Below are 57,671 nucleotides of genomic sequence, written 5' to 3' on the forward strand. Positions count from 1 at the left end.
CGAAATTATTATAGATAAGATTCAAGCTGAAATTAATAATTTAAAAAACTCGTCTATCTACCAACTGTTTCAAAAATCTGAGAGAGCTAAAATTGATAATTATTTTGATGATATCTTTAATAGTTATAAAAAGTTGAATATTGAACAGAAGCCATCATTAGAAAATGATTCTGTAGAAGAAGAATTTTCAAATGAAATTGAAGTTAAAAAAATGGCATTAAATGAAATTAGTGATGAAGAAACTAACCTGCATTATAGCCTTCTAAAGGTTTTAATAACGAATAAATATGTTGATGAAAATTACTCGACTTATGTTTCGTTGTTTTATCCTGAATCAATAAGTGAAAAAGACAATAACTTAAAATTAAGAATTATTCAGGATGGAATAACAGACTTTAATGAAAGCATTGATAAAACAAAGAATTTTATTTCTGAATTAGGTAGTAACAATTTTAAAAAGGAATCCGTACTAAATTTCTATATTCTTGATTACCTACTTATTAATTATAGAGACAATGAAAATATCTCAAGCAAGCTTGATGAGTTTATTGTTGTATTAAGTAGTGAAAAAGATAAATCTGTTCAATTTATCGAAAAATATATTGAGTTTTCCGATTTAAATGGAACAATTATAGAATTTGTAAGAAAAATATCAATATGGGAAGGATTTTGGAATTTAATATATAGTAGAGAAGAATTCACTATTGAAAAGAAAAGAAGAGTTTTAGATATTATAGTGAAATATCTTGATATTGAAACAATCAAACTTCTTAATAAGGAGAAGAAAATAAACGCCTTTCTGAATAACTATGATGATTTTTTACTGAATAATTTTGAAAAAGAAACTAAGGAAAAATTAATTGACAAATTAAAAGTCTTAGGTGTCAAATTCAATAAAATAAAATATGGAGATATTATTTTCGAAATAGTCATAAAAGTAATTGAATATAACCTTTATAAAATAAATATAAGTAATATAAACCTCTTCTTAGAAAAAGTAAATTCTCAAAATATTGATTTGGATTATAAAACAGCAAACTATTCTTATCTATTACAATCAAGCGTTACATACTTAAAACAAAATATTAATAATAATATAAATGAATATGTCGAGCAGGTTTTATTGAAACTTGAAAATAATACTGAAGAAGAAATTAATGTCGTTGTAAGTTTAATTAACAATTCTAATGTTAAACCTGAAAATGTTGATTTATTGATAGAAAAATTAAACTTTAAACTCTCAAATATCTCAGAAATAGAAAATAGTACATTTTGGTCTACTTTAATGATTGAGAAAAAGATAGAACCAAGTTGGAAAAATGTTTTACTATACTATAAATCTAAATCTGAAGAAATCGATGATGTTCTTATTGAGTTTTTAAATTTCAAACCTAATTTTGAAATACTAAGTGATAAATGTATTGATCATTTTTTAAATGAAGAGGAGGAGATTGTATCTGATACTATCGAAAGATTTAATATTTCACTTGTAAATTCTGCGATATCAGAAGAGTCATTTAATAACTTGGTTCATTCCATGACGAAGAATTTTGATGATGCTTCTGTAATTGAAAAATCCAGTAGAATAAATATTTTAATTGATAATGATTTAATTGTTTTTAATAATAAAAATTTATCTGAGTTACATGGTAAAGATTTAGAATTATTTGTTGAAAAGAATGAAGAAGAACTTAAGAACTCATATGATTCATTGGTATTATTGATTTACACTTGGATTACTATTTTGACATCCAATATTTCGGGTTTTTTAAAGAAACAAATCTTTGATCATTTAACGCAAGATAAAAGTTATAGTTCAGAAGACGAAATGTTTTTGATTAAGGTTTTAATAAATTTTTATGAGCAAAAGTTTCATTCCTTTTCTGAGTATTTTTTAAATTGTGTTGTGAAATCTACGTTAAAGCAATCTGCTAAAATTCGATACCTTAATTTTGATAAAGAATATATATCTGGTCAATTAATGAATGAATCAATTGAATTAATTGGTAATCCTTACTCTAAAGTTCTGAATAAGGAAAAATTTGAGCTTCCAAATACAGAAGAAAATGCTGAAGCATTAAAAAACCTTCAGCAAATGGGCTATATTAAAAGAACATATTTAAGAGATAAAGATTCAAAAATAACAGTGAGCTATCATGACTAAAGAGGAATTATTTCTAACTGCTTAGCAATGTCTTTTTTATACTTTTGAAATGGTTTATTACTATTTTCTGTAAAAATATCAGACCCAAATATTTGGGTCTTAATTTCATTCTCGGAAATAGGTTTTCCTTTATCATTAAATAATTTAAAAATTTCCTTAATTTGAGAATCTGAATATATCCGTCTCTTAGAAATAAGTTCATGAGATATATTTTTATGGAAATTATATCTACCTTGTAAATTAAAAACTTTAAAATATTCTGTATAAGGAGATTCAATTTTTACTGAATACTCATTTAGTTCTTTAGGTAAATTTTTATTATCAAATCCTGTCTTAAAGTAAATTTTGAATAGTATGTCACTGATTGTTTTTAAGCCTGTTGGTGAGGTGAATAATAATTCGTCTAAATTCGAATAAATTTTTTTATCATTTTTAAGCTTGGAATTACAACTGTAACAACTTGGTACAAGATTGAATAAACTTAGGCTCAAGTATGGATATTCACTCTGTGGCAACAAATGATCTAAAGTAAAATGATTTTTCTTTTCGTTTTTGAACAAATCAAATTTTAATATACCTGACACATCTGTAAGCTGAAGTAATATCTTATTGATATATTTACTATTACCAGTATTTATATTGGAATGTTTTAAAATTTTCCCTTTATAGTTACTAATAATGTCATCTGATGTTACATCTCCTATACCATGAATTTTCATTAAATCTTCTTTGGTACATTCTTTCATAAAGTGTTCAAAATCTCTGTAATCATTATCTAATGGGATATAGGCATTTATAAAATCAATTCCACAATAGCTACAACCAGTAATATCTAATGATGTTGAATAAGTATTGAAAAATTTTGAGAATTCATCTTGTTGAAATTTTGAGTAATTGAAATATAATCTTAGTTCTTCCTTTTTTGCTTTTTTTTCCTCATCTGATAATCCATCAAATATATCAGTTTCTGATAATGGGGGTAATTTTATTAAATCTTCAAGTGGCATTATTATAAGCTCTTTGAAGGGAACTGTTAATCTAATAGAATTAAGAAAATTTTGGATTTTAAGAATATCAATTTTACTACTTTTCAAAATAAGATTCTGAAACTCTTTTTTAAAATTTTCTAATTTTAAAATATTAGTTGGGTAATTTATTTTGTGCATTTTCTAATTGTGTTTTTAAGTTTTGTAATCTTTCAATTTCTTGATTAAGAGCTTCAATATTACCTGAATATTCAAATTTCTGATCCAATCTTAATAAGTGATTTTTGAGAATTTGTCTTATAACATTCTCCCCAATAAGATTAATAAGAATTTCAAACTTATCTCTTTTTGATAAGTAATTATTTTTTGCATTATCTGCGTACTCGTCAAACTCTAAAAACTCATGAATTTTATTTTTTGCAAATGCTCCCATAGTTTCTTCTAAGAAAAAGCCATTAGATAGAATTTCGTGTATATTTTCACCAAAAGTATTGTCAGATGGGTATTCTTTTGATATTGAAAAATTAACATTTTTATCTACTTCTAAAAATAATATATTCTGTTTTGGAATATCTGATAAAATAAATGGTGAATGGGAAATAATAAGAATATTTATACCTTTCAAATCCGGAAAATTAAAACTTTTTAAGTCTGTTAGAAGCCTATTGATGTACTTTCTTTGATATTCAGGATGAAAATATAGTTCTATTTCATCTAATATAATATTAATATAATTGTATTTTACTATTAATCCATTTTCTTCTTCAACAGAATTTAGATTATTAAGATGATATAAAATTGAAGAAGTTGAAGTAATGAGTTGCATTTCACCAGAACTAATAATATCTAATATATCAATTGATTTATTATAAAAAAGCTTAGTTTCAAATATAGGGGGCGGTAATAACTCTAATAATGCAGTGCCTTCTTTTGATTTTTCAATTAAAGAAGTGGATAGGTCTGATATTGGAATGAAATTCTCTTTCTCTTCCAGAATATAATGCTTCCAAATAGTATCATAATATCGCATAAAATTTACAATTTGTTTTAATTTTACAACAATATGACTATTACTATCAGAAAATTTTTCCAAAAAAGTTTCAAATAAAATATGATAACTTTTTAAAGTACCATAAATACTATCTTCTCCAATAAAATCTTGATATGGAATATATTTATCACAAATACTTGTAATTTTATATAAAATATATAAATCTAATCTGCTCTGTAAATTAGGTATATTTATATGTGAAATTTCAAAGTGTTTTTTAAATTCGTTTAGTAATCTCAATAAATTACTATAAAGTCGTGGTGGAACATCTGTATTACTGAGGCTAAAGGTAAAGGCATAATTTTTTTCTAACAATTCTAAATATGATGCTTCAATATTAGTATCTTCATCAAATATTTTCAAATTATTATTTAAATCAGGTGCATGTGCACGAAACTTTCTATTACTTTTTGTAATTAATTTTAAATTATTAATCCTTAGATTATCGGTAATACTGTAATCTGGGTTTGAAATTATTGTGGCTAACAATCTTTGTTGCAATAAATAGTTTTCATTATTCACATCAATCATTCCAGCCATACGGTCTGATTTTCTTTCTCTTTTAGGATTGATAACAAGAGGTATTTGGTAAGAATCATTTTTATGAAAAAGTTCATCAATCCAATCCCCTAACTCCCAAGAATTAAACGCATAGATAGAATAGTTGATAATGTTTGTGTAGAAAAAATTGTTAAAACTGTGGTTTTGATCTGTACCAATTTCCTTAATACTACACACTGTATCTTTTACCGTAAGAATATAAAATACAGAATCAATTTCATAGAATAACTCACAAAAAACTTTTTCAATTTCTAACTTACCAGTCGTCATTAAATGGGCGGTTGTTATTATTTTACCATCAGATTGTAATTGCAATGCAAATTGATTAAGTGATGCAACTATTAAATTGATTAAAGTACTTTTCCCACTACCATTTTTTCCTACAATTGCTGATACATTTATATTATCCCCAAAAAAATCATTTAATGCTGAATTTGAATTTTCTATTTTATCTATCTCAGAATAAATGATTATGTCTTTATCATAAGAATCTATCCTTTTATTATCTGAGTTAAATATATATTCATTATAAAACTTATAAATTCTATTCGGTTGAAGATTTTTTAAAAATTTTGAGCCACAACCATCAAGAGGGCGAATTGCAAGTAATTTAAATGACATGTTTATAAAAATATTTCTGGTTATTAGTTTTAAAATTATTACACTATTTTTTATTGTAGTACATAAGTATTTAATTGTTGTGGTTATTTATATTGAGGTCATAGTAAAATTGAAAGTATCTTTTATCTTGAACCAATCTATATTGAAATTTTTCAAAATCCCAAATTCTACCACTCCAATGATTATTTTCATCAATTTCTGATTCATCAAAATATCCTTTATCATTACTATCAGTTCCTAAATAATCAACTATAATTTTAACCATCTCTTTAATTTCCTTGTAAAAAACACCCAAACAATTTGTCGGTAACTCTTTACCAAACATAAAACTGATTGAATTTTTATCTTCATCAGAATTGAAAAGATATATTCTATTAAAATATCCAAAATAGTTGAAAGTAGAAAAATGGACTTGGTTTAAATCATCAGGATTATTTTTATCTGAAATATCGTAGAATTTTCCTGACTTTGCTACTTGTTCAAATTTGTTCCAACTTGCAATAAAATCAACCTTTTCAAGATTTTCCTTATAAAAATTGATAAACTCATCTGCTTTTAAAACTTGAGTGAAAATATTTTTTTCTTTAAAAATTGCCTTTGCTTTTTGATAGTTCTTTTTGTCATTTGTAATATAAAAATCACAAGTACTTGCAAATGCAGTGTGGAAAGAATCTTGGGTAGTGTTTTTAAATGTTTTCTTTTTTGTTTCTGTGACTTTAACTTCATCAGAATGAAAACCATGCATATCTAAACTAATATATGCTGAAGTTATATCATCAAACCAGACTGGTGCATTTTTGCCTTTCTCGAAATAATCTTTTTGTAATGGACTTTCCTCAATACCTAATTTTTTGTAAGTTTCATTTAAAACATCAAATGGATTGTTATCAGGATTTGTTAATTTTCCTTGATTAATATTTAAATGTTTAAAAGGAGTTTTTAAGTCTTTATACCCTTCTTTTTCATTAAGGTTTTCCAACATCTTTCCAAATGAATTAAAAAGTCCTTCAAATGTTGGATTGTCTTGTAGATCAGGAAGCATAGAATTCATTATTTCGGCACTTTGTGGGTTTTCAAATGCATCTTTAAACAACCCATCAACAGGAAGAGATTGCAACATTGTTTTTAATGGTGTAACCAACTCAGTATTTTCATTATCCTCATCTAAAATATTGAAGATACTATTGAAAGAAAAATCATCAGTTAATTTTTTGCTTTCAATTTCATTCTCAAATATGTGAAAAGGTTCATTTTGTTGTAAAACTATCTCTTTTCCATTATTAAAAACACACATGCAGTCTGTTATTTCAGCAAGAAATTCTAAATCCGATTGAATGTTTGGATTTTCCTTTTCTTGTGAATAACTTGAAGCTATATCGGAAATATGCGATGTGGAATATACGATGACAAATTTTTCAGATTGTCTAATTATTTTTTCGAATTCTTGAAATCGTCCATTTTTAATTCCATTTAGAACATTCCAATCAATGTAGAGTTTCATATAAATTATATATCTAATTCTATATTATTATTTTCTACCTTATATTGAAAATATCTTAAAGGAATCTTTTCAAATGTGGTTGTAGCAAAAACCTTTATTTTAGGATTTACAGCTTCACTATCAAAATAAAAATTATATATACCCGTAATGTTAGGAAGCTGTAAAATGTTTTTGAGTACTTTGAAAATTTCTTTTTTTAAATAAACATATTCATTGGGTATGTCAATATCTTTTACAACAACTCTTTTAGGTATGCTTTTGAAATTTTGAAATTGATCTTCTATGGAAACTTTTGTTAATTTATATGTATTTTCCATTTTACTCATTTTGAAATATTTTATCCCCCTACCTTTCAACATCTTCATTGTCTTATGAATATGTTCATCAGTTGTTCTTAAACCAAATATTATGGATGTTATAGAATTAAAATTAATGTTAATTAAACCACTCATTTCAAATACTAATCTAAATTCATTTTCGACTTCCCAAGGTTTTGATTTTGTTCCAATTAAAGGTGTGATGTTAAACTCTTTTTTTAAAGATGATAGTAATAAATTGCTTTTTGCAGGTTCATTTCTATAGTCAACATCTACTTCATAAACCAAAGGTATATTTGCATAAAAATTAAAATCAGAAATTAGGGTTGTTAAGTTATATTCTATTACAAATCCCTTATGTGAATCTGCATATAATGCCCACAAAGTTTCATTATCATAATTTTTAGAAAGTGAGTATATGCCTGATTTATATAATTGTTCTAAAACACTATTATAGCTTTTTTCAGCTTCATTACTAAATGGTTTAAAGATTTCAATTATGCTTTTATCTTCACTATCATTAAAAATACCTTCAAAAGGATCATTTAAATTATCATATGTCGGCGCATAAATTTGACCTTTAGACAATGTCTTTAAATCTCTTTTAAAATTACTTCGATATTTATATAATCTCATACTATAAGTTGTTACTTATTTATTAGATATTCGAGGAAGTTTATTGTATTTTGAAGTTTCTCTTTAAGGGAGGGGATATCCTCCCATTTATTATGTCTTTTAAAATTCTCTTCTATGTGCGAACTAACATTTCTAAATGATTCTTCATTAACATTTTGTCCTAATCTGAAAGCGAATTCTTCTGATTTTCCAGCTTTAAAAGGTACAGAATAATCGATGCATTTATTCTTTACATTATCGTCAAGTTTAACTTTATCAAATACGGATTTATCTAAAAACATTCCCGCCCATTGCTGAGATTCTGCTTTATCATGTGCATTAATTAGCCCTTTACCATAAAAAGTATTAATATGATATCCACCTTCTTTACCAGAATAGTTCATATCAAACAATTCATCATATATTAAAACACCTCTTACGGGAAAATGATAACCATTCATTCTCCAATTACATTCATAAGTTGCATTTAAAATTGAATCAAATTCTTCTTGGGAATCACTTTCTGTCCAAAGTATTATCGTGTCTGAATAATTAGCAAAAGAAACTTTCTTATTGGTTAAATCGTTTACAAAAACTCCATTTGGGAGTTGTTTATAATTTCCTGTTTCATTAAGTGCACTATCAATTTGTGTGTACATTTGCGTAATAACTCTATGATGTAATTCAGAATCATTATTAGTTAAGAAATTTCTATATCCTAATAAATCAAAATAAGTAATAAATCTCTTCATAATCTACATGTAAAAAAAATATTTGTTTGGTGGATTTTCAATGTCTTTGGGGAAGTACTGTATGATTTCACCAACTTTTTTCGAGAATTGAATGGTAATTGGTAATCCATCACAATAGCTACAATTATTGAAATTCATCTTTGTTAATGCTAAAATCTCTTTGCAAATATCCACAATAGGTGTTTCCCCAATGTTTTCGATAGAAAGAGGCATGGGCACATAAGCACCTGGATAGGTATCATAATATGGAATAAATCCATTGGTATATAAGTAAGCTTTTTCATTACTAACTTTTAAAAGAGTACCCCGCAATACAGGATAGTCACTATTTCTTAAAAGTCTTAATTGTGAACTTTTGATAGTAACCAAATCATATTCAACATTATCTCCAAGTACTTCTTTTATTCCATCTATAATACCATCGAGTTCATTATAGTCAGAATTAATGTAAGCATCCCAAAAATCTGAGGTTTTATGTATTACAACTCTCTTTGGCGTATGCTTATTTATGAGTTTATATTGATTTAGAACGTTTATGATTAGTTCTTTTGCATAATCATATTTAAGGTGTGGAGTGCTAACTCTTGTTTTTTCACTTCTCCATTCAAATTGTTTACCAGTAAAAACTAACCCCTTACCATCCTTATTAAATGCTTGAGCAATACTTGACCTCAAATGATTGTTTCCATTTTCATTAATCTTGTGGAAACTTATACCTAAATAGCAAGTGTCTGCATCTATATCCTTTATTGTCCATGGTGTACAATTTGCAGTTTTATAGTATTGAGCTACACAATAGTTCCATGCAATCATTGATAAGTCTTGTAAACTTTTTTTAGTTCCATCAATTGTCTCTTCTAATATTATCTGAATAGGTATATTTTTATCTGTAGCTAATATATCAGCTTTTACTTTTCTTCGTAGATTATGGAAGACATTCCCTAATGTAAACGCTCCAATTTTCTTGAAAACATCTTTACCAATTAATACTATAATTATATCAGGTCTTCCTGTAGAATTTTCTATTAGTTCCAGGTAGCATTTAGTATATAATTCAGAAATGTCGATGAGTTTTTGAATCTGCTTTTTATCAGAGTCTAAAATTTCTGTAATATTTTTTGAATTAATAACATAGTCATCACCATCATTTAGAAACTCACATTGAAAACATGAATCAGAATTAAAGCCAGGAAAATCAGGATTTGCTTTCTTGTTTATAATATCACCACTGTCTAAATCTTCAATATAATTTCCTTCAAAATCCTCTTCTCCGAAAAAGGATTCAATTTCTAAGGTTTCATCATCGCTATCATCAGTATTGACCTTCAAAGAGCTTAACTTATAATTAATAGTAGATTCTATCGGATTACTAAATTTTTCAATCCAATTTTTATAATCACTAATTTGTTTTTTAGTTCCAATTACAGAATATTGTATTTGCGATTTATGTGATTTATTACTTATAGAATAAAATCCCATAGCTTCAATACCTTTTTTGGGGTCTTCACATAAAAAATCTTCTGCAAATTCAATTAGTGGTTCTTTTAAGTATTGTATCTCCATCAGTCAAATAATGATAATTGTTGCGTTTCTTCATCAAAAACCTTTTTAGGGTTCAGTTCTCTAATTCCAAAATTTACATCAAAAAATTTCCTTTTAAATCCGATTTCTTCAAAACCATCAGTGGATTTCCAATAATTACCACCTAAATAATTTGTGAGTGAAGTAATGTGGTTATTATAATGTGCATTTCTCTCCGAAACTTTAATTTGATTATTGAGTCTTGTAATTCTTTTTGGATTGTCCAGTGGTATTTTACCATCCTGCGAATAATGATATTTAGGTTCTATTATTAACACTAAAAAATTATCAAACCATTCATACTTTATTTGAAAACCAATATGTTTGAAAAAGAAGGTGTCAAAGTAATAGTATTTGCTTACAACACTTCTTTGATAACGCTTACCTTTACTTGAATATGAAATTTGCTCATAAACTTCTGTTGATTTATTCTCAGACTTAACTTTGGTTTTTAAAGGTTTTTTATTTATTAGCGAGAAATAAAATCTATTGTGCTCTTTATAATAGCTAATCCTCTTTTTGTAAAAAAAGTTTTTAAGATGGGAGTTAATAATTTCTATAATGATATTTCTATGATCTTTCTTTGATTGAATAAATTTTAAAGGAAGATTAGTTTCAATTGCCTTTCTATTTTTAAGAATTTTATCGAGAATAGTTGGTGATATTATTTTTAAATCTGTGAAAGTGTAAAGAAAATTTGATTTGATAGTAAATTTAGGAAAATCAATTCCTTCGTCATTTAAAATCTCATAAATAGCTTTATTGTTTTTAAACTTGCAGTCATATTTATAAATAAACTTTGGGAAGTCTATTGTGAAGATATTTGTAAATATTTTTTCTTTTACTCCAAATTGAATTCTATCAACAAAATTCTGATTAATAGTTTCATTAAAATTTGATTGTTTTTCAATTAATAGATTTGTTTTCTTATCAAAGGTAATTTTAACATTAGTCTTACTTGATGCTAAAGTCTTATCTATTGTTTTAGCAAATAACTTATCTTCTTTTTCAATATATACAACCAAAATTACAGGCAATAAGTGCTTATTCCAATATTCAATGTCATTAGAGTTTGCTATAAATTTAAAAGAATCTGGCTTGTCTTCTGTTATGTAGCTTCCACCATTAACTGTTGATTTCAACTGAATCTTTAAAATTTGTCCTGTTGCTTCAATTTTATTATCATTATTAATTGAGCTTAATTCTACTTCACCATCAATACCAAAATCATTTTTTGATTCTTCTCTAAAAATTAAGTATGGAGAATGATTGACACAAAAGGAAGCAAATTTGACAACTCCCTTTTCCCCTGTTATATGCTGAGGGCTGATTATTTTAGCCATTAGTTATGTTTATTGCTAATTTACAGAATTTTCCATAAAAATATTTTTAAAAAAAAATATTTATTCACAAACTCCCTTGCTAAAAATCCCCCACCCATCTTCAGGAAAAGAAGATTCCCCCCACACCTTTAAGAAAACAAAAATTTTACAGGAACAATATAAATTCAAGTTGAAAGCTGGGTTTATTTGTGCTGTTTAATTTCAATTCTTGTGGTGTTATTTCTAACTCAAAATCAAAAACAATGGTAAGAATTATCAATTACAAAAGAAGAGTAGCAGAGAACAAGGAGTTCTTTGTACTTGAAGTTTCAGGAGGTATTGAGATGGTATTAAGCAAAACTACAGGAATGTATTATGCCACCTCTAAGAAAGCCACTATTACATCTACATTTGATGAAGAAACCTGTCAGTCCCTAATTGGCTCAGAATTTCCTGGTTCAATTGTAAAAGAAGAATGTGAGCCTTATGAGTACACTATTCAAGATACAGGTGAAATCATTACACTATCTCACAGATATGTTTACAGAGCAGAAGAACTAACTACTTCCAAAGTATATTCAGCTCCAGGTAACTTATCAATGGCTGATTAAATTTTCTAAAATGTCCAAATTTTACTGTTGAGTCTTATATAGGTTCAGGTAAAATCTGGACATTTTTATTTTTTAGCTGCACAAAATTTCCTTTTATATAATATAGTGTAAGGAAAAAGTGTGCAGGAGAATTTAATACTTCACCTGAAAATAAATATTTGGAATCCAGATGGAAAGCGAAGATATTCACAATTATTCGTTCCTTATTTGAGTTTTACCTGGAAATATATATATGCTTTGTTGCTCTTATATCAACAAAATACAAACTCATCCTTTTCCAGGTGTTATTTAGAGATAGTTATAAATAGCTAAAACTTACTCAGGTAAAGTTTTGAACTTAAGAATCTCAAAGGTCTCAATTTCTAACTTTTGAGCAATAATGTGCAATGTATATGCAGTAGGGTTGGTATTCCCAGCTTCTAACCTGGACATATTAGACTTTTCAAAGTTGCATAAAGCAGCCAATTCAACTTGAGAAATGTTTTTCTTTTCTCTAAGCTGTTTTATACGCTTTCCTATTGCAACTTGATACTCTTTTTTATCCACTTTGGCTGAATTAAACAATAAATTAGAATACACTTTAACTACGGAAAACCGTAAGGAAATGTGATAAACTCTAACTCAATTTGTTTATTAATATTAATAGCCAAAAGTGGTCATAAAAGATAATTATATGGTTATCATAAATGATACATTTACTATATTTGAAAAACTTTAAAATTTATAAAATGAAGAAAATATTACCCTTATTACTATTCCCAGTTTTTTCGTTAGCACAAACAGCTTTTAATTCAGGTTTCAATGATGGATATAAAGGTGGATATTGCTATGACAAGGGATTAAATTGTCAAAAGCCAATTCCTCCTATTGCTCCTGTTCCAAATGCAAATGAAAAGAGTACCAGCTATTATGATGGTTATAACAGAGGTTTTGCAGAAGGCTTGAATAAAGCAAAGGAATCTGAAACAACTAAATACAAAACTTCTTCTGGTGAATTTATAGAAGACAAAATGTACAATCCTTATCAGAATATTAACAATGTAATTGAATTAGCAATGCTTTTGAAAGAATCAAAAAGAGTTGCAATAAACCACCTGGAGGATGGGAATTATCAAGCTGTTGCTAATATCTGTTATGCAGGATTAAAGGTTTCTCCTAAAGATTCAGAGTTTATGTTATTACTTGCTCAAGCTTATAGGGACAATGATAATTTGGAACAAGCTCTTAAATGGTATAAAAAAGCCTATCAATACAGGAGAGGAGATAATAATCTCAAGGAACTGATTAAAAGCTTAGAGAAGTAATAATTAAAAGTATAGTAATGAATCTTGACTTCAACAATGCTTTATATTACATAAGCTTAATTGTCATTGGTGCTCCTGTGATATACTTTCTTACAAAGTCTGGGTTTTCATATCGGGAAGAGAAAAAGGCAGTTTTAATATCAATCTCTTTAACTCCAATATTAATACTACTTTTAATGTCTGCCATTTTTGGCATAGATGAAACTACTGAAAATATTGGAGAGTTGTTTGGCGATTTTCTACACTTCATAATCTATACTGTTATTGGACTCTTCTTCTTAGGGATTTGTTTGATTATTTTAGTTTTCGTGATAGCAGATAACAAAAAAGAAGTAGTTAATAATATAAAAGATAGAATTTTAAAAATTAGAAAAGGAATTGGAAGAAAAAATAAATAGATCACTTAACTGGCTAAAAGAACTCAATGACAATCCTTTTACATTACAGAAGGTTGCGAATTGGCTGTATGAATATCATGGTTTAAACAAACAAGTTAAGACTTATTCTGAAACTATTTGTGAACAATGTCAGAAATGGAAACAAGAAGGATTGCCTTATGACTGTTTACAAGAAGCTGAGTATTGTACTAAGAGATATAGATATTTTACGAACTTTTACGAAGAAGTTGAATATGGTATAAAAGTTCAGGAATTAGATGCAGTTTGTAAAGTTGCACTTGAAGAATACAATACTTGTAGTAATAATGATGCGCTCCTAAAAGATTGGTTGATAAAGTACTTTGAGATTGGTTATAACAAACTGGCTATTTTCTATTATGACCATTTGGATTATAGTGTTAATGATGATGAGGTAGTTCATCCTCACTTTGGAAACTCGCCAATAGGAGAATTTGGAGTTTGTATTGACAGAAAGTATTATGAGAACCTTATTGAATTTGATGATGTATTTAAAATGCTATTTTATGAGAGAAAAATATATCCAGAAAAACTAAAAGAAATAGAAGAGGAAATGCAGAAGGTAGCTATAACTATGATTCCAATTCCTAAAATTGATTAACAGCCACCTTTTGGGTGGTTTTTTTATACCCTCATATTAATGAAAAACAATATTTATGATTACTTGATTTTTAAACTTGACAGTGAATATACAGAATACGAATTTGACTTAATTTCTATTCCGCCTTATGAATTTATTGAGAATGAATTGGCATTAGAACCCTATGAATACTTTGGTGAGATACATGAAGTCTTAGAACTAAGAACAAAGCACATTCTTATGTACTTTAATGCCGATGTGTTGATAAGAGTAGAATTCCTATATCCAGGTGACATTTTAGATTTTTTAAAACGGAAATTAGAAGAGATGCAGGATATTGAGTTACCAGAATATATGATGTTGATTTTAAGAAAGGATAAGAAATTCTCTGTATTAATGTATCAGAATAAACTATTACAAAACAATTTAAACTAAAAAAAATGAATAACACTATATTAAAAGTTTCTGAAATCCAGGTTTCTTACAAACCTAACAAAGTTGCAAGTTCAAAGATTGCTACAAGCTTTGATGCTGTCCAAATTATAAGAAAGTTTTGGAATGAAGAAACAATAGAAATGCAGGAAGAAGTAAAAGTAATCTTGCTTAATAATTCTAACTGTGTATTAGGAATCTATAATTTATCCAAAGGTGGAATAACAAGTAGTTTGGTAGATGTCAGACTTGTATTATCAGTAGCATTAAAATGCTTAGCTCAAGGTATTATATTAGTCCATAATCATCCAAGTGGTAATTTAAAACCAAGTTCAGCAGATTTGGACATTGTAAAGAAATTAAACGAAAGCTGCAAGATTATGGATATTAATTTGTTTGATAGCATCATCATAACAAATGAAAGTTACATGAGTTTTGCTGACGATGGATTATTGTAGAATTGCAAATATTGCAGATTTTGCAAGTTTACATTAGCTTCAAGAGAGTAATTATTTTCGCTGCAACATTACTGCAACAATTAGATTATGTCAATGAAGAAAAATACAAATAAATGAAAAGGATTTACATTTTATTTATGAGTAAATCATTGAAAAACAGGTGAATATAAATAAATGCAAAAGCATGAAAATTATATTTAATCGTCTCATAATCAGGTGGTCCCTGGTTCGAGCCCAGGTGGGACCACGATAAAAATCAGAGAGTTACAATGTTTTAAGTTGTAACTCTTTTTTTATTTGCACATAATTTGCAAGTAAATTTTGGCTTGTAATGAGCATAAATAGGCCATTTTGATTTCTTTGCAACTTTTTCTGTTTTTTCAAAGAAAATTTTCAGGTTATAATCTAAGCCTCTTTCTATAATTCAATTTTTTCCATATCCTGAATTTGTGTTCATTTTATATGTTTTTTTTAAAATTTCTTGAAAGTGGAATTTCTATTTTCCCGTTTAATACTACAGATTGAAAAGAAATATTTGTAATTAAATTCTTATTCACAATATAGGAGCGATGTGTCTGCACAAAATTAGGAGGCAATTCTTTTATGATTTCTGATATTTTGCCACGTACAAATTCTTTCTTTTTGGATGTGAAAAGCAGCAGATAATGATCTTCTGCCTTTATATAAATGAGTTCGTTAAGATATACCTTAGCTTTGTTTTTCAATACAGTATGATCTTCTATGACCAATTGTTTTACTTTTTCTAACTATTCAATACTCTGAGTATATTCTACCTCCAGCGATTCTTTTTCCATAGATATTTTTTTCCGTCTTATATCTACTTTTTTCCATCTAATGAAAGAGTAGGCAGCCAAAACAAAAACCAGCACTATTAAAGTAAGGCATGGATTTTATTATTCTCATAGTACATAAGCAGTTTCCTTTGAGAATTTATTTTTAACTCTTTTTCATGAACCTTATATTTGGTGTCAATTTCATGAATGGATATATTAAATTCCTGCTCTTTTAGTTCATTTTCGAGACCTGTTTTCTTTCTGAAATAATAATCTGCACTGCCTTTATTTTTTAACTCATTATACACTTTATACAGCCAATCATTCAAAAAAATATTTAATTTAAGCTCTTTGCTGAAATAATTGTTGTGCTCAATACCCTTAAAAGATTACAAAGCCATTTTATAGTTTCCAGATTTATAGTCGGAAACACCAATATTTAAGGTAATGTTTACTAATGACCTTTTTGCATAATACAATGGAATGGACTTATATATATATTCATTGCTTTCAGACTGTTTTCCTTATATAATCGTGGATTTCTCATATTATTGCCACAAAACAGCCCTTTCAGATGATAAATTCTAGCCTGAAAATATTGATAATCTTTTACATATGGTTGCAATGAGTCAAAGCTTTGTTCTATGAGATAATATTTTTTATGATTTTAAAAGTTTTCATTCATTCTGAAAGATACATGGTAGTAGTGATACCAGAATTCATCCAATTAGCAATAACTTCTGTAGGATTTATTGTCAGTTTATTATTGTATTGAAGATATTTTTTATTCCAAAAAACAGACAACTTTCCCTTGCAATTGTCTTACAAAACAGTACGATAAGTCGATGTTTTCTCGTTGAAAACTTAGTTCAACGGCTCGTTCTTTAAACGAGATACTGTAAAATTTCTTATTCATTTTTCTAAGATATTTATTTTACAGATTATGCCTTATATTTTTTGTCCCAACAAAGGGAGCAATTCCATTGAAAAGATACCATAAAAAATGGGGGAAATACGGAATCCTGTACCGTATTTTCCCTATTTCGTATTTTTTTCAAAAAATGTATTTTAGTATGCAGAAATCAGATACTATAATATTTTTATCATTTTCATCAATACCGATTTTACACAAAAGGGTAATTGATCCTCAAAAAATTACGCAATAAATTTGACTCCATAGAAAACATGTAAAAACAAATAAGTATGTCAAGTCTTTTTCCCATCTCATAATCATTTTTGATAAATCTTAACAAGATTTATCAAACTTCATTAAAAGTAAAAAAGATCTTAACAAAATATAAACCTTATAGTTATTGAGAAGAAGGTTGTTGGTTTTGTTTTTTATTTTGTTAGATGTATTAATATTGGATTTAGTAATCGAAAGTGACTAAGATTATTTTATAAATTACTCAATAATGATTAAAAATTATATCCTATGAATTTAACTGTAATTCTCTGTTTCAATTCAATAATGTCCTATGCTTATGAAAATAAAGGTCAGCTTCCGCCTATTGATACTATAAATGCCTCTGAGAAATGGGTGGCACTAATTCCTGTTATTTTTTATTTGCTCATTTTAATAATGGTATTTTGGAAATTACGAAAAGATAAAGTAACACTTAAAGAATTACTTCTTGATAAAGACGCAATGATGGAAGTCGAAATCCAAAAAACCAAGCAACAGCAGGAAATTGCAAAAACAGCATCAGTACTAGATGATGTCAGTAAAAAAGCCTATTTGGACCAAGTCAATTCAGATTCGGGTACCTCATCAGAAGAGATAAACCAAAAGAGCAGTGTAAGCAGATTATTGGCATTTATAAGTGGTTTAGTATCTGTTGGTATTGCCTGTGCAATTACTACATTTTATATGTGGAACTATTTTGATTCAACAGGTGACAAAAAATTAGATTTGAATCAACTATTAGCAGTTCTTCTATCATTGGGTATTGGTGTGATCCCTTACGCCTTTAACAAAATAGGGAATGCCCTTAAAAATCCATAATTTAAAGTTCTAAATATTATGATAGTACAAGAAAAATTAAAAAAGTAATAAATATACAAGAACAACTCATTCCTTATGGTAAAATAATATAGTATGAAAGTTCAGTTTTCTATAAAGTTTATATTTTATACATAAGGATTAGAATTAATTCCAATAACTAACAATTACAAAAATTAAATATGGAATCACTTTCAAACGACCACAATGTTAAAGCTCAAATTGAACGTATTAAACTAAAAGATGCTGAATTAGCAAATGAACTAGAATCAAAACTTAGAGTCTTTCCAAGAGTTTCATTAGCTAAGGATAGGGTATTAGAAGAAGCTGTTGATGATGCCCCACTTATTAACCATCAACCGAGCTTTATTGAACAAGAACGAGTAGAAGAATCAATTGTGCTTGCCCATCTACGTCCGGTTTTGATGATTAGAGACAATAGAATTGTTCCTGAGTTTTCAGGTCCTGACATGGAAGTCTGGAAAAGTCGTTTAATGGAAAAACAATTAATACTTGATTCTGTAATACCATCTGTTGGTAGAATTGAAGTTAATAATAATGTTGTTTATAATTGGGTTGGAACAGGTTGGTTAATTGATACTGATATTGTTGTTACTAATCGACATGTAGCAAGTATTTTTTGTAAGAATAAGGAGGGTTTTACTTTTAAAGTTGGATTCCCTGATGGATTTCAGTCTGCTAAACTTGATTTTTTAGAAGAAGATCAAAGAACTGCTAGTATGGAGTTTGATGTCGATTCAGTATTATGGATAGCAGAGAATGATTCAAAAGAGCCAGATGTAGCATTCATGAGAGTAAAAAGAAAATTAAATGGATCGCCTTTACCCAAGCCAATTGAGCTTGCTGATGAAATAGAAGAGGGTGAAGTTGTTGTTACTATAGGTTACCCGGCAAGAGACCCTAATATCCCTGATCAGGAAATCGTACTCAATATTTTTGGAAATGTTTATGATAAAAAAAGATTGGCTCCCGGAGAGGTTATAAAGGTTGATAACTTCGAATTAGAACATGATTGTTCTACATTAGGAGGCAATTCCGGCTCTGCTGTTATAAGTCTATTAACCGGCAAAGCAGTTGGGTTACATTTTGCAGGGCTGTATTTGCAACGAAATTTTGCAGTGCCGGCAACCATATTGAAAGACTTATTGCAGAAGCTGAAAAAAGGTAAACTACCAAGAATGGCATCTCCTGAATTAATAAAATCAAATGAAAATACAATTCACGACTTTATAAACTTAAATCAAAATTCAACGAATATGTTATCTCAGACTCCAAATAAATATATCATTGAAGCGAATATTCCAATCAAAATTACCTTAGAAATTGGAGGGGCAATAAATTCAGGAGAACAACAAACTCAAGTTAATTTAACTCCTGCAGCAAAAGTCGGTGATAATTATGAAGCTGCTCTTGAGCTGGCAAGACGAACTTTATTAGGAGATACTGAAAGAAAACAAGGAATTATTAGTGTTGATAAAGGTTATAGGTTCAAACGAGGGTGGATAACAGATGAACGGGTTATTGTAGTTGAAGTTCAGGAGAAGCAAAATTTTCCAGATGTAAAAGCATCAGGCAAAAAACTTATCCCACAAGAATTTCTTGGGGTTGGAGTTGATGTTAGAACAGCTTCTTTATTTGATCAGCTTGATTTTATGGGTATTAATATTCCACAACTTGAAACCGTACCCAAGCCAGGTGTCTATAAAGAACCTCCCTATTTAAAACTTGATCCTATTACAGAAAAAGTTAAAGCAATTTTTCATGTAAGCCCAGATTCTGGATGGCCAAATCTTCGTGACTTTTTTAGCAGAATTAAGAAAAATCTAATAGCTACGATTTATGAGTGGGATGCACAGCATATTAGTGATGCTTTGTTTCAAGCAATAAATCCTGATAATAGATGTTTAAAAATGGTAACTCAAAAACCGGGCACTCAAAAAGCTGTACAAGAAATGCAGCAAAAATTAGGAAAGAAATTTGAACATGTTTGGGCTTCTGTAGGTTCTGGTAAAATCGTTCCATCTGCATATCATATCAAAGTGGCTTCTCGTGATGGAGAGGAATTTTGGCTCAGCAGTGGAAATTGGAAAGATTCTAATCAGGCAGATATTAATCCTGCTGCAGAGCATTCAACATACATAACACCTATTAGAAAGTATAACAGAGAATGGCATGTAATTATTGAAAATGAGAAACTGGCAAAACTTTTTCAAAATTATATCGAATGGGATTTTAAAGAAGCTAGCCGCCTGCCATTAGAAGAGGCACCCACACAACCTGAAATATATTTATTTGTACCTGAAACCGCTTATGAAAGAGAACTAGAAAGAAGAGAACTTGCTCAATACTTTGAGCCATTAATTATAGAAAAGACTTTAAACATCCAACCACTTCTTACCCCTGACCGAGATAGTCGAGGAAATCGAATTTTCATTGACTTTGCAACGGATCTGATAGATAGTGCAAAATCTACTATTGATATTGAAAATCAGTCTTTCAGCTTATTAGAAGATAATGAACCTCAGTATGAAAAATTTTTCAATGTATTACTTCGTAAACAAAACGAAGGAGTTAATATTAGGATTATCTTCCGTGATCCCAGAGAGTTTGCAAGTGGAACTAAAGTAGAAGCAGCTCTTCAGAAGCAACTTGATAGGATTAAGGAATTTGGATTAAACACTGATAATATTAAAGTGCAGCGAAAATGTCACACAAAAGCAATTATCATTGATTCTGAAATTCCTGAAAATGCTGCAGTATTATTTGGAAGTCATAACCTTACAACATCCGGTGCTTTGTATAATCGAGATGCAAGTCTCATAATTAAGGATAGTGAAGTTGCAAATTACTTCCAAAAAATTTTTAATTTTGATTGGGAGGTAGTAGCAAGACAATCTGTCGAGGAATTTATAGGGGGAATAAGAATTGCTCATCCGAATCAAGAAACCCCTTCAGGATTTAGAAAAGTTAAATTATCTGAATTATTGGCAGAAGATTAAACGGTTTTGAAATCAATTCATGAAGCAACCTCAATGAAACAAAAAATAAATAACAAAATTAGGAAACAAAAAAATGTAATTGGAAACTTCAAAAATCCATCACTGAGATTACATTCGGATTAGACTCTGAACATTCTTCTTATTCCGGTGAAATTCTTAAGACAAAAACCTCCAGCTATAGTACAGCCGGAGGTTTATTGTATAGGTTTAAATCAATTGTTTTATAAATAGTGCATTGTGTAAAACTGCAGCAGCTTCTTTAATAGAATTTTGTACTGCCGATATTTGCCCTAGAGGATTGAGCATTCCGTAATCGTGTATAAATCCTTTGTATTCTGTAATAGTTGTAGGTACACCCGCTTCGTCTAATTTTCTTGCGTAAGCCACCCCTTCATCGTGCAAAATATCATTTTCTGCAACCTGAACTAATACTGGTGGTAAACCCTGTAATTCTTTTAAAGAGGCTTGTGCTGGAGAAGCATATTTATTTTTTCGGTCATTGGCATTGGGTAAATAATTATCCCACATCCATTTCATCAAAGGCGTTGTTAAAAATCTTTCCTGAGCGAATGAAGTATAAGAGGATCTGCTAAAATCAGCATCTGTAACCGGCCATAATAAAATTTGCTGTGCCAATTCCGGACCTTTTTTATCTTTAGCCATCAATGCCACAACCGCTGCCATATTACCTCCTACACTATTACCCACAACCGCTAATCTTGTAGCATCTACGCCAAGTTCTTTTCCGTGTCCGGCTACCCATTTTGTCGCTGCATAGGCTTGGTTAATCTGTACCGGAAAATGAGCATCAGGAGCTGGTGTATAATCTGGGAAAACTGCTACAGCACCACTGTTTACCACCAGATCTCTCACCAATCTTTTGTGCGTAGGATAATCGCCTAAAACCCAGCCGCCACCGTGGAAAAACATAAATACCGGTAAACCGGCCTTTGCTCCTTTAGGTTTTACAACATGAATTTTTATATTTAAACCGTCTTGTGTAATGGTTTTTTCTGTTTCTTCAATATCAGAATAATCGTAGGTTATAGATTTTTGTGCGCCCACCAAAACTAATCTTGCATCCTCAGGAGACATTTGCTCCAAAGGTTTTCCATCACCACTGTTCAGTACTTTTAAAAATCCCCTGATATCTTTAATAATATTGGGATCCTGAGCTGCATGCACCGTTTGCTGTGCCATAATGTTTGAATTGAATGTGAATAAAGTAATTGCTGATAAGGCGATGCCTTTTAAAAATGTACGTTTCATAACTATGATTTTATTTGTTGTATTTTGATAGAGCAAAGTTATGGCGACGCAGCGCTTTTGAAAAGTCACAAAAGTCGATATTAATTGTACATTTTTCCCTCGATGTTATTTATTCGGTTTTTAATTCTTTTTTGAAACCTCCCGGTGTAATTCCAATTTTCTGTGTGTATAATTACAGCAGCGTTAATGGCAGCTAGGTTTAAACATAATTAATCGATTGCCAGAGATAATTTTATCTTTTGAAACTCCAAAATTTTTTGCAGGACTTTTATAGTAGATGTTCATAGCACAAACAAAATAAAATGTCCCCTTGATATACAGGTGGTTACGGAAATGCTGCAATGACTCATAATTAGGTGTCTTTGGTTCGAGCACAGGTGGGAAGACCCAACTGATAAAGTAGCCAATTGGGTGACTTTTTTGTTTGTAACTATTTGATAAACAGTGATCCGCTCCTATTGATGTTTTTGTGTTTTTTTTACATCGAACTCACGCTAAAATAGATTGTTTTGTTTTTTAGAAAGTTTATCATTTTTCGAAAAGTTTCTCAAAATAAAAATTCAGTTTACTTTTTATGGTTTTGTAACTTGAAATTTGCACAATAAGAGGTCTCTTTTCATTGTACAAGACAGATTTTTGCTACAACAATAAGTTTGCAAATAATGTTTGTATGGAAAGTTATAGCAAAAATGCTTGGTCATATAATCATAAAAACTACGCAACGTTATGACAAAATTTTAGACACAAAAATAAGGGCAGATATGGAAAATTTAAAAATTTCATTAGAGGATAAGAGTTAGTTAAAAAAAATAGGGTGATAATGATGACTTCTGAAAAATAATAATAAATTTATTGCTACATCCATTTTGTAACTTTTATATTAAAGATGATACTATTTAAAAATGAAAGATGAAAAGACTTTTAACTTTTTCTGCGACAAATTAAGTGAAGTATACCCTATGCACGATGTTGATCGGGAGCTTTGCTATCAATATTTTGAATATTTTGAGTTGCCAAAAAATACTTTGTATGAAAAACAAGGTGAAATACCTCAGTATCAAAATTATATTTTATCAGGTTATATGCGTAAATTTTATACCGATGTTGATGGAAATGAAGTAACGGTAGAAATTAATAGTGAACCTCGTTTTGTTGCTTCTTATATGAGTTTGATGGAGAGAAAACCCGCAACAGAAAGTTTGCAAACGATAACAGATTGTAAAATGTTAAGAATTAAAAGAGATGATATGGATATTGTTTTTGAAAAAGGAGTTTCGGTAAAACAATATACCATTCAATTATTTCAAAATATTATTGAAGAAAAAAATAAAAAAGCAGTAGAATTATCTACTTTAACTGCCGAAGAAAGGTACTTGAAATTACTAAAAGAAACACCGCAATTGTTACAAAATGTCCCAATACAATACATTGCATCACTTTTAGGAATGAAACCCGAAAGTTTAAGCAGAATCAGAAAACGGTTAAACAAATAACATCAAAATCTTCTAAATTTAGAAGATTTTTTATTTTCCTAACAAAAGTCAAGAGCATTTCTTTACAAATTAAATCAAATTTGTTAAAAATGAATTTGAAGATGCATATTCTTAATATATATAATTGTGAAAATAGAAAAATCTGTTGTCAAATATTTGAGAGTGGTTCTTCAAACGTTGTTCTCATTATTGCTTCTGCAATGGGAGTAAAACAATCATTTTATCAAGGATTCTCGGAATTTGCCGAAGAAAATGGGATTTCTGTAATTACTTTTGATTACTCGGGAATCGGTAATTCATTGAATGGGAAAATAAAATATAATAAAGATTTTTTAATCAGTTGGGGAAATAGAGATTTAGAAGCCGTAATTAAATATTCAATTGAAAAATTTCCGAATCATAAGAAGGTAGTTCTTGGTCATAGTATTGGTGGACAGTTAATTGGTTTGGCTCCTTCATCAGTCGATTTAGATAAAATTATTTTAATGTCTGCACAATCTGGATTTTGGGGATTTTGGAAAGGGTTTAATAAAGTGAAAATGTTTTTGAATTGGCATTTGTTGTTTCCTATTCTCACGTATTTTATCGGATATATGCCTTCAAAAAAATTCAGTAAAATGGAAAGTTTACCAAAAAATGTTGCAGAAGAATGGGCAAAATGGTGTAGAAATCCTAATTATTTATTTGATTACATTTCAGAGGACAAAACTTTTTTTAACAAAATAGAATGTGACATTACTTCGGTAAGTTTTGATGACGATTTTTTTGCTCCCAAAAAATCTGTGGATTGGTTGAGCGGAAAATTCCAAAATGCTGAATTGAAAAGGAAACATTTATTTCCTAGTGATTTTAATGTCTCAAAAATTGGACATTTTGATGCGCTTAAAAGTGATTTCAAAAATAGTATTTGGAAATTTTTATTAGAAGAAATTAAAAAATGAATAGTAAAAAACAATTTGGTGAAAACGCAGAAGGATATGTTATTCCCGTATTAAATAACCGTGAAATAAGAGCAACAGCAGGAATTATGTTCCTTTTGGCTTTTATTTCGTTGATTTTGATTTTAAGCAATGGAAATTTCGTGCCTGTAAAATATGTATTATCGGTTTTTGTAGTAGAGTTTTTCATTCGCTTATTTATTAATCCTAAATATGCGCCGCTATTAATTATTGGTAGAATTACCGTGAGCAATCAAAATCCTGAATTTGTAGGTGCTGAACAGAAAAAATTTGCTTGGTATATTGGTTTTACTATTTCTGTAGTTATGTTTTTTCTTTTAGTGATTGTAAACGCGTTTAGTCCGATTACGGGTTTTGCTTGTCTCATTTGTTTAATTTTAATGTTTTCAGAATCTGCTTTCGGAATTTGTGTTGGGTGTAAATTGTATGGGGTTATCAAAAAAGATAAAGCACAGTATTGTCCCGGAGAAATTTGCAATATTAAACAGAAGTATGAAATTCAAAAAATTTCAATAAAACAATGGGCAGTTATTTTTGTACTTTTATTATTTATTACACTATTATACGTCTTTTTTCAACCAATTTTTATACTAAAACCTCATCGACTTTTTTAATATGGAACCATCAAAAAAAACAGCAAGAATTGCAGGAATTCTTTATTTAATTGTAGTTATAACAGGAATAATAAGTTTAGGATATGTTCCCAAGCAATTGATAATTTGGGAAGACAAAGCAGCAACTTTCAATCATATTCTTAAAAATGAAAACCTTTTCCGGCTCGGAATTTTTTCAAGCGTGATTTGTTATTTGGCTTTTATTTTTTTGCCACTAGTTTTGAGAGAATTGTTTAAAACAGTAAATAAGTTTGTGGCTAATGTAATGGTAGTATCTGTATTAGTAAGCATTCCTATTTCGTTTTTTAATCTTTATAACAAGTATCTTATTTTAGATATGATACATAAGGAAAGTTATCTAAAAATATATGATGCATCTCAACTGCAATCTTTGGTAATGTTTCACCTCAATCAATACGAATATGGAATTTTCATCGCCACATTTTTTTGGGGACTTTGGCTGTTTCCTTTCGGTTATTTGGTTTACAAATCTGGCTTTATTCCTAAAATATTCGGAATTCTTTTGATGTTAGGCTGTTTTGGCTATATCGTGAATTTTTCTGGAAACACTTTATTTGCAGATTATCAAGAGTGGGGAATTTCAAAAATTATTGGTAAAATTCCTTCTGTTGCAGAAATCGGGATTTGTTTTTGGCTGTTATTATTTGGCGTTAAAAATTCAAAAAAAATAGAATATGAAAAGTGATAAATTAGAATTTGAAGATTTTAAAATTAATATCAAAATTTTACTTGCCGGATTGTGGACTTCAGTAATGTTTCTCTACATCTACGGTGATTATTTTGAATTGTATGTTCCGAAAAAAGTAGAAGGTTTACTTAATGGAAGTAATCTTTTGGATACGCCTTATAAATTGCTGTTTGCAACAATTCTTCTTGCTGTTCCTTCTTTGATGATTTTTCTTTCGTTACTATTAAAGCCAAAGATCAATAGGATTTTGAATATTTCTGTTGCGGGATTTCTTACGGTTTTTACTTTTATGGTAGGGATTTCTTCAATTTCGGAATGGAGAATTTTTTATGTAATGCTTGCTTTTTTAGAAAGCATTATCACTCTTATTATTGTTTGGAAGGCTTGGAATTGGAATAAGATTAGTGTTTAGTAATTTTCGTATATGGAAAAACGTATTTTGTAGATTAAAAGTAAGTGCTATTCAATTAAAAATGTAATTTGAAATACATTTTAACCAAAAAATATATAAAAAATGAAAACAATTAAAACTTTAAGTACATTTCTTTTACTTGCTTTTTCGGCGCTTTTTCTAATATCTTGCAGAAGTGATAGCAGTGATGATAATTCTGGCGGTAGTTCTTACCCGAAACAAGTTTCTATTACTTATAAAATAACAAGTACTACCACATCATCTTTGTTGCATATTAGTTACAAAAATGAAACTGGAGGAACTACTGATGTTAATAATCCATCTATACCTTTTACCAAGACATTTACAAGAACAGTAAACCAATTTGATAACCTTTCTTTGAGCTGTAGTTCTAATACCACTCAAACCGTAAAACTTGAGATATTAGTGGATAATAAAGTAGTAAATTTTACAGATAATACCAGCACTATTTCTTCAGTAGCCTATGTTTTTCCTTAAAATGTAATTATTATTAAAAACAATAGAATATGAAAAAATTATTTATCATTTTCTGTGTATGTACTTGTATCATTTTTGTATTCGGACAAAATAAAATTCTATCTGGTGATAAGTCACTGAACATTAATTTGATTAAAGAAGGGAAATTTACGATGGGATACTATTTTGTAAAAAATGGAAATCCTTTAAAAATTTGTACCTATCAAACAGAAGTTTCTACAAATGGCAATCAACTTCTCTTCAGTTCTAAATTAATTTTTCTGAAATCTTATAAACAGTGGAAAGAGCAAATTGTTTTAGATAAAAATACGCTGAAACCAATCAGCAGAAAATCTGAAAGAGAAACACGTACATTTGATATTAAACATGCTAACATCAATAAAGGAGACTATTTTGATATCGCCACTTATCCTTTGGTTCTTTGTGCATTGCCTTTAAATGTGGGTTATAAAGCCACAATTCCTGTGATTGATTATGATTCATCCAATAAAGATAAAATTCAGAATGTGAATATCACCGATGTAAAAAGCAATATCTACAATTCTGAACTTACAGGAGAACACCAGGTCTGGAAAGTATCCGTAAATGAAGAAAGTACAGGAAATCTCTATGATTATTTTATTGATAAAGCTTCCCGAAAAATTTATAAAATTACTGTTTCTTCGAAAGGCAATACCTTAATGTTGGTAGACAAAGAAACCGATTTTAATCCTTTCAAAAACACCTTTGATAAAGAAGCCACTCTTAAAATGGTTACCAAAGGAAATTCTGTGATTTCTGGAGAAGCATTTTCAAAAGACGACCGTTCTGGTAGAGACGATAGTAAATTTAGAATAGATGTATTAAATGTTAATAAAAAACAATTCGCTCCGAAAGGAACTAAGGCCATTTTGTTGCCTTATACAGAGTATTTCAAAGAATGGATGGAACTCAACAAAAAACAAAAGAAAATAAAAGGAGCGCAACCAATTCCTCTATCAGAAGATGCAAAATCTTGTGTCTTGACTACGGAAATCTATAACGACAAAGGAAATTTTGAATTTACGAATCTTACAGAAGGAGAATATTTTGTATTTATCTCATTTAATTATACTGATACTTTTTCAAGAAGGGAAGTCACAGGAACTTCGGATGTTTATATCAATGGACAATATGCAGGAAATCAACTGAATACAGATATTTTTGATTATGCACAAACTGGAAATGCTAATTTCCAAAAGATTGTCACGATAAAATCAAATGGTGAAACCGTGAAAATTAAACTAAAACGATGGTAATATTTATTTTGAATTGACCAAAAAAGAATAAAATACAGAGCGTACTACTGCTGTCAGGTTTTTTTATTGCAATTTTTATTGCACTCATTTTAGTCTCCAAGAAAAATAAATCTGATGCGGATTTTATTTTATTTGTATGGTTGGTAATTATCGCTACACATTTGCTATCCATCTATTTTTTCACAACATATAGAGGTGAAAATATCCGTCTTTTGTATCATTGTCCATGCCATTATCTTTGGCTCACGGTCCGTTCTTATTTCTCTATGCTTCCAAAAAGACATCAGGTAAAAGAATTACTTTTTATGACTTTTTGCACTTCATTCCATTGTTTTTGTGGTTTGTATTTACATTCGACTTTTATTCTTTTACCACCAAAAAACAAATTGAAGTCTTTACACATCAAGGAAAAGAATTCGAAACTCAAAATGTAATTTAAAAGTAATTTTGAGGATGAAATATGTATCTTCTGATAGGATAAAGGAAGAAATAAATGGTACGACAGCTTTTGTCGCTTCTTCAAAATAAATTTGTAAAATGAAATAAAATACCGGAAAAATACCTATGTTTCCTGATATAATTTTTTCCGATATTGAAGTCAGATTTAATTCGGAAAAGAGTATTGACAAGTTCTTCCTTCAGGAATATTGATCGCTTATTACGGATACCAACAACAAAATGATGATTTAAAATAATGAAAATTAATTTTACTGTTTTGATTTTTATTCTTCTAGGAATAAAAGGATTTTCGCAGATACCTGATTTTCTTGGTATCCCGAATACTAATCCCTCTGTAAATAAAAATCCTGCTCCTAAATCTTCTAACTCTGTAATTATTAATTCCGCACTTCTCCCAACGGAAAAGCTTTCTTTTGATGTAAAGTTTTCCCATCGTGAAAATATTCACTCCCGAAATGAAAAAATGATTGCGGAGGATATGAAGAAAATAGTGAAAGAAGAGGAAATAAGAATACAAAAAGAGAGCTATGAAAAAGCGGAGGAAAAAGAAAACGCTATTTATAATTTCTCTTCTCTCTCAGACAAAGTTGGTACTAAGTCTTATTATGATGCTTTCGACAAGCTTTCCTCTTTAGATACTGATAATTATTCCGTTGGAGAAGCGAACTTCATTGTAGAAAATGCCTACTTCAATAATAAAAAAAGTTTTATGAAGTTCCGTTCCCAGATCAAAGAAACCGTGAAGCTGTTAAAACGGAAAATGAAAGAGCAAAAATTCGATACCCTGAGTAATAGCTCTAAAAACCTGATGCTTTTTAAATTTCTTTCCGAAGACATGAGTATTAAGGGGAAAAATCATAAAGCCCTGAAATATGACTTCGAAGACTACATGGGAAAGAAAGATTGGACGAAAATGTTTGTTGATAAGCTCATGGAAGAAGGAAGCGGGCAATGTCATTCGATGCCCTTGTATTATTTGATTCTTGCCGAAGAATTGGGAGCCGAAGCCTATTTGTCCTATGCTCCGAACCATAGTTATATCCGTTTTATGAATGAAGAAGAGCAATGGATTGATGTAGAACTGACGAACGGAATGTTTACGGGAAATTCTTTGATTTTGGAATCGGGTTATATAAAATCCGAAGCCCTGCAAAACAAAATCTATATGAATAACCTAAATAAAAAAGAGCTTTTATCCCAGTTTTATACTGATTTAGCGAATGGGTATATTCATAAATACGGTTACGATAACTTCGTGTTTAAAACAATAAATAAGGCGTTGGAACTCTCTCCGAATAACATATTTGCGAATATGATAAGAGCTAATTATGATATTTCCCGATTTGAACTCGCCATGAAGAACTTAGGAATTAATCCTAGAAATAGAGAAGAGCTTCAAAATATCCGAAATTATCCTAAAGCTGTTTTTCTTCTGAATAATGCGAACGAAAGACAGGACAAAATAGAAAATCTAGGATATGAGTTTATGCCCGAAGAAGCCTATGAGAGTTGGTTAAGCAGCATGAAGAAAGAGGATAACAAACAAAAAAGTGAAGAAATTGCCGAGAGGATGAAAATAGTTAATGCTCAAAAACAAAAAAAAAGAGCCGAAGCCCTGAAGAAATCCCCACCAGCGAAAAAAGAAGAAAAAGAAAAACCTAAAACCAACGAAATCCCGAAAGCATGGCTTTAATAATGATGAAAAATAAAAAACTTTTCCTACAATTGTTACGATTAAGTTTTCTGATAGTCTTATTTCTCTGTAATCTTACTTCTGCTCAGGAAGTAAAAAATATTTTCTTGGAAAATACCCATAAAGAAAATCAATTTTACGAAGAAGCCTTTCAGAATATAGATAATATGCTGAATGACAAGCAGGAATATAGCTTTAAAAATGCTGTATTTGGTGTAGAAAGTGCCTATTATCAGGGAAAGCTAGATGTACTACAGTTAGAAAGAGAAATAAACTTTTTGAAAGCCTTTTCCGGTTCGATACTGAAAAGCCGAGAATTGAACTATTCTGAAAGTGATAAAAATAATGTAAGTAAATATGCTGCCGTTTTTTCTATTATGTGTCAGTCGCTTCCTGTTATGGTAAAAGATACCGTTATCCAATACAAACCTTTTAATTATGACTTTGAAGATGTATTCGGGCATAAAGAAATCTCTAACCTTTTTGTATCGAAATTATTATTGACTAAAAAAGGAAACTGTAACTCTATGCCGTATTTATATAAAATCCTAGCCGAAGAATTGGGTGTAGATGCGAATTTGGCGTTAGCTCCAAACCATGTTTATATAAAGCATCGCATAAAAGCGGTAGGCTGGTATAATACCGAACTTACAAGCGGAATTTTCCCAGAAGATGGTTGGTTAATGGCTTCGGGATATATTCATTTGGATGCTATAAAAAACGGGGTCTTCATGAAAGCTTTGAATAATAAAGAAAGTCTGGCGCTTTGCCTTTTCGATTTAGCTCAGGCGTATAATAAAAGTTTTCCCGAAAACGACGGAAGTTTTGTTCTGAACTGTACTAAAAGAGCGGTTGAAGTGTATCCTTACTTTGCCAAAGCTTTGATATTGAAAGCTGAAACGCATAAGAAAATGTTTGAAAAGGTAATGAAGGAAGAAAATCTAAGTACCGATAATCCTGAAAATATAAAACTTGCTTTGAGAAATCCGAAAGCAAAAGAATTGTTTGATATCATGAAAAAGGAATACGGCTATATCTATGAAATAGGATACAGACAAATGCCCGAAGAAATGTATTTAGATTGGTTGGTATCATTAAAAACGGAAAGAAGTAAATACGAGAATAAAAAATTAAATAACTTTGTAAAATAAGCACAAAATGAATATAAAAAGATGTTTACAGATTACTCTGTTATTGTTAGTTACGCTAGGGATAAACGGAATTTTTGCCCAGAAAAAGAATCCTTCCCGAACGAAAACCGAAAAACCTTATGTAAACCCCGTAAAGCTTACAAAGGAAGAAAGAGCCAGACCGTACATGGACGAGGTTTTAAAAAGCCATGATGAACTTACTCCCGAAGAAGCGGAGAGAAGAAGAAAAAACATTGAAGCGGGAAACCCTTTTAAGAAATATGGCTATTATCCGAAAGTAGCAACGTTGAGTAAAGGGAAGTATTTAGAATTTCATGATATGGATAGTATTGTAAGTATCGGTTCTATCCGCTACAATAAAAAAACGAAAGATATTGTTGAGTTCAGAGAAATACATTTAAGTAATCCCGATGCGCAACCTTATTTAGATACCGCAGGACGTTGGTTTTCTCCTGACCCTTTGAGTAAAGAGTTTAGTAATTGGTCTCCTTATAATTTTGTATTTAATAATCCTATAAGTAATGTTGATCCTGACGGTAGAGCGCCCTTAACCGATTATAAATTGCTTCAAAATGGTGAAGTGCAAAGACTAAATGCTTTGGATGGTAGCGAAAAAAGAAAAGACGATAGACTATTTACAACAGATGCTTCTGGAAAAGTAACTTCACAAAGTAACGTGTTTACTGTAGACAAGAAAAGTGCGGGTGAGGTTTCTATAATAGGGCAATTAAGCCAGACTAATGACGGAAAATTGAGTGATTCTTTTGGAATGGCATTAAACCCATTTTTCTCTGAAGGATTTTCTAAAAACTTAGATACCGCTTTTAATCTTTATAACTTCTTAGATAACAATACAAATACTGGTATTGAATTTTCTCTTGCTCAGTATAGTGATAAAAGTGGTGATTATTTTCAAATAGCTACTAAACACGCGTTAAATACCTCCGATATTAAATCGAATAGATTTTCAAACGATAATTTAGTTTGGTCGGCGCATAATCATGATGGCAAAATTAGACTTGATTACATGAACGTTGGAAATCAATGGGCACAAGATAAAGTTACTATGAATAGTATCTTTAGAAATAATGCAAGTAAAGGATTAGGATTTCCTAGATTTTTTACTGTAAATGATAATAATCGAATGATAGAAATAACTGGAGCTGGGCAAAATACAAGTAAAACTTATCCGTTTAATGTTCAGTTTTTAAAATCCCTTCAAAGAGTTTATGGTAAATAAAATAAAAAAAATAGTTTTCTTTCTCTCTCTTTTATTTTTATGCTTTTGTAATAAAAAACATAACGCTTTTCCTGCATTTAGTGTTGATGAAAAAAGTACTTTAACTGTAGAAAATCAATTGTTTAATAAAATTAATTTATTTGTTGATTCATCAGATTGTAGAAAGGATAAAGTTATTGCTGTTAGATATCAGAAACTTGATAATAAAGAATTTTTGCAAATATCTTCGCAAAATGTTTTTATTACTGATTCTTTATATGCCCTAAAAGAATATAATGGACATCTTTTGGCTGTTTATAATAAAGAGTTTTTTGATAAGGTAATTATTTCAAACGAACCTGAACGGAGAAAGATGATTAAGAAAAATGATATTTTTGACTTTAATAAAAATAATCAAACTGAAACTAGTATTCCATGTTTCGATTTGTATGAAATAAATAATAAAAAATTAATTGCCGTACCTAAAAATACTTATTATTACAATAATCTTTTTGCTGATCCTCCAATGCTACCACCACCTCCACCTCCTGCAAAATAAAGTTACTTTGAGTAGATTAAATAAATTTTTTAAAGCAGATTGCTTAGAGAAAATGGTTTTCCCTGTTATTGATTTCTGTATTTTAATCTTTTTGGTTTTATCTGTTTTTCTGTATTTAAATGTTTATGTTTTAAAAGAAAGAAGGCAAATAGATACTTGGAATAAAAGAATAGAAAATTTTAGAGATGAATGAAAATATATACAATAATTTTTACTTCTTACTAATTTTAACTTTTCTATTAAATAACTGTTCTATCTATAAAGACAAGACTATTAAAATAGAAAAAGAAATTAATTTAGATTTTCCAAAGATTTCTGAAATAAAGAAAGAAGAAATCTCCGAAAAATCGAAAGATAAATCATTAGGTTATTTTTGGGGAGTGAGTGATGATATTTATCCTTATTTCAGCAATCATAAATTTGAAAATCCTATTTCTTACGAAAGACCTAATAATAATTTTGTTTTAAAAGTTGATTACTTCTTCGATAAAAAAGAACAGGTAAAACTTAAATTCTATGAGTGGAATTATAACGAAAAAGTTGAAACTCCAAGAGAGATTTTCATGGATAAATTTGAGGAAATTAAAAATTTTCTATCAGAAAAAATAGGTAATCCGATTTTTGTGAATTACGAAGATTTAGAAAGATCTAAAGAGGAAACGATAAGAGATGATATAAAATGGAGAGGTAAAAACTTGAATGCTTATCTTTTTCGTTTTAGAGGAAAAGAAGGTTTTAACCAGATAAGACTTGTTTTGTATAAAGATTAACTTCCTGAAGTTTATAATATAAGATATATCTTAAACGTGTATGTATTTAAGATTAAAGAATAATAAACTTCTTAGGGCGATTTTTTCTGATAGGTATTAACTGAATTAGTCAATACTTAATCTGACAGTTGCAATCAAATTGAATAACTTTAAAGGTAATGTGGTCAAAAATAGTTGGTGTTTTTGTCAGAAATAATTCGTAATATTTTGCGGTTGATTGGAAGAGGAAGTGAGCAATGCTGAGGAGCAACTTACCAGCAATACAATCAACGCTGTAAACAATAGTTTAGAGGATGGTTTTTACCATCCTTTTTTTGTAAATTATTGGAACAGCTCTATGGCTAAAAAAACCTTTATGGTTTTAGATTTCTATAAAAAAGATACCACTGGATAAACTTTTTCCTCCGACTTTTTGTAAGCCCCCGATGAATATTTAGATGACCTTTTAAATGACCAAAAAAAGATTCTATTCCATTGGTTGTTTTCGGGATTTTAGGATCCTGCAGGAACGAAAACATATTTGGCAAAGCTTTTTTGATAACCGAAAAACATCTTCTCACCATTTTGTGCGTGTACCAATATCTTCCGGTTTCCTGGCTGTATGATTTTTCATTCAAAAATTCTTTATGCTTTTCAGACCAATCCAAAAACTCTTTGATCCAATACTGCTTTTTAACTTCGTTGTCAATAAAATGAATTTTACAGACAATTTCACGCAACTCAAAACCTGCTACAGATTTCGGATAGGCGGAAAGCCATATTTTGCACATCCTTTGAATATGAACCAGACATCTCTGAACAGGAACTTTAGGACAAACTTTTCGGATGGCTTTCAGTAGAGATTTATCGCCATCACAGGTTATCCCGCCAATTTTTATTCCTAAATTCAAGATGTTTTCCAAATCCTCTTTGAGTTCTTCATAATGCTCACCGTCAGTAATTCTGTAAAGCTGGGTTTGCTTAAAAACATTATCTCTGTAAACCACCAAACAGATTTCATTGGAGAAATAAGTGCCGTCAATCAGTAAATAAACCTCCTTGTTCTGGTTGTAACTGAGTTTTGGAGCTTTACTAAGCATCACGTTAAAATACCGTTGAAGAGTACTTACCGAATATCCAGATTCTGCTGAAATCTGCTCATAAGTCTGTTTCCCAACAATCCATTTTTTGAACCAAATTTCTTTGTTTTTTAGGCCCACAGATTTATTCTCCGAAGTAAAATGAATGCCACAGTTTTTACATTTAAAACGACGCTTTCCGTTTTGCTTTCCCCAAGAAATCACATCCAGACTTTTGCAACTCCAACAACGATTTTTTTTGAATTTCCAGCCATAAAAAAGTTTATTGAAACAAAGTTCAATAAACTTTATGTATCATCAGTAACAATCGACAATGCAAAGAATTTTACCAACTATTTTTGACTATTAAACCACTTTAAAACAGATTAAGTATAAACCGGTTTACATTATATATTTTGTAGAGACTCTTCGATGCTTTTTTCCTTTGGGATGTTCATTTTAGATTTAATTTTACTCTTATAAACACGAACGCTGCCATCGGTGATTTTTTCTAACATTGAAATTTCCTTTGCGCTTAAATTCAGCCTGAAATAAACACATAACTGAAGTTCCTGCTCCGAAAGAAGAGGATATTGTTCGGATAGTTTTTTGATGAAGTTTTGGTTCTCCACAGAGTTTTGTTCAGTAAAATCAATATTTCTTTTATCAATATTGATTAAATTGTTTAAGTCGAAATAAAGCTCTTTAAGTATACTTTCCGGATTGTTCAGGTTAGACTTTCTGGCCTTCTTAATTTTTTCTAAAAATGCTTTTGCGGTTTCCTGCTTTATATTGAGATTAAGATGCAGATTTCTTATTTTCTCTTCCTGCAATTTCAGATTCTGCTGTAAGATTAATTCTTTCTGGTCTGAGATTGTTTTCTGCTGAGCGTTCATTTCTTTTTCTATTTTTCTTTTCTTGAATGTAGAAATGAAAAAGTAGGTTAAAAATGAAATAATAATAATGCCGATAAGAATAATCCATGATCTTTGCACTTTTTGAGAATGTATCTCATTATCATACTTCTGATTAATGCTTTTAATGATGGTTTTATTTAAAGCTTCATTTAAATATCCCATCATTTCCTTGTTGTCTGCTATCATTTCATCTTTAATCTGAAGTGTTTTAAAATGATAGACTTTGGCTTCATTATAATTTTTGAGGTTGAAATAATAATCTGTAAGGGTTTCAGATATAAGTAATCGGGTATCAAAATCGGGTGATTTTTTTTCTGAATTTTTCAGATAATCAATAATAACATTCATTTTTCCTGTATTCTGATCAGATTTATAAACTCCATATAAATCTTTGCAGATAATCACCAGATCCCGCACAAGATCTTCTCTGTTTTTATTTTGGTTAAAAAGATTTTCTAATAAAGCCTGAGCTTCATTTCTGTTGCCGTTTTTTATATACGCTTCTGCAAGATTCTCACTAATATGTAAAAAAAACAAATGTTCTTGATGGGTCATGTTTTTTTTCTTAGTCAGAATTTCTAAAGCTTTTTTAAATTCCTGAATAGCGTTGTTGCTTTCATCTTTTTTTATATAAACCAATCCGAAATTATTGTACATGGATGAGATATATAAATATTGGTCGGGAGTGTACAGCTTAAGGGCTTTTGTGAAATATTCATTGGCTTTGTCATATTTTTTCTCATTGTAATACAGCCTGCCTTTAACGTGATAAAGATGAGGTAAAGATTTGGAGTTTTTAACTTTGAGTTCGTTTTCTATTGATTGATTCAGGTAGTAAAAGCTCAGATTACTGGAATAATTTTCAAAATGCAGAGCCAGAGAAAAATTAACATCGGTGATAACAATAGAGTATTTGTTATTATTTGCTTTCCATAATTCCATAAGAGTAAGGAAATGGGAAATTCTGTCTTTTTTATCCTGATCAAAAGTAAATAATAAGGCATATTTGTAAGACATAAAATAAAGGCTGTCTTTCGTTTTTTCGAATTTATTCTTTTCAAGATCTGCAATTTTTTGGAGTTGTGTTTTATTATCGATATTATATTCAATTCTTTTTTTCAGTTTCTGAAGATATTCTTCCTGTGAAAAGCAAAATATAGAAAAGAACAAAATAAAAAAAGATAGATTTTTCTTCATTGGATTACTTGTTGGTTGCAAACATATACGATAAAAAATTGCTGTAAAACATTATTAACAGTAATGTAAATTTAACTTACTGATTATTAAATCATTAATTTTTTAAAATTAATGAATATTTTAATTATTTCTTCTTTTTATTAATACTTTTTAATACCTCATTTTCATCATTTGCACTCGTAGGTATATAATTTCGCAGACACAACGGAAAGAATAAAGTCTTTCTTCAATAGAAAATGATGAAATTCTGGTTAGGGTTTTTACTGTCTTTTTCCTGCGGGTGTTGGATGCACTCACAGGATGTCGTTAATACCCAAATCATAAAGATGGGAGGCGCAATAATTATTGAGAATTATGATTCAGATCCCATTGCAGATAAAGTAAAAGCAGAAAGAAAATCTCTTTTCGTTATCAGAAAAAAACAGATTAAGCAACATAAAAACATTCAAAAGAGAAATACTAAATTAGGTTCAGTAGACAGCAGAAAAAATCATTCTGAAAAATCAAAAACACAAATAACGATATATAAAGATTCAGATGGTGATTCAATTTTTTCAAATGCATCAGGGAGAAATGTTTCTGCTGTCTTTTATCCCAACTCTCATCCGGATCTCAAAAAAGATCTGAACAACAAAGTAAAATCTTTTTTTGTGTTGTTTCAGGAGCATTTTATTAAAAAAGACACATACTACTATTTATTTTTTCAGGATAACGGAAAGTTATATCAGTTTTTTAATAAGCCCCCTCCGGCTATTGAGTAAAATACTTATTCAGCCAAATATCTCAATAGAATTTGCTTTCTGCTAAAAAATATTTTAAAAGTAAAAAAATACACAAACAATTTTAATCAGACAATTTAATATTCTAAAAACACATGAAAAGAAATGATTTTTTCGCTCTATTATGTTTAATAATAAGCTTTTTAACAAATGCACAGGTTGCTAATGCACCTTGTAATAACTATTCAGAATGGACCAGTAATACGTACTCCATGTCTGTAGTTAGCCAAACCGGTCTGTTTGGTGACAGCTGGAGCAATAAGAATAATCTTATTGACGGAAATACAGGAAATGCGGCTTCCTGGTCGGCAATTTTATTGGGATCTTCGTGGATTGAAGCAAGAAATGCATCTGGCTCTGTTTTTCCTGCAGGTTCTTATGCAGGTTTTGTAGTAGGAGATCTTGATCTGGTTTCTTTGGGAGCTTCTATGAAGGTGGCAACGTATAATGGGACTACAAAACAGGAAGAAGTTAATTTCTCAAGTTTAGTAGGAACCATTTTAGACGGCGGCGGAAAAAGAAAAATAGGTTTTGTTACTACCAAAGCTTTCAACAGAATTCGTCTTACTGTAAATGCAGGATTAACCTTGGTATTTACTGCTAATGCCTATTATGCAGAGGTTGTAAAGCCTTGCGCAGGTGCTGCTCTTGCCTGTAATACGACAACTGATATTACAAGAACTAACTACGGTGCAATCGTAGAGCCTTCAAGAACAGGAATGAGCGGTCTTTCTTTAGGTTCTGTAAGCAATGCGGATAACGTTGCCAATGCCAATGTTTCAGATTTTGCAACCATTACAATTAATGCAGGAGTTGCAGCATCGGGAAGCATATCTGTAAGAGATATCGGAGATACTTTCCCTGCAGGAACTTATGCGGGATTTGATGTTGAAAATCAGTCTTTAATTAATGCTCAATTCTTCAACAATATTACTTTGAGATCATATAACAAAGGAATATTGCAGGAAACAGTATCCGGAAGCAATCTTTTAATGGGGCTAGGTTCAGATGCTATTGCGAGTACGGGAAGATCAGTGGTAGGTTTTCTTACAACCAAAGCATTTGATGAGTTACAGATTACGGTAAACAGTTTGGCAACACTTAATATCGGAAATACCAAAGTGTATAAGATGATTGCAATGAAGCCCTGCCAGAAAACAATAAGCTGTAACAGCAGTTATTATCTTACACAGCCGGATTTCCCTGTCGTATTAAATTCACAGAGAACGGGCCTTGGGACTTTAGCTTGCATCGGATGTTCAGTAAACAGTGCTGATAATGTGATTGATAACGATCCGAACAATTATTCAAGAATAACATTGGCTGCGGGAGTTGGAAATACTGGTTCTATCAGTGTAATGGATCCTACTGCTACATATCCTAAAGGAACATATACAGGATTTACTGTAAAAGACCGTTACTTTGTTTATCAGGGAGACTTTTTAGAATATATTACAATCAAAACTTATCTTAATGGAGTTCTTCAGGAAAGTAAAACATCTAACGAACTGTTTGATCTTTCTTTCTTTATTCCTATCTGGGGTACAGGTACAAAAAATGTAGGATTCTATACAACAAAAGATTTCAACGAAGTTCAGATTCAAACAGGATCTATCGGAAGTGTTGTTAATGTATTGGATGTTTATTCAGCATTTATTGATACAAGAAGTTCAAACGGGGGAAGCTTAAACTGTGTTCAGGCAATTGCAGCTGCAGACGATTCTTATACTATCAATGTAGGAGGAACTTCTACTGCTTCTGTAATAACCAATGATACATATCAGGGAAATCCTGCTACTTTAGGCTCATCAGGAAACGTAGTTCTTACTCAGAATTCAGGACAGAATAATGGGATTACAATAGATCCGAATACAGGTTTGGTAACGGTATCACCAAATACCGCAGCAGGAACCTATCCTGTAACTTATACAATCTGTAATAAAGTTACTCCGGCAAGTTGCGATTTTGCAACAGTAAATGTTGTTGTGGCGGCTGATTCTGTAAACGCGCAGGATGATATATTAACAGTATCTGCAGGAACTACATCTGCACAAAATGTACTTCTGAATGATACTGTAAATGGTTTACAGGCATTATTAAGTAATTTATTACTCACTCAGGTATCTACGGATAACCCGGGAGTTACGTTAAATACTTCTAATGGAACGGTAAGTGTGGCCGCGGGAACTCTTCCTGGAACATATCATATCGTATACAAAGACACCACTCTTTTAGGCGGTAATAGCGATACGGCTACGGTTACGGTAATTGTACCGGGTATTGCACCAGCTCCGGATATGAAAGTGAACATTTCTGCGAGTTCTCCTCAATACTCTGCAGGATCGCCTTTGGATACTTTCTATACTGTTTCGAATGTAGGCAATGCTCCTACAAATGGAAGCCCTGTAAAATTATCTGTAACGATAGTTGCTGAACAGGGAGATTATATCTACACATTACCATCAGGGTGGAATCTTGAGTCTCATGTTGGAAATACTTTTGTGTTCACCACAAATAAAATTTTCAATCAGGGGGATAGTGATACTGTGATACTTAATTATACTTCTACCGGGACAGCTCAATCTGGTACTCCAGCTCTGTTTAATGCTTCTATTTTACCAGCTTCAGGAGGCGATATCAATGTTCTTAATAATACTGCTTCAGAAGTAATAATTAAAGTTGCTGAATAATAAATATGAGATCATCTTTCAATTTTATAATTGGAGGATGATTTATTAAATGAATAAAAAATGAAATATCTATATTTTATATGAGAAATACAAAATTAAACAGCTTAATAGTAGTGGTTTTACTACTGCTAAGCTCTCTTTTATATGCTCAAAACCCCGATCTGGAAATGACGAGTACTTCGCGAGGTGTAGGAAATGGACCTACTTTGAATTCGGGAGATTTCACATTTTTAAAGAATAGCGATAACCCAAGTGGAACTACTTATGCTGCCTATACTCCGGCTCTTACAGCTACTTATACCATTAGCAATCCTCAATATACGGGAACTAATAGTACTTTTGGTACATCCCCGAGAAGTCCTTTGGTCTTTGGAGTTTCTTTAGGTTCCAATGCTTCTATTATAAGTAATTTTATTGGTACACCATTAGATTCCTTTTTTACTGCATCCGGTGCCACAGCAGGAACTGGTATTCTTGCCAGTACCGCAGCAGCCTCAAACAGAGGGGTAAGAATTTACTGTGCTACCAATCCTTTGAGAGAAAATGCAGTACCTACCAATGCGACACCGTACATGGGTGATATTACAATCACTTTCAACAGATCTGTGAACAACCCTATCCTGCATATTTCAGGAAGTGGAGGGGGATCAGGTACACAGGCTTTTTTTGGTGAATTTGAATTAATAAGTATAAATGGCAGTGCTTCTCCGCCAGCATCAGGAACCCTGACCAAATTATCAGGAACTACTCCTATATATGTTTCTGGTAATTACATAGGGAACAGTAGTAATGGTAATTATACACAAGTTTCCGGAGGAGGTGCAGCTGATGGTTCTGGTTCTGTACAGGTTAACGGAACAGGTATTACCTCCTTAACTTTTAAATATTACTTAAAAGGAGCTCCCTTTGATGGTGCTGCCCAATGGGCTGCCTCTTCGACTGGTGTAGCCACTGGTGAAGCCTTAACTCTAAGTGTTTCTACTTTAGAAAGCGATTTGCGGGTTACCCAAAGTGCAAGCACTCTTACCCCGGATTATTGTAATAATATGACCTTTACTGTAAATGCTGCCAATAACGGAGCCTCCAATTCACCTAACACGGTGGTAAATGCAGCTATTCCTTCCGGATACAATTATGTAAGTCATACCGCAAGTGCGGGTACATACGATAGCAGTACAGGTGTTTGGACATTAGGAACATTGAATGATGCTTCTACAGCAACATTAACCATCACTGTAAAAGCAAAAACAACAGGAACATACGCTTTTAGTTCATCCATAAGCGGAGGTAATTCAGATCCCGATACTGCTAATAATTCTGCAACCACAACTCCTGTACCTATCCCCTTATTTGACGCAGATGGAGATGGTGTAGCAGATGCATGCGATTTAGATGATGATAATGATGGGATTCTGGATGTTAATGAAGCTAGAACAGCAGGTACTGCCAATTGGACGAGTACACAAATTACCAATATAGAAACCACTGCATTTACGGCTACAGTTGCCGGGTGTACCAATGTCGGCTTTAAGTTAAATGATTTGACCAATCAGGTCGCAAATGTTGTTGCTAATACAACTGTAGATTTTGGTCCCGTTTTAACTCAAGATTTAGGAGTTAGCACGAGCCTTAATCCTGTTGCTATATTTAATTTAGACTCTCCAAATAATGCAAATCTTGCGAATATAACTTACACAGTACCGGCGGGCAGGTTTGAGAGTTTCAATGTGTATTTAGCAGATGCAGAACATACATCGTTTCTTATTCAGGCTTATGATGCTTCAAATAACTTAATACCTACAACCGATTGGTCATCAGCAACCTTTGAACAGACAAATCCTGCTATTCCGGCCAATCAGTTAGGTGCTATAACATTTAATGCAACATCTGCAAGATATACCGCGATTGATGTGACACAAGATAGAGATGTTTTTAGAATCAGATTTGGTGAGGCTACAATGAAAATTGCCACACGAATTGTGATAACAATGTCAAGAAATGATCAGACAAATACTGCATCGGATGGTGTTTTTTTCTTTGTAAGCGGTGTTTGTTTAGGAGACACAGATGGTGATGGGATTCCTGATAAATTTGATCTTGACAGTGATAATGACGGCTGTCTGGATGCGATTGAAGGAGGAGCAAATATCACAGCTTCACAATTGGTGACTTCAGCGGGAACAGTTTCTGTGGGAACAGGTTCTACAGCTTCAAACCAAAATTTATGTGCAGCGAATACTTGTGTGAACAGCAATGGTATTCCACAATTATCACCATTGCCAACAGGATATAGCAATACCACAGGACAAACGGTTGGTGGTTCTTCAGATGGAACTCCAAGTGCTGATTGTATCACGGTTTGCTATGAATCTCCTACCGATACAGGCAGTTCAGTTCCGGTAAAACACGGGATAACGCTATTAGGAAGAGCCGGAGCAGACAACGGAAACTGGCCTATGCTTAGAAATTCGGCATATACCGTATTGGAATCCAAAACCAAAGGTTTGGTGATTACCAGAAATTCTAATCCTGAAGGAAGCATTGCTATTCCTGTTGTGGGAATGATGGTGTTTGATACCGATGAAAATTCGGGTAAGGGGTGTCTGAAAATCTATACAGGTGCCGGATCCGGTGAAGGCTGGAAATGCTTTAATACGCAGACTTGTCCATAACATTTTAATACCATTGGGTAATGGTATTTATTTACCATGCCCATTGTGTTATTATATATAAATATAAAATAATGAAAAAAATAATCATACTTATCGGAATATACACCTCGGTTTTATCATTTTCACAGGTAAGAATCGGGGAAAAAACAATTAATCCTACTAATTACGATTTAAGCAGCGCTTCCGTTTTACTGGAATTTGGGGATACGAATAATAAAGGAATTGTTCTCCCTTATGTAGAAACAGTTCCTACAGGGACCAATAATGCTAAAGGAGGCACTTTTATTTTTGATGTTTCTTCCCCATCGGAATATAAAATCAAGGTAAAAAATGAGAACACAGGCTGGACAGATCTCAGTGTACAATCAGGCTACAGTACTGCGGTAGAAACGGTAGTGAAAAATCCTCAGGCGGCTCCACTGGCAGACAAAGTTGGAGCAAAAGCTGTGATCGGAAATTCTGCCACAACAACGGACGGTGTTCTGGTTTTGGATTCAGGAAACAAAGCCATGGTTCTTCCTATAGTTACCAATTATACCAACATCAAGAATCCGTCGCCCGGAATGATGGTTTTTCTGAAAGGAACGACTGCAGACAAACATCGCTTGATTGTTTTCAACGGACAGAAGTGGGCATTTTGGAAACCTTAAAAAACTTTAGAATATTATTTCTAAAAACACAAATATATGTATAAACAATTCTTAGTTTTACTTTTACTTTATTTATCGGTCAACTTTAGTGGCCAGGCAACCGTCAGATATCAAAAAAATATAAGAGGTGGAGTAACAATGATTGGTAATTCAAATTACTTACAATCAACAGATTTTAATATTCCCAACCCGGCAATTGTTAATGATATCGATGGAGATCCATCCACCACGATCAGTACATCAGCAGACTTAATTTTGCCTCTTGGTTCTAAAATAGATTATGCATATCTAACCGTTCAAACTGGGTATGAAGCCACACCTGGAGAAATGACAAGTATTAAATTTAAAGTTCCGGGTGGAAATTATCTCACACTTAATAGTTCGTCTCCTCAGTTTATTGCAGCAAAAAGCGTTTTAGATCCTTCGCCAGGAACCAGAAAGTACAGGCAGATTATTTTCGATGTAACAAGTCTTTTGCCTCAAAACGGTTTTGTCTCAACTTCTGCAGGAGGACTTTCGGGCAGATATTTCGTAGCAGACCCAATTCCCAATTTTCCGACCAATCAAAGAACTAACATGGGAGGTTGGTCGCTAATTGTGGTTTACAGCAATACCAACTCTTTATATAGAAACATAACCATCGCAGATAATTGGCAGTTTTTTGGAGGTGGAGCTACTACAGTTAATACAGATATACCCAATATACAAATGCCAGGTTCGGGTGCTGTAAATGTAACTATTGGATTAGCAGGGCTTTATGGTGATCCTTCAATATCCGGATTTCCATGTAATGGCTGTACTGATTTCCTGAAATTTGGAGTAATAGGGACAACACTAACAAATTTACAGGATCCTGTAACTGGTGTAACCAATGACGCATTAAATTCTACAATAGGTTGGTCTGCAAATAACGATGTATCTGTAGATAGTGGAATCTCAATAAGTGGAAATTATACAGCAAGAAACCCTAATTCTGGATTTACACCCGCAAATTATGCTCCTACGGGAACTTGGGGGTCTGCTGATTATGACTCTGATATATTTTCTGCAAATGGCATACTCCCCGCAGACGGTACTTTGAGAAATGTACGACTTTCACAGCAAACTACCGGCAGCGATTATTTAGTAAGTGGATCTTATTTTATATCTGTAGAAACTTCCGCACTTACGCTTTCGAAGAGCTTAACATCAAATTCAATTTTGGATGGAGATATAAGTGCCTATACTTTCTCAATAACGAATAATACTAGTAATGCAGTAAATCAAACCAATGCTTTTTTTACAGATAATCTTCCCTCCAGTATTGTAGTTGCTGCCAATGCAAATATTACATCTTCTTGTAGTGGTGCAAATGTAACGGCTAATCCTGGGAGCAGTACAATTTCTGTTACCAATCTAAATCTTGCACTTAACCAATCTTGTAATATTACTGTTGATGTAACAAATGTTTTAGGACAGTACAATTCTACTTGTTCTCCAGCTTCTACATCATTTACGAATTCAATAAGTAATATTTCATCTTCCAGTAATGTTGTAAGCTCATTTCAGCCAGTATGTCTTATCGTTAATCCAAAGTTTTGCTACGAATCTCCTACCGATACGGTGAGTTCAGTTCCTGTAAAACATGGGATTACGCTATTAGGAAGAGCAGGAGCGGCTAACGGAAACTGGCCTATGCTTAGAAATTCGGCATATACCGTATTGGAATCCAAAACCAAAGGTTTGGTGATTACCAGAAATTCTAATCCTGAAGGAAGCATTGCTATTCCTGTTGTGGGAATGATGGTGTTTGATACCGATGAAAATTCGGGTAAGGGGTGTCTGAAAATCTATACAGGTGCCGGATCCGGTGAAGGCTGGAAATGCTTTAATACGCAGACTTGTCCATAACATTTTAATACCATTGAGTAATGGTATTTATTTACCATGCCCATTGTGTTATTATATATAAATATAAAACAATGAAAAAAATAATCATACTTATCGGAATATACACCTCGGTTTTATCATTTTCACAGGTAAGAATCGGGGAGAAAACAATTAATCCTACCAATTACGATTTAAGCAGTGCTTCCGTTTTACTGGAATTCGGGGATACGAATAACAAAGGAATTGTTCTCCCTTATGTAGAAATGGTTCCTGCAGGAGCCAATAATGCTAAAGGCGGTACTTTTATTTTTGATGTGTCTGCATCATCGGAATATAAAGTTAAAGTAAAAAATGAGAACACAGGCTGGACAGATCTTAGTGTACAATCAGGCTACAGCACTGCAGTAGAAACGGTAGTGAAAAATCCTCAGGCTGCTCCACTGGCAGACAAAGTCGGAGCAAAAGCTGTGATCGGAAATTCTGCTACAACAACGGACGGTGTTCTGGTTTTGGATTCAGGAAACAAAGCCATGGTTCTTCCTCTAGTTACCAATTATACCAACATCAAGAATCCGTCGCCCGGAATGATGGTTTTTCTGAAAGGAGCAACTGCAGACAAACATCGTTTGGTGGTGTTTAATGGACAGAAGTGGACATTCTGGAAACCTTAATATAGAAAAATGAACGGTTTAAAATTTTTACTTTTTAAGCTGTTCATTTCCAACATTGCAACCTCCATATGTCTGAAAAATATAAATATCTCATAGGAAAAACCAAACAGGAAGTCATTTCCATTCTGGGACAGGAATTTAATTTTTTTCCGGCGGATCATTGGAGCTATGAACTGTATAAAACCTGGTGGGGCAAACAGGCAATACTGTATCTGGATTTTCAAAATGATCGGGTTAGAGATTTTAAAGTAAGCTTCAGATATTTTAGATTCTAAGCTCTTTACTTTAAACAACTTGTTTTTAATTGATTGCTTTAAAAAGTAGAATATGAAAAAAATAGTCATTTTATTTTATACATTTATTTCCATTACTATTCTGGGACAAAATTCATTAAAACAGACTTCTTCAGACACTGAAATCAAGATAGATTTTAAAAAGTTCGAAGCTCAGTTTTATAAAAAGAAAGAAACGTCTCAGAAAATGAAGGGAAATATATCAATCCTTCTTCCTGAAAACGGTCTGGTAAAATTTATTTTAAATGAGAATGATCTTATACCGGATAGAATTGCGTCGATTATAACATTTAACGGTAAAAGTGAAGATGGAAAGTTTTCAATGAAACTCTCTTTATACAATAATAGGCTGAGTGCAATTATTAAAACTTATCAGGGTAAATATTATGTATTGGAAAGATCTGGGATCAGTTCTTCAGATCATTACAGAATATACAGCTTAAGTGAAGCCATGAAAAAAGAGGCTTTTATTTGCGGTGCAAATGTCGAAGATTTCCTTTCAAAAACTCATGATGGTTTCACAACATCAAAATCAGTAACCAATTTTCCGATCGGATCACAGCTCAGAAAATATCGTATGGCTGTTGCAGCCACAGGCGAATCGGTAGAATCATTAGGCAGTGCGGATGCAGTTCTTAATGAAATTATATCCAAGATTAATGCAGTTAATCTTATCTATGAATCTGAAGTTTCCGTTACTTTTACTTTGATATCGGAAACACTTAACAAAAGCATTCTTTTCACCAACTCTGCTACAGATCCGTTTACAGGAACCGGAGGAAGTGCAAGTCAGGCAGGTTTTGTAATAATGAATAATTCAGGACTTCTTACTTATAATAAATATGATATAGGACATACGGTAAATATAAGTACTTTGGGAGGTGCAAGCGGAACAGCTGGCGGGCAGCCTTGTAATGATTCTTCAAAAGCTTTGGGGTGGTCTAACTGGGGAGTACAAAACAGTCTGGGATTTGTTACAAATCTTATAGCTCACGAAATGGGGCATCAATTCGGAGCAAGCCATAGCTACAATGCTACAGGAGGAGATTCCCTCGGAGATACTTTTTGCGCCAATAGCTGGAGTAGTAGCGGAGCAGTAGAACCCGGAAGCGGGGCCACTCTTATGGCATACGGAACAAACTGTTCTTATCCTGTAGACCAAAGATATCCTTCTAATAATTATGAATCCTACTTTCATGCAAGAAGTCTGGATCAGATTCTGAACAGAATACAGACCCTTTCTACATGCTATACAGTCGTTGCAAGCAGTAATACACCGCCTGCTGCCAATGCAGGGGCTGATATTACCATACCCAAAAATACACCTTTCAGGCTCTTGGGAACAGGAACGGATGCGAATGATACCAATCTTTCTTATACCTGGGAAGAAAATGATGCTGCTACGGCTAATGATAAAGGTGCATTTGGATCAACATTAAATGGTGCTGGTGGTTATACTGCTGTAAACAGTACTACTGCGCCGCTTTTCAGATCGGTTAAAAGCAATATAAATGGAGAAAGATATTTTCCAAGACTGAATTTCATCCTCAATAATCAAAATGTTCCTCCCATGAATGAGGGAGAAGCTTTGCCCAACGTTGCAAGAAATATCAATCTTAGATTAACTGTTCGGGATAATAATGCTTCAAACGGAGGGATTGATTCAGATGATCTTAATGTTACGGTTGCTGATTGTGGTCCTTTGAGTGTAAGCTATCCAAATGCATCAGGAATAACGCTGAATGCCAATAGCAGTGCTACGATAACCTGGAATGTAAATAATACAAACTCAATAGCTAATACCGTTAATCTGTTTTTATCTATTGATGGAGGTTTGAGTTTTCCTTATATTTTAGCGAGCAATATTTTAAACAACGGAAGTTATGTTGTAACAATTCCCAATATTCCTGCTACAACTAAGGCAAGAATAAAAGTAAGTGCATTGCTCAATCCAAATGCAGAATTTTTTGATATCTCGGATAATAATTTTACCATAGCATCAGCTTGTGAAGCATTTAGAAGTTACATCAGTCCCACTTTTGCTGTAACAACTTATGCAGGATCTGCGGTTGCGAATCTTAATATGACAGGTGCGGCGGCTGCTAGTGAACCTTTTAGTACAAAATCGATCATTTTTAATGCGCCATCTACAAATTCAGCAATACATGGGTATTCCAGTGCAGATAATGTAACACCCATCAGCTTCAATGATAATTATCCCACTCATCTTGTGCAGTTTCGGGTAACGCAGACAGGAAATTATACGATTTCTAAAAATTCCGGTTTTCTTATAACTTCAGTGTATACAGCTACACCACCTAATCTGTCAGGTTTTTTAACATCAAACTCTACAGGGGCATATTATGGAGTTGTAAATGCTTCCGGCTCCACAAGATCCGTAGTACTTAACGAGGGAACAAATTATTTTATGTATTTATGTAATTTTAGTAATCCTGCCAATGCCAATACTTACACATTGACTTTTAACGGACCCGGAATGGTTTATGAAACGATAAATATACCATCAAATTACAACTATACTTATATTGCAGTGAACAACAGTACAAATAAGGTAGAGGCTTTTCATCCGACAGCGGATTTTACAGTATTACCAATAGGCTCTTATACCGTGAAAGGACTTTCATATATCAATACAGCTTCGCCTTCGTCATTTATTGGAAAGACATTTAACGAGATTGTTGCAATGGGTGTCTGTGTTCAGGAAAGTTCCAATAAAAGACAACTTACTATTACCGGAGTATTGTCAACTGCTGATATTAGAAAAACAGAAAGTGATATAAAAGTAGCACCCAACCCTTTAAATGACTGGCTGACTGTAGTAAGCGATAAAAATGTTTCAGAATATGAAATATTGGATTTATCAGGAAGGATTATTATTCCGAAATCAAAATTTCACAACAGTATATTTCTGAAAAGCCTAAGCACAGGATCATATATTTTAAAATTGTTTGATGGTCATCATATCATCTATAAAACAACGATTATTAAAAACTAAAATGATTAAAAATGAAATTTAATTTTAAAAATATACACATAGGACATCTCATAAAAAGTAAAGTTTTGGAGCATGAAGATATAACGCTGGACAGAATTTGTAATTTTTTTGATTGTGATGAGGAAAAAATACAAATGATGTATGCTTCCGAAAATCTGGAAACCGATTTGCTTCTCAAATGGAGTAAATTATTAAAGTTTGATTTTTTCAGAATATATACTCAACATTTGATTCTTTATTCCCCTCCACAAAGTAGTGTTTCAAAAAATAGTAAAAATTCAACTCTTCCTCAATTTCGTAAGAATATCTATACGAAAGAAATAATAGAATTTATTCTGGAATTAATTGAAAAAGGAGAGAAGGATAAAAAAGAAATAATTGACGAATATAGAATTCCTAAAAATACGCTTTATAAGTGGATTAATAAGTATTCTCAGATGTAATATTCAGACAGAAATGTACAATGAAAGTAAATAACCAAAAACTGCATTAATTTAGAATATAAATAATTAATATAATCTTAACTATATTGTAAATGGGAAAATTTGAACAGCCTGATTATAACAAAATTTTCAGAGACATTGTAGAGAAAAAATTTATAAAAAGAAAAGAAGAGCTTTTACCGCTTTTACAGAATCACTTAACGGTATTAGATGTAATAAGAATTAATAAAATTATATTTGGTAAGGGCGATGACAACATAAACAGACTCAATCAGAAACATAAATCCTATGATAAAGAGACCATACTGAAAATTTTAGATTATCAGAAGAAGAATCATTACAACAATGTTGCTCTTGCAAAACATTTTAATCTAAGCCGTAATACAATTGCCAAATGGAAGAAGATTTTTATTAATTAATGGTAATTGAAAGAGTAACCGGAATATAAAATCATGATATCATTGAGATTATTCTGTTTCTTTATAAATGAGTGATATTAATAGTGTTTCATAAGTGTTTTTAGATCAGTTAGTTAGAGGTGTAAATTAATAATCTCAGTGTCTCTGATTCGAACCCGGGTGAAACCACATAAAAAGAGTTTGTATCATAACTCTATGATATGGGTTGAGATTCACTGTACGAAAACCATTCTCCGTCAGAAGGTCGAGAAAAAACATAAAAAAAGTCCGTTTTCATTAGTTGTGAGACGGACTCTTTTTTATTTCAAGATTTAGTTTTTTGATTACAAAAACAGTCATGTTTTTTAACCTCAATTATCATCTCCACACCAGTAAATCACTCAAAACCCTCCCGAAATCCTTCGACTGTTGTTCGGTCTTTCTTCGGAAAAAATCCCATTTTTCCGAAGCCGATCCGAAGAAGACCCGAACATGATCCGAAGAAATGGGTTTTCAAACTTATAAAACCTATCAAAAGCAGTCAAAACCTACTATCTTTTTTACAAGTGCCTGAAATGGGAAAATTCTGTAATACCTTCGCTCTGTTAACCCAAAAAAATGCACATAATGCTACGAGTTACAAAAGGAATCCTCGGAGGATTTTCTGGAAAAGTAGGGGTGATTGCAGGCGCGAACTGCCGTGGCTAGGACATTATGAGAAGCCGGAGACAACATAGCTTGGAATTTGATAATTAATTAAGATTGTTTCTGAAACACAAAAGATGGCTGAGCGGAGCCGAAGCCACCTATTGTATTTTGATTTTTTTAGTACTAAAAGTTAAGAATATTTTGAAAAGGAGAATAAACAGATGGCTGAATATAAAACTAAGGTAACTGAGCATATAACCAGTTGGCTGAATGTAAAACTAAGGCGACTGAGCATATAACCAGATGACTGAACGTAAAACTAAGGTGATAGAGCATATAACCAGTTGGCTGAACGTAAAACGAAGGTGGCTGAGCGGAGCCGAAGCCACTTTTTGAAATCCTGTTGAATAAATATTCACCCCCAAAATATCCCTGTTCACAACATTTTTCTTTTTGCAATTACAAAAACAATAATTTTGCAGAATAAGTATGAGCAAAAGAAAAGTATTTATTTTTATAGGGGTACTGATTTTTCTGTTACAGCCCGTTGTATTTCCTGCGTTTCCTATGGAGAGCTCAGAGCCGCATTATTTTAAGGAATTATCAGAAAATATATTGGGCAATTTGCTTATCCTCATCTTTTTTTACTTCAATTATACTTACCTCATCCCGCGACTTTTATTTCAGAAGAAGTATCTGCAATACGGGTTTTCCGTTTTTGGAGGACTGTTGGTTGTTCTGCTTCTGCCCTGGATGCTTTTCGGCTCCCATCTTCCTCCTGATTTTCCGGAGCTGCCCATCCATCCGAGATCCCATGATCAGACAATTTTTCATAAAATTCAGATGTTTTTTTCAGATGTGGATCATTTGGTATTCCTGTTTGGAGGAACCGTGTTTTTTTCCACATTCTGGTTCGAGAGAATGCAGAATCAAAAAATAAAAAACGAAAAATTGCAGGCAGAACTTTCGCATCTCAAATTACAGATTCATCCCCATTTTTTGTTTAATACGCTCAACAGCATCTATGCTTCCGCCATAAAAAAAGATGATAAAACGGCAGATACGGTCTTGATTTTTTCAGATTTTATGCGGTATTTGTTACAGGATTCCTATCAAAATGAAGTGTTGCTGGAAAAAGAAATTCAATACATCAGCAATTATATCGAACTACAGAAATCAAGATTAAGAAATTCCGTTATAATCGAATTTGAAAAAGAAGGGAATTTTTATAATAAAAAAATTGCTCCCCTCATCTTGTTTACTTTTGTGGAAAATGCCTTCAAATATGGCGTAAATCCGGATGAAAATTCTGAAATAAAAATTGGAATCTCTATAAAGGAAAATGAATTGAATTTTACGGTTTTCAACAGAATCGTAACAACTAAAAATATAGAGTCCAGCAATATCGGAATTAAGAATACAAAAGAAAGACTGATGCTTTATTATCCTCAGAAACACACGCTGGAAATAAAAGAAGATCCAAAAGCATTTGTTGTAAACCTGAAAATTAATTTGATATGATTACAGCAATTGCACTGGACGATGAATTGCCATCTTTAGAGATCATAGAAGCATTTTGCGCGAATATTGATAGTGTTGATTTAAAAAAGACCTTCCTCAAAACCAGCGAGGCAAGATATTTTCTGGAAAACAACCCTGTCGATTTACTTTTTCTGGACATTAATATGCCTGCAACTTCAGGAATCGATTTTTACAGAACAATTCCTCAGGAAACCTTGGTAATCTTCACAACAGCTTATAAAGAATATGCCGTAGAAAGCTATGAAATCGGCGCCTTCGATTATCTGCTGAAACCGTTTAGCTTTCAGCGTTTTAAAATGGCAATCGACAGAGTGGCGGAGCAAAAAAGATTACTCTCTGCCCACGATGAAGGTTTTATCTATTTTCGGGTAGATTACGGGTTGGTAAAAGTTGTTTTCAGTGAGATTCTGTACATTGAAGGACAGGATAACTATGTGAAATTTTACTTTGAAAACCAAAAATCACTTTTGGTAAGAATAACCATAAAAGAACTGCTGGAAAAACTTCCTGAGAACAGTTTTTGCAGAATCCACCGTTCCAGTATTGTTTCTTTGTCGAAAATTACTTCCTTCAGAAACAAAACAGTCTATATAAAAGATATTGCGCTTCCCGTAGGCAATACCTATGAAGAAGATTTTCTTAAAAAGCTGTAATTCAATGCATACATTTTCACCACAACTATTTTACCATTGACCACACTTTCCTGAAATCCATCGGATTATTGATTTTTTTTGTAATGAATTTTAAAATAACATATTATGAAAAAGATCCTTTCGATGGTAAGTATTCTGGGTATTACACTGGGTACGGTTATCGTTTCGTGTTCGGGTGACAGCGATTCTGCAGATTCTGGTAATTCTACAAGCACTACAGGAGGAGGCGCATCCGATAATGCAGTGGGTACAACCGGAGCAGCATCCGTAGCCGCTACAGATGTTACGGCTTGTAGTTCCGTAACAGGCGTTTCCAAAATCGTATGCCTTACCGAACAGTTAAAAGCTACGCTTACTTCCTCACAGCTTGCAGCCCTTCAGTTGGATTATACGTATGCCAACATCAAAACATGGTCTAATCTTCCTGCGGCGATGTCTGCAAGAAAAGGAATTCCTTTGGGAAATCTTAATGCAACACAGGTAGGTATCGCCAAAGCCATCATTAAAGAAATGAGCGGAACCGCTGCTAATGAAGGCTATGATGAAATTCAGCAATTGCTGTATGCCGATAACTATCTCAATGCCAATGGCGGCGGAAGCACCTATGGCTCAGGGAACTTCTATCTGGCTTTCTTCGGAACTCCTTCTGCAACAGGTAAATTCGAAATTATGTTTACAGGGCATCATAAAACCATTGCCAATACCTATAACAATGGTGCTTTGGTGGCTGCAACCCCTTTATTCACCGCTACAGAACCGTTGTCTTTTGCGGTTAACTCTACAACGTATGCCCCGATGGATCAGGAGAAAAATGCTATTGTTGCTTTACTTGGCGGACTTTCTTCCACTCAGCTTGCCACTGCAAAAGCCAGTACAACGTTTACGGATCTCGTTTGCGGACCTAATGCCAACTGGAGTTTCCCGACTGCTTTTTCAGGGCTGCAGTGTTCTGCCTTGGATGCGACTCAAAAAGCACTGGTACTGAATGTGATTAAAACGTATGTAAACGATGTTTCCGATACTAATGCAGCTTCTATTCTGGCAACCTACACTTCAGAATTAGACAATACCTACATTTATTACAGCGGAAATACTTCGATGACGGTAAAAAATGATTACTTCAGAATTGCAGGTCCGAAAGTGTGGATCGAATTTTCCGTACAGGGCGGGATTGTTCTCAGCGGAGTGCACTATCACTCCATCTGGAGAGACAGAGTGAACGATTATGCAACGACTAATTCATAAAAAGATTCTTACTCAAACCTTACAGGTTTTTAAAACCTGTGAGGTTTAAAAATCCACAATAAAAATTAAAAATGAAATGAAAATTCTTTTATTCCTTCTTTTTCCGGTTTTAATATTCTCCCAGAATACAATGAGGGGGATTATCTCTGATGAAAACGGTCATCGGATAGAAAATGTTTTGGTAAAAAATATTTCTAAATCGTTGTATCATACGCATACCGATATTTCAGGGAATTTTTCGTTGGAAAATGTAAATCTGCAGGATAGTCTGGAATTTGTTCATCAGGATTTTGAGCCCCAAAAGATCGTTCTGAAAAATCTGGAAAACCTGAATATTATCTTAGAAAAGAAATCATTTCAGATCAAAGAAATCACCATTACGAAAAATTTAAAAAATTTAAATACCATTTCGAAAATCGATTTGCAGGTACAGCCTGTTGCTTCATCTCAGGATCTGCTGAGAAAAGTTCCGGGCTTATTTATCGGGCAGCATGCAGGAGGAGGAAAGGCAGAGCAGATTTTTCTGCGCGGTTTTGATGCCGATCACGGAACCGATGTTGCCATTTCTGTAGACGGAATGCCTGTAAATATGGTGTCTCACGCTCACGGACAGGGATATGCCGATCTGCATTTCGTGATTCCGGAAACGGTAGAAAGCATCGATTTTGATAAAGGATCTTATTTTGCGGATAAAGGCGATTTTGCCACTGCCGGATTTGTAGCTTTTAAAACCAGAGATTTCATCGACAAAAGCAGTTTAGGATTGGAAATCGGACAATTTAATACCTTCAGAACCAGCGGAATTTTTAATTTACTCAACAAAAACAACCAGTCTGCCTATTTTGCAGGTGAGTTTTTAATGACGGATAATTATTTTGATGCCCCTCAAAACTTCAACCGCATCAACCTTTTTGGAAAATATACCTCAAGACTGAGCGATAAAGACAGACTGTCTGTCTCTGTTTCACACTTTAACAGCAAATGGGATGCAAGTGGACAAATACCGGAAAGAGCTGTAAACAGCGGACTTATTTCGCATTTTGGAGCAATAGACAATACGGAAGGAGGCACAACAAGCCGAAGCAATTTCAATCTTCAGTACGAAAGAAAAATGAATGACGATTCTTTTATCAGAAATCAGGTGTATTTCAACAAATATGATTTTGAATTGTACTCCAATTTTACCTTTTTCCTGAATGACCGCATCAACGGAGATCAGATCAGACAGAAAGACAACAGAACGATTGTGGGATTTCAATCGGAATACAACGGGAAAATAAATGACAATATCAGTTTTAAAACAGGAGGAGGTTTACGAAATGATAATAATAAGGATATAGAACTTTCTCATACCAAGAACAGACAAACCGTTTTGCAATACCTCAGTCTGGGAGATATTAATCAGACTAATCTATTCGGGTACGGCAGTTGGGATTTTTCTTTCGGAAAGTGGCTGATTAATGCAGGATTGAGGGTGGATTATTTCAAATTTAATGTTGTGGATCAATTGGCAGAAAACTATCAGAATCAGTCTGAAGCAAAAGCTGTTCTTAGTCCGAAACTTAATTTTTTATACTCTTTTAATACAGGTTTTAATGCTTTTCTGAAGTTAGGAAAAGGCTTTCACAGCAATGATGCAAGAGTGGTAATTGCCGAAAAAGGGAAAAACATTCTGCTTACTTCTTACAATGCCGATTTGGGATTTTCGTGGAAACCTCTTCCCAACGTATTAATAAATGCCTCATTGTGGTATCTGTTTCTTGAACAGGAGTTTGTTTATGTAGGCGATGAAGCGGTGGTGGAACCCTCAGGAAAAACAGCAAGAAAAGGTATTGATATCGGATTGCGTTATCAGCTGAACAACTGGCTTTTCTGGAATACCGATTTTACCTATACCCATGCAAGAGCCATAGAAGAAGCTAAAGGCAGCGATTACATTCCGCTTGCTCCCAAAACTACCTTTGTCAGCGGATTATCCGTGAAAAATCTTAAGAATTTTTCGGCAGGCATCAATGCAAGATATTTGGGAGACCGACCTGCAAATGAGGATAACTCTGTAATAGCAAAAGGGTATTTTATCACCGATTTTTCTGTGAACTATCAGTTCAGGAAAGTTTCTGTGGGAATTAATATCGATAATATTTTCAACACCAAATGGAAAGAAACCCAGTTCCTCACCGAAAGCCGTCTTCAAAACGAAACCGAAAGCGTGGAAGAAATACATTATACCGCAGGAACTCCCTTTAATGCACGATTAATTTTAAAATACAATTTTTAAAAACAAACTCTTTTAAGCTTATTAACATAGAAATCTTTGCGCTTTCCAAGAAGAATATTTTTAATAAAAAAAGTTTAAACAAACTCAACCTATAATTTAAACACTTATACAATGAAAACACTATTCAGCATCACCGTAGCCACTTCTGTTGCGGCACTTTCATTTTTCAGCTTTTTTAAAAAGAATACAGAAACCCCAAAAGCAGCATTTATGACGAATATTGCCAAGAAAAATAAGGCTGCGAAAACAGTGGTTACCACACAACAGATTATTGATCTGGCAAATGCCTTCAAAGCCACCCTTTCCAGTTCACAGATTTCAACGCTGGAGCTGGCTTACACGTACGCCAATGCAAAAACATGGTCTAATCTTCCTGCTGCCATGTCCCCAAGAATCGGGCTGAAAATGGGAACTCTTACAACGGCTCAGTTAACTGCTGCCAGAAATCTCATTCAGGCTTTATCCGGAACAGGAAATGAAGG

General features: G+C 32.1%; 49 protein-coding genes (2 of these 49 running past the window's edge). 36 read left to right on the forward strand and 13 right to left on the reverse strand.

The genetic code is table 11. From position 1 onward, the window contains the following. Positions 1–2,164, forward strand: the 3' portion of a protein-coding gene (locus PFY09_RS16755) for a YobI family P-loop NTPase (protein WP_271160425.1). It extends 1,667 nt beyond the left edge of the window; 2,164 of the gene's 3,831 nt are visible here — the last part of the coding sequence; its start codon lies beyond the left edge, outside the window; the stop codon is at positions 2,162–2,164. Here PFY09_RS16755 and PFY09_RS16760 read toward each other — a convergent pair. From PFY09_RS16760 to PFY09_RS16790, 7 genes are all read right to left on the reverse strand, one after another. Then, positions 2,161–3,330 (reverse strand): HNH endonuclease, encoded by a 1,170-nt coding sequence (locus PFY09_RS16760; protein ID WP_271160426.1) that lies wholly within the window; start codon positions 3,328–3,330, stop codon positions 2,161–2,163. The genes PFY09_RS16755 and PFY09_RS16760 overlap by 4 nt on opposite strands. Beyond that, positions 3,305–5,383 carry an ATP-binding cassette domain-containing protein gene (locus tag PFY09_RS16765; RefSeq protein WP_271160427.1) on the reverse strand — a complete coding sequence of 693 codons (2,079 nt, stop codon included), beginning with the start codon at positions 5,381–5,383 and terminating at the stop codon, positions 3,305–3,307. The genes PFY09_RS16760 and PFY09_RS16765 overlap by 26 nt, the downstream gene beginning before the upstream one ends. Positions 5,384–5,453: 70 nt before the next feature. After that, positions 5,454–6,884: a hypothetical protein gene (locus tag PFY09_RS16770; RefSeq protein WP_271160428.1), complete on the reverse strand. Its 1,431-nt coding sequence runs from the start codon at positions 6,882–6,884 to the stop codon at positions 5,454–5,456. 5 nt (positions 6,885–6,889) lie between these two features. Further along, on the reverse strand, positions 6,890–7,837 hold the full coding sequence (locus PFY09_RS16775) for a DUF2971 domain-containing protein (protein ID WP_271160429.1): 948 nt from the start codon (positions 7,835–7,837) through the stop codon (positions 6,890–6,892). A gap of 11 nt (positions 7,838–7,848) precedes the next feature. Then, positions 7,849–8,568: a hypothetical protein gene (locus PFY09_RS16780; RefSeq protein WP_271160430.1), complete on the reverse strand. Its 720-nt coding sequence runs from the start codon at positions 8,566–8,568 to the stop codon at positions 7,849–7,851. Positions 8,569–8,571: 3 nt separating this feature from the next. Further along, positions 8,572–10,131 (reverse strand): argonaute/piwi family protein, encoded by a 1,560-nt coding sequence (locus PFY09_RS16785; RefSeq protein ID WP_271160431.1) that lies wholly within the window; start codon positions 10,129–10,131, stop codon positions 8,572–8,574. After that, positions 10,131–11,492, reverse strand: coding sequence for a DUF4365 domain-containing protein (locus tag PFY09_RS16790; RefSeq protein WP_271160432.1), 1,362 nt, complete (start codon positions 11,490–11,492; stop codon positions 10,131–10,133). The genes PFY09_RS16785 and PFY09_RS16790 overlap by 1 nt, the downstream gene beginning before the upstream one ends. A gap of 242 nt (positions 11,493–11,734) precedes the next feature. On the opposite strand from PFY09_RS16790, the gene PFY09_RS16795 reads away from it, so the two are divergent. After that, entirely contained in the window at positions 11,735–12,082 is a 348-nt protein-coding gene (locus tag PFY09_RS16795; RefSeq protein ID WP_271160433.1) for a hypothetical protein, read from the forward strand. Positions 12,083–12,397: 315 nt separating this feature from the next. Here PFY09_RS16795 and PFY09_RS16800 read toward each other — a convergent pair whose 3' ends face one another. Further along, entirely contained in the window at positions 12,398–12,628 is a 231-nt protein-coding gene (locus PFY09_RS16800; RefSeq protein ID WP_072958016.1) for a helix-turn-helix domain-containing protein, read from the reverse strand. A gap of 182 nt (positions 12,629–12,810) precedes the next feature. Here PFY09_RS16800 and PFY09_RS16805 point away from each other — a divergent pair, with 182 nt between their 5' ends. Genes PFY09_RS16805 through PFY09_RS16825 form a run of 5 tightly spaced genes read left to right on the forward strand, consistent with a single transcriptional unit; the run spans position 12,811 to position 15,272 of the window. Beyond that, complete coding sequence (locus PFY09_RS16805) at positions 12,811–13,386, forward strand: tetratricopeptide repeat protein (RefSeq protein WP_271160434.1); 576 nt, start codon at positions 12,811–12,813, stop codon at positions 13,384–13,386. A gap of 17 nt (positions 13,387–13,403) precedes the next feature. Further along, positions 13,404–13,784: a hypothetical protein gene (locus PFY09_RS16810; RefSeq protein WP_271160435.1), complete on the forward strand. Its 381-nt coding sequence runs from the start codon at positions 13,404–13,406 to the stop codon at positions 13,782–13,784. Further along, the gene (locus tag PFY09_RS16815; protein ID WP_271160436.1) at positions 13,765–14,403 is read left to right on the forward strand and encodes a hypothetical protein; all 639 of its coding nucleotides are present in this window, start codon (positions 13,765–13,767) and stop codon (positions 14,401–14,403) included. Before PFY09_RS16810 ends, PFY09_RS16815 begins: the two co-directional genes overlap by 20 nt. A gap of 39 nt (positions 14,404–14,442) precedes the next feature. Continuing rightward, positions 14,443–14,817, forward strand: a complete 375-nt coding sequence (locus PFY09_RS16820; protein ID WP_271160437.1) for a hypothetical protein — start codon at positions 14,443–14,445, stop codon at positions 14,815–14,817. A gap of 5 nt (positions 14,818–14,822) precedes the next feature. Continuing rightward, positions 14,823–15,272, forward strand: a complete 450-nt coding sequence (locus PFY09_RS16825) for a JAB domain-containing protein (protein WP_271160438.1) — start codon at positions 14,823–14,825, stop codon at positions 15,270–15,272. Positions 15,273–15,730: 458 nt separating this feature from the next. Here the strand turns inward: PFY09_RS16825 and PFY09_RS16830 are convergent, their stop codons facing one another. Both PFY09_RS16830 and PFY09_RS16835 read right to left on the reverse strand, forming a co-directional pair. After that, entirely contained in the window at positions 15,731–16,021 is a 291-nt protein-coding gene (locus PFY09_RS16830; protein WP_271160439.1) for a LytR/AlgR family response regulator transcription factor, read from the reverse strand. A 143-nt stretch (positions 16,022–16,164) separates the two neighbouring features. Continuing rightward, positions 16,165–16,395 carry a hypothetical protein gene (locus PFY09_RS16835; RefSeq protein ID WP_271160440.1) on the reverse strand — a complete coding sequence of 77 codons (231 nt, stop codon included), beginning with the start codon at positions 16,393–16,395 and terminating at the stop codon, positions 16,165–16,167. A gap of 1,106 nt (positions 16,396–17,501) precedes the next feature. On the opposite strand from PFY09_RS16835, the gene PFY09_RS16840 reads away from it, so the two are divergent. Together PFY09_RS16840 and PFY09_RS16845 are read left to right on the forward strand one after the other, a co-directional pair. Then, entirely contained in the window at positions 17,502–18,071 is a 570-nt protein-coding gene (locus tag PFY09_RS16840; RefSeq protein WP_271160441.1) for a hypothetical protein, read from the forward strand. Between the two features lie 179 nt (positions 18,072–18,250). Then, the gene (locus PFY09_RS16845) at positions 18,251–21,088 is read left to right on the forward strand and encodes a phospholipase D-like domain-containing protein (protein ID WP_271160442.1); all 2,838 of its coding nucleotides are present in this window, start codon (positions 18,251–18,253) and stop codon (positions 21,086–21,088) included. Between the two features lie 207 nt (positions 21,089–21,295). Here the strand turns inward: PFY09_RS16845 and PFY09_RS16850 are convergent, their stop codons facing one another. After that, complete coding sequence (locus tag PFY09_RS16850) at positions 21,296–22,357, reverse strand: alpha/beta hydrolase (RefSeq protein ID WP_271160443.1); 1,062 nt, start codon at positions 22,355–22,357, stop codon at positions 21,296–21,298. 902 nt (positions 22,358–23,259) lie between these two features. On the opposite strand from PFY09_RS16850, the gene PFY09_RS16855 reads away from it, so the two are divergent. The 12 genes from PFY09_RS16855 (at position 23,260) to PFY09_RS16910 (ending at position 34,170) form a co-directional block, all read left to right on the forward strand. Further along, positions 23,260–23,850 (forward strand): Crp/Fnr family transcriptional regulator, encoded by a 591-nt coding sequence (locus tag PFY09_RS16855; protein ID WP_271160444.1) that lies wholly within the window; start codon positions 23,260–23,262, stop codon positions 23,848–23,850. A 101-nt stretch (positions 23,851–23,951) separates the two neighbouring features. Next, positions 23,952–24,791: an alpha/beta hydrolase family protein gene (locus PFY09_RS16860; RefSeq protein ID WP_271160445.1), complete on the forward strand. Its 840-nt coding sequence runs from the start codon at positions 23,952–23,954 to the stop codon at positions 24,789–24,791. After that, on the forward strand, positions 24,788–25,423 hold the full coding sequence (locus PFY09_RS16865) for a DUF4395 domain-containing protein (RefSeq protein ID WP_271160446.1): 636 nt from the start codon (positions 24,788–24,790) through the stop codon (positions 25,421–25,423). The genes PFY09_RS16860 and PFY09_RS16865 overlap by 4 nt, the downstream gene beginning before the upstream one ends. Position 25,424: 1 nt before the next feature. Continuing rightward, a complete protein-coding gene (locus tag PFY09_RS16870) occupies positions 25,425–26,129 on the forward strand; it encodes a DUF4386 domain-containing protein (RefSeq protein ID WP_271160447.1) in 705 nt (234 codons plus the stop codon). Continuing rightward, positions 26,119–26,544: a DUF6326 family protein gene (locus tag PFY09_RS16875; RefSeq protein ID WP_271160448.1), complete on the forward strand. Its 426-nt coding sequence runs from the start codon at positions 26,119–26,121 to the stop codon at positions 26,542–26,544. Before PFY09_RS16870 ends, PFY09_RS16875 begins: the two co-directional genes overlap by 11 nt. Positions 26,545–26,646: 102 nt before the next feature. Then, a complete protein-coding gene (locus PFY09_RS16880; RefSeq protein ID WP_271160449.1) occupies positions 26,647–27,042 on the forward strand; it encodes a hypothetical protein in 396 nt (131 codons plus the stop codon). Between the two features lie 29 nt (positions 27,043–27,071). After that, positions 27,072–28,319 carry a DUF3108 domain-containing protein gene (locus PFY09_RS16885; RefSeq protein WP_271160450.1) on the forward strand — a complete coding sequence of 416 codons (1,248 nt, stop codon included), beginning with the start codon at positions 27,072–27,074 and terminating at the stop codon, positions 28,317–28,319. Positions 28,320–29,013: 694 nt separating this feature from the next. Further along, on the forward strand, positions 29,014–30,471 hold the full coding sequence (locus tag PFY09_RS16890) for a hypothetical protein (protein ID WP_271160451.1): 1,458 nt from the start codon (positions 29,014–29,016) through the stop codon (positions 30,469–30,471). 5 nt (positions 30,472–30,476) lie between these two features. Then, positions 30,477–31,622: a hypothetical protein gene (locus PFY09_RS16895; protein ID WP_271160452.1), complete on the forward strand. Its 1,146-nt coding sequence runs from the start codon at positions 30,477–30,479 to the stop codon at positions 31,620–31,622. 7 nt (positions 31,623–31,629) lie between these two features. Continuing rightward, positions 31,630–32,862 (forward strand): JAB-like toxin 1 domain-containing protein, encoded by a 1,233-nt coding sequence (locus PFY09_RS16900; protein ID WP_271160453.1) that lies wholly within the window; start codon positions 31,630–31,632, stop codon positions 32,860–32,862. Beyond that, positions 32,852–33,400, forward strand: a complete 549-nt coding sequence (locus PFY09_RS16905; RefSeq protein WP_271160454.1) for a hypothetical protein — start codon at positions 32,852–32,854, stop codon at positions 33,398–33,400. Before PFY09_RS16900 ends, PFY09_RS16905 begins: the two co-directional genes overlap by 11 nt. 185 nt (positions 33,401–33,585) lie before the next feature. Then, positions 33,586–34,170: a hypothetical protein gene (locus tag PFY09_RS16910; RefSeq protein ID WP_271160455.1), complete on the forward strand. Its 585-nt coding sequence runs from the start codon at positions 33,586–33,588 to the stop codon at positions 34,168–34,170. Between the two features lie 353 nt (positions 34,171–34,523). Here the strand turns inward: PFY09_RS16910 and PFY09_RS16915 are convergent, their stop codons facing one another. Further along, positions 34,524–35,453 carry an IS256 family transposase, variant Zn-binding type gene (locus tag PFY09_RS16915; RefSeq protein WP_271160456.1) on the reverse strand — a complete coding sequence of 310 codons (930 nt, stop codon included), beginning with the start codon at positions 35,451–35,453 and terminating at the stop codon, positions 34,524–34,526. Between the two features lie 182 nt (positions 35,454–35,635). Continuing rightward, a complete protein-coding gene (locus PFY09_RS16920; RefSeq protein WP_271160457.1) occupies positions 35,636–37,342 on the reverse strand; it encodes a tetratricopeptide repeat protein in 1,707 nt (568 codons plus the stop codon). Positions 37,343–37,578: 236 nt separating this feature from the next. On the opposite strand from PFY09_RS16920, the gene PFY09_RS16925 reads away from it, so the two are divergent. The 15 genes from PFY09_RS16925 to PFY09_RS16995 all read left to right on the forward strand — a co-directional run. After that, positions 37,579–38,103 (forward strand): hypothetical protein, encoded by a 525-nt coding sequence (locus tag PFY09_RS16925; RefSeq protein WP_271160458.1) that lies wholly within the window; start codon positions 37,579–37,581, stop codon positions 38,101–38,103. A gap of 113 nt (positions 38,104–38,216) precedes the next feature. Further along, a complete protein-coding gene (locus PFY09_RS16930; protein WP_271160459.1) occupies positions 38,217–40,811 on the forward strand; it encodes a hypothetical protein in 2,595 nt (864 codons plus the stop codon). A gap of 80 nt (positions 40,812–40,891) precedes the next feature. After that, entirely contained in the window at positions 40,892–43,483 is a 2,592-nt protein-coding gene (locus tag PFY09_RS16935) for a DUF11 domain-containing protein (protein ID WP_271160460.1), read from the forward strand. Between the two features lie 71 nt (positions 43,484–43,554). Continuing rightward, complete coding sequence (locus tag PFY09_RS16940; protein WP_271160461.1) at positions 43,555–44,133, forward strand: hypothetical protein; 579 nt, start codon at positions 43,555–43,557, stop codon at positions 44,131–44,133. 138 nt (positions 44,134–44,271) lie between these two features. Beyond that, the gene (locus PFY09_RS16945) at positions 44,272–46,023 is read left to right on the forward strand and encodes a DUF7933 domain-containing protein (RefSeq protein WP_271160462.1); all 1,752 of its coding nucleotides are present in this window, start codon (positions 44,272–44,274) and stop codon (positions 46,021–46,023) included. A 71-nt stretch (positions 46,024–46,094) separates the two neighbouring features. Further along, on the forward strand, positions 46,095–46,673 hold the full coding sequence (locus PFY09_RS16950; protein WP_271160463.1) for a hypothetical protein: 579 nt from the start codon (positions 46,095–46,097) through the stop codon (positions 46,671–46,673). A 68-nt stretch (positions 46,674–46,741) separates the two neighbouring features. After that, positions 46,742–46,948, forward strand: a complete 207-nt coding sequence (locus PFY09_RS16955) for a hypothetical protein (RefSeq protein ID WP_271160464.1) — start codon at positions 46,742–46,744, stop codon at positions 46,946–46,948. A gap of 52 nt (positions 46,949–47,000) precedes the next feature. Continuing rightward, a complete protein-coding gene (locus PFY09_RS16960; RefSeq protein ID WP_271160465.1) occupies positions 47,001–49,982 on the forward strand; it encodes a reprolysin-like metallopeptidase in 2,982 nt (993 codons plus the stop codon). Between the two features lie 11 nt (positions 49,983–49,993). Beyond that, positions 49,994–50,425 carry a transposase gene (locus tag PFY09_RS16965; protein ID WP_076392955.1) on the forward strand — a complete coding sequence of 144 codons (432 nt, stop codon included), beginning with the start codon at positions 49,994–49,996 and terminating at the stop codon, positions 50,423–50,425. Between the two features lie 92 nt (positions 50,426–50,517). Continuing rightward, positions 50,518–50,844 carry a helix-turn-helix domain-containing protein gene (locus tag PFY09_RS16970; RefSeq protein WP_271160466.1) on the forward strand — a complete coding sequence of 109 codons (327 nt, stop codon included), beginning with the start codon at positions 50,518–50,520 and terminating at the stop codon, positions 50,842–50,844. Positions 50,845–51,960: 1,116 nt separating this feature from the next. Continuing rightward, entirely contained in the window at positions 51,961–52,992 is a 1,032-nt protein-coding gene (locus tag PFY09_RS16975) for a sensor histidine kinase (RefSeq protein WP_271160467.1), read from the forward strand. Next, positions 52,989–53,666, forward strand: a complete 678-nt coding sequence (locus PFY09_RS16980) for a LytR/AlgR family response regulator transcription factor (RefSeq protein ID WP_271160468.1) — start codon at positions 52,989–52,991, stop codon at positions 53,664–53,666. Before PFY09_RS16975 ends, PFY09_RS16980 begins: the two co-directional genes overlap by 4 nt. A 105-nt stretch (positions 53,667–53,771) precedes the next feature. Continuing rightward, positions 53,772–54,911: a DUF3500 domain-containing protein gene (locus PFY09_RS16985; protein ID WP_271160469.1), complete on the forward strand. Its 1,140-nt coding sequence runs from the start codon at positions 53,772–53,774 to the stop codon at positions 54,909–54,911. 76 nt (positions 54,912–54,987) lie between these two features. Next, entirely contained in the window at positions 54,988–57,189 is a 2,202-nt protein-coding gene (locus tag PFY09_RS16990) for a TonB-dependent receptor (RefSeq protein ID WP_271160470.1), read from the forward strand. 111 nt (positions 57,190–57,300) lie between these two features. After that, on the forward strand, positions 57,301–57,671 hold the 5' end (the start) of the coding sequence (locus PFY09_RS16995; protein WP_271160471.1) for a DUF3500 domain-containing protein. 997 nt of this gene lie beyond the right edge of the window; only the first 371 of its 1,368 coding nucleotides appear in the window; the start codon lies at positions 57,301–57,303; its stop codon lies off the right edge, out of view.

Source organism: Chryseobacterium gambrini, from assembly GCF_027920505.1.
Classification (GTDB): Bacteria; Bacteroidota; Bacteroidia; order Flavobacteriales; family Weeksellaceae; genus Chryseobacterium; species Chryseobacterium gambrini.

What these genes read in the sequence shown, in the direction of transcription:
- PFY09_RS16960 (WP_271160465.1), top strand. Translation starts at nt 47,001, where the DNA reads ATGAAAAAAATAGTCATTTTATTTTATACATTTATTTCCATTACTATT.
- PFY09_RS16775 (WP_271160429.1), bottom strand. Translation starts at nt 7,837, where the DNA reads ATGAGATTATATAAATATCGAAGTAATTTTAAAAGAGATTTAAAGACA.
- PFY09_RS16845 (WP_271160442.1), top strand. Translation starts at nt 18,251, where the DNA reads ATGGAATCACTTTCAAACGACCACAATGTTAAAGCTCAAATTGAACGT.
- PFY09_RS16880 (WP_271160449.1), top strand. Translation starts at nt 26,647, where the DNA reads ATGAAAACAATTAAAACTTTAAGTACATTTCTTTTACTTGCTTTTTCG.
- PFY09_RS16950 (WP_271160463.1), top strand. Translation starts at nt 46,095, where the DNA reads ATGAAAAAAATAATCATACTTATCGGAATATACACCTCGGTTTTATCA.
- PFY09_RS16770 (WP_271160428.1), bottom strand. Translation starts at nt 6,884, where the DNA reads ATGAAACTCTACATTGATTGGAATGTTCTAAATGGAATTAAAAATGGA.
- PFY09_RS16865 (WP_271160446.1), top strand. Translation starts at nt 24,788, where the DNA reads ATGAATAGTAAAAAACAATTTGGTGAAAACGCAGAAGGATATGTTATT.
- PFY09_RS16935 (WP_271160460.1), top strand. Translation starts at nt 40,892, where the DNA reads ATGAGAAATACAAAATTAAACAGCTTAATAGTAGTGGTTTTACTACTG.
- PFY09_RS16765 (WP_271160427.1), bottom strand. Translation starts at nt 5,383, where the DNA reads ATGTCATTTAAATTACTTGCAATTCGCCCTCTTGATGGTTGTGGCTCA.
- PFY09_RS16890 (WP_271160451.1), top strand. Translation starts at nt 29,014, where the DNA reads ATGAAAATTAATTTTACTGTTTTGATTTTTATTCTTCTAGGAATAAAA.
- PFY09_RS16870 (WP_271160447.1), top strand. Translation starts at nt 25,425, where the DNA reads ATGGAACCATCAAAAAAAACAGCAAGAATTGCAGGAATTCTTTATTTA.
- PFY09_RS16820 (WP_271160437.1), top strand. Translation starts at nt 14,443, where the DNA reads ATGAAAAACAATATTTATGATTACTTGATTTTTAAACTTGACAGTGAA.
- PFY09_RS16780 (WP_271160430.1), bottom strand. Translation starts at nt 8,568, where the DNA reads ATGAAGAGATTTATTACTTATTTTGATTTATTAGGATATAGAAATTTC.
- PFY09_RS16785 (WP_271160431.1), bottom strand. Translation starts at nt 10,131, where the DNA reads ATGGAGATACAATACTTAAAAGAACCACTAATTGAATTTGCAGAAGAT.
- PFY09_RS16760 (WP_271160426.1), bottom strand. Translation starts at nt 3,330, where the DNA reads ATGCACAAAATAAATTACCCAACTAATATTTTAAAATTAGAAAATTTT.
- PFY09_RS16955 (WP_271160464.1), top strand. Translation starts at nt 46,742, where the DNA reads ATGTCTGAAAAATATAAATATCTCATAGGAAAAACCAAACAGGAAGTC.
- PFY09_RS16970 (WP_271160466.1), top strand. Translation starts at nt 50,518, where the DNA reads ATGGGAAAATTTGAACAGCCTGATTATAACAAAATTTTCAGAGACATT.
- PFY09_RS16975 (WP_271160467.1), top strand. Translation starts at nt 51,961, where the DNA reads ATGAGCAAAAGAAAAGTATTTATTTTTATAGGGGTACTGATTTTTCTG.
- PFY09_RS16795 (WP_271160433.1), top strand. Translation starts at nt 11,735, where the DNA reads ATGGTAAGAATTATCAATTACAAAAGAAGAGTAGCAGAGAACAAGGAG.
- PFY09_RS16905 (WP_271160454.1), top strand. Translation starts at nt 32,852, where the DNA reads ATGGTAAATAAAATAAAAAAAATAGTTTTCTTTCTCTCTCTTTTATTT.
- PFY09_RS16895 (WP_271160452.1), top strand. Translation starts at nt 30,477, where the DNA reads ATGAAAAATAAAAAACTTTTCCTACAATTGTTACGATTAAGTTTTCTG.
- PFY09_RS16930 (WP_271160459.1), top strand. Translation starts at nt 38,217, where the DNA reads ATGAAAAGAAATGATTTTTTCGCTCTATTATGTTTAATAATAAGCTTT.
- PFY09_RS16920 (WP_271160457.1), bottom strand. Translation starts at nt 37,342, where the DNA reads ATGAAGAAAAATCTATCTTTTTTTATTTTGTTCTTTTCTATATTTTGC.
- PFY09_RS16940 (WP_271160461.1), top strand. Translation starts at nt 43,555, where the DNA reads ATGAAAAAAATAATCATACTTATCGGAATATACACCTCGGTTTTATCA.
- PFY09_RS16875 (WP_271160448.1), top strand. Translation starts at nt 26,119, where the DNA reads ATGAAAAGTGATAAATTAGAATTTGAAGATTTTAAAATTAATATCAAA.
- PFY09_RS16860 (WP_271160445.1), top strand. Translation starts at nt 23,952, where the DNA reads ATGCATATTCTTAATATATATAATTGTGAAAATAGAAAAATCTGTTGT.
- PFY09_RS16925 (WP_271160458.1), top strand. Translation starts at nt 37,579, where the DNA reads ATGATGAAATTCTGGTTAGGGTTTTTACTGTCTTTTTCCTGCGGGTGT.
- PFY09_RS16825 (WP_271160438.1), top strand. Translation starts at nt 14,823, where the DNA reads ATGAATAACACTATATTAAAAGTTTCTGAAATCCAGGTTTCTTACAAA.
- PFY09_RS16900 (WP_271160453.1), top strand. Translation starts at nt 31,630, where the DNA reads ATGAATATAAAAAGATGTTTACAGATTACTCTGTTATTGTTAGTTACG.
- PFY09_RS16855 (WP_271160444.1), top strand. Translation starts at nt 23,260, where the DNA reads ATGAAAGATGAAAAGACTTTTAACTTTTTCTGCGACAAATTAAGTGAA.
- PFY09_RS16790 (WP_271160432.1), bottom strand. Translation starts at nt 11,492, where the DNA reads ATGGCTAAAATAATCAGCCCTCAGCATATAACAGGGGAAAAGGGAGTT.
- PFY09_RS16945 (WP_271160462.1), top strand. Translation starts at nt 44,272, where the DNA reads ATGATTGGTAATTCAAATTACTTACAATCAACAGATTTTAATATTCCC.
- PFY09_RS16885 (WP_271160450.1), top strand. Translation starts at nt 27,072, where the DNA reads ATGAAAAAATTATTTATCATTTTCTGTGTATGTACTTGTATCATTTTT.
- PFY09_RS16990 (WP_271160470.1), top strand. Translation starts at nt 54,988, where the DNA reads ATGAAAATTCTTTTATTCCTTCTTTTTCCGGTTTTAATATTCTCCCAG.
- PFY09_RS16840 (WP_271160441.1), top strand. Translation starts at nt 17,502, where the DNA reads ATGAATTTAACTGTAATTCTCTGTTTCAATTCAATAATGTCCTATGCT.
- PFY09_RS16910 (WP_271160455.1), top strand. Translation starts at nt 33,586, where the DNA reads ATGAATGAAAATATATACAATAATTTTTACTTCTTACTAATTTTAACT.
- PFY09_RS16805 (WP_271160434.1), top strand. Translation starts at nt 12,811, where the DNA reads ATGAAGAAAATATTACCCTTATTACTATTCCCAGTTTTTTCGTTAGCA.
- PFY09_RS16810 (WP_271160435.1), top strand. Translation starts at nt 13,404, where the DNA reads ATGAATCTTGACTTCAACAATGCTTTATATTACATAAGCTTAATTGTC.
- PFY09_RS16850 (WP_271160443.1), bottom strand. Translation starts at nt 22,357, where the DNA reads ATGAAACGTACATTTTTAAAAGGCATCGCCTTATCAGCAATTACTTTA.
- PFY09_RS16980 (WP_271160468.1), top strand. Translation starts at nt 52,989, where the DNA reads ATGATTACAGCAATTGCACTGGACGATGAATTGCCATCTTTAGAGATC.
- PFY09_RS16985 (WP_271160469.1), top strand. Translation starts at nt 53,772, where the DNA reads ATGAAAAAGATCCTTTCGATGGTAAGTATTCTGGGTATTACACTGGGT.
- PFY09_RS16965 (WP_076392955.1), top strand. Translation starts at nt 49,994, where the DNA reads ATGAAATTTAATTTTAAAAATATACACATAGGACATCTCATAAAAAGT.